The sequence below is a fragment of the Gilliamella sp. wkB18 genome, assembly GCF_001690875.1.
Lineage (GTDB): Bacteria > Pseudomonadota > Gammaproteobacteria > Enterobacterales > Orbaceae > Gilliamella > Gilliamella apicola_A.
On the sequence record NZ_LZHM01000028.1, the window covers coordinates 1 to 45,142 of the forward strand.

The 45,142-nt window shown below is 33.7% G+C and carries 46 protein-coding genes and 1 pseudogene; 20 read left to right on the forward strand and 27 right to left on the reverse strand.

Annotation, left to right across the window (positions count from 1 at the left end; genetic code table 11):
• Positions 1-240 precede the first annotated feature (240 nt).
• The 3 genes from pgm to A9G48_RS11480 all read right to left on the reverse strand — a co-directional run bounded on the left by pgm (position 241) and on the right by A9G48_RS11480 (position 2,650).
• Positions 241-1,878, reverse strand: a complete 1,638-nt coding sequence (gene pgm / locus A9G48_RS01980) for a phosphoglucomutase (alpha-D-glucose-1,6-bisphosphate-dependent) (protein WP_034944959.1) — start codon at positions 1,876-1,878, stop codon at positions 241-243.
• Between the two features lie 84 nt (positions 1,879-1,962).
• The gene (locus A9G48_RS01985) at positions 1,963-2,475 is read right to left on the reverse strand and encodes a hypothetical protein (protein ID WP_034944961.1); all 513 of its coding nucleotides are present in this window, start codon (positions 2,473-2,475) and stop codon (positions 1,963-1,965) included.
• 22 nt (positions 2,476-2,497) lie between these two features.
• Positions 2,498-2,650, reverse strand: coding sequence for a hypothetical protein (locus tag A9G48_RS11480; protein ID WP_176701018.1), 153 nt, complete (start codon positions 2,648-2,650; stop codon positions 2,498-2,500).
• A 208-nt stretch (positions 2,651-2,858) separates the two neighbouring features.
• Here A9G48_RS11480 and A9G48_RS01995 point away from each other — a divergent pair, with 208 nt between their 5' ends.
• The gene (locus A9G48_RS01995; RefSeq protein WP_034944970.1) at positions 2,859-3,356 is read left to right on the forward strand and encodes a glycine zipper 2TM domain-containing protein; all 498 of its coding nucleotides are present in this window, start codon (positions 2,859-2,861) and stop codon (positions 3,354-3,356) included.
• Positions 3,357-3,578: 222 nt separating this feature from the next.
• Positions 3,579-3,986, forward strand: coding sequence for a lactoylglutathione lyase (gene gloA / locus A9G48_RS02000; protein WP_034944973.1), 408 nt, complete (start codon positions 3,579-3,581; stop codon positions 3,984-3,986).
• A gap of 107 nt (positions 3,987-4,093) precedes the next feature.
• Here the strand turns inward: gloA and gmk are convergent, their stop codons facing one another.
• Positions 4,094-4,726: a guanylate kinase gene (gene gmk, locus A9G48_RS02005; RefSeq protein ID WP_034944976.1), complete on the reverse strand. Its 633-nt coding sequence runs from the start codon at positions 4,724-4,726 to the stop codon at positions 4,094-4,096.
• A 221-nt stretch (positions 4,727-4,947) separates the two neighbouring features.
• Here gmk and A9G48_RS02010 point away from each other — a divergent pair, with 221 nt between their 5' ends.
• Entirely contained in the window at positions 4,948-5,643 is a 696-nt protein-coding gene (locus A9G48_RS02010) for an AzlC family ABC transporter permease (protein WP_034944979.1), read from the forward strand.
• Positions 5,640-5,969 carry an AzlD domain-containing protein gene (locus A9G48_RS02015; RefSeq protein ID WP_034944982.1) on the forward strand — a complete coding sequence of 110 codons (330 nt, stop codon included), beginning with the start codon at positions 5,640-5,642 and terminating at the stop codon, positions 5,967-5,969. The genes A9G48_RS02010 and A9G48_RS02015 overlap by 4 nt, the downstream gene beginning before the upstream one ends.
• Before the next feature lie 48 nt (positions 5,970-6,017).
• Here A9G48_RS02015 and A9G48_RS02020 read toward each other — a convergent pair whose 3' ends face one another.
• From A9G48_RS02020 to A9G48_RS02055, 8 genes are all read right to left on the reverse strand, one after another.
• Positions 6,018-6,896 (reverse strand): heme biosynthesis HemY N-terminal domain-containing protein, encoded by an 879-nt coding sequence (locus A9G48_RS02020; protein WP_034944985.1) that lies wholly within the window; start codon positions 6,894-6,896, stop codon positions 6,018-6,020.
• Between the two features lie 10 nt (positions 6,897-6,906).
• Positions 6,907-8,358: a uroporphyrinogen-III C-methyltransferase gene (locus A9G48_RS02025; RefSeq protein ID WP_051825132.1), complete on the reverse strand. Its 1,452-nt coding sequence runs from the start codon at positions 8,356-8,358 to the stop codon at positions 6,907-6,909.
• Between the two features lie 11 nt (positions 8,359-8,369).
• A complete protein-coding gene (locus tag A9G48_RS02030; RefSeq protein WP_034944987.1) occupies positions 8,370-9,116 on the reverse strand; it encodes a uroporphyrinogen-III synthase in 747 nt (248 codons plus the stop codon).
• Positions 9,113-10,033, reverse strand: coding sequence for a hydroxymethylbilane synthase (hemC, locus tag A9G48_RS02035; RefSeq protein WP_034944990.1), 921 nt, complete (start codon positions 10,031-10,033; stop codon positions 9,113-9,115). The genes A9G48_RS02030 and hemC overlap by 4 nt, the downstream gene beginning before the upstream one ends.
• Positions 10,034-10,114: 81 nt before the next feature.
• Positions 10,115-11,482: an adenylosuccinate lyase gene (gene purB / locus A9G48_RS02040; RefSeq protein ID WP_034944993.1), complete on the reverse strand. Its 1,368-nt coding sequence runs from the start codon at positions 11,480-11,482 to the stop codon at positions 10,115-10,117.
• A gap of 49 nt (positions 11,483-11,531) precedes the next feature.
• Positions 11,532-12,179, reverse strand: a complete 648-nt coding sequence (gene hflD, locus A9G48_RS02045) for a high frequency lysogenization protein HflD (protein WP_034944996.1) — start codon at positions 12,177-12,179, stop codon at positions 11,532-11,534.
• The gene (gene mnmA / locus A9G48_RS02050; RefSeq protein WP_034944999.1) at positions 12,172-13,299 is read right to left on the reverse strand and encodes a tRNA 2-thiouridine(34) synthase MnmA; all 1,128 of its coding nucleotides are present in this window, start codon (positions 13,297-13,299) and stop codon (positions 12,172-12,174) included. Before mnmA ends, hflD begins: the two co-directional genes overlap by 8 nt.
• 289 nt (positions 13,300-13,588) lie before the next feature.
• Positions 13,589-14,278: a LexA family transcriptional regulator gene (locus A9G48_RS02055; protein ID WP_034945002.1), complete on the reverse strand. Its 690-nt coding sequence runs from the start codon at positions 14,276-14,278 to the stop codon at positions 13,589-13,591.
• A gap of 149 nt (positions 14,279-14,427) precedes the next feature.
• On the opposite strand from A9G48_RS02055, the gene A9G48_RS02060 reads away from it, so the two are divergent.
• Positions 14,428-14,664 (forward strand): helix-turn-helix domain-containing protein, encoded by a 237-nt coding sequence (locus tag A9G48_RS02060; protein ID WP_034945004.1) that lies wholly within the window; start codon positions 14,428-14,430, stop codon positions 14,662-14,664.
• Between the two features lie 63 nt (positions 14,665-14,727).
• On the opposite strand, the gene tpiA is transcribed toward A9G48_RS02060, so the two are convergent.
• The gene (gene tpiA, locus A9G48_RS02065; protein WP_034945006.1) at positions 14,728-15,495 is read right to left on the reverse strand and encodes a triose-phosphate isomerase; all 768 of its coding nucleotides are present in this window, start codon (positions 15,493-15,495) and stop codon (positions 14,728-14,730) included.
• Between the two features lie 100 nt (positions 15,496-15,595).
• On the opposite strand from tpiA, the gene zapB reads away from it, so the two are divergent.
• From zapB to A9G48_RS02085, 4 genes are all read left to right on the forward strand, one after another.
• The gene (zapB, locus tag A9G48_RS02070; protein WP_034945009.1) at positions 15,596-15,841 is read left to right on the forward strand and encodes a cell division protein ZapB; all 246 of its coding nucleotides are present in this window, start codon (positions 15,596-15,598) and stop codon (positions 15,839-15,841) included.
• Positions 15,842-15,921: 80 nt separating this feature from the next.
• Entirely contained in the window at positions 15,922-17,223 is a 1,302-nt protein-coding gene (locus tag A9G48_RS02075) for a DUF2868 domain-containing protein (protein WP_141670379.1), read from the forward strand.
• Between the two features lie 5 nt (positions 17,224-17,228).
• Positions 17,229-18,587, forward strand: a complete 1,359-nt coding sequence (locus A9G48_RS02080; RefSeq protein WP_034945012.1) for a GTPase/DUF3482 domain-containing protein — start codon at positions 17,229-17,231, stop codon at positions 18,585-18,587.
• The gene (locus tag A9G48_RS02085; RefSeq protein WP_051825136.1) at positions 18,535-19,068 is read left to right on the forward strand and encodes a C40 family peptidase; all 534 of its coding nucleotides are present in this window, start codon (positions 18,535-18,537) and stop codon (positions 19,066-19,068) included. Before A9G48_RS02080 ends, A9G48_RS02085 begins: the two co-directional genes overlap by 53 nt.
• An 83-nt stretch (positions 19,069-19,151) precedes the next feature.
• On the opposite strand, the gene A9G48_RS02090 is transcribed toward A9G48_RS02085, so the two are convergent.
• From A9G48_RS02090 to A9G48_RS02100, 3 genes and pseudogenes are all read right to left on the reverse strand, one after another.
• Positions 19,152-20,333, reverse strand: a complete 1,182-nt coding sequence (locus A9G48_RS02090) for a pyridoxal phosphate-dependent aminotransferase (protein WP_034945015.1) — start codon at positions 20,331-20,333, stop codon at positions 19,152-19,154.
• A gap of 279 nt (positions 20,334-20,612) precedes the next feature.
• Positions 20,613-24,155 (reverse strand): pyruvate:ferredoxin (flavodoxin) oxidoreductase, encoded by a 3,543-nt coding sequence (gene nifJ, locus A9G48_RS02095; RefSeq protein ID WP_034945018.1) that lies wholly within the window; start codon positions 24,153-24,155, stop codon positions 20,613-20,615.
• 244 nt (positions 24,156-24,399) lie between these two features.
• Positions 24,400-25,459, reverse strand: a pseudogene (locus A9G48_RS02100) (IS3 family transposase).
• A 171-nt stretch (positions 25,460-25,630) separates the two neighbouring features.
• Between A9G48_RS02100 and A9G48_RS11905 the strand changes: the two are divergent.
• Entirely contained in the window at positions 25,631-25,762 is a 132-nt protein-coding gene (locus A9G48_RS11905; protein WP_255305672.1) for a hypothetical protein, read from the forward strand.
• A 217-nt stretch (positions 25,763-25,979) separates the two neighbouring features.
• Here A9G48_RS11905 and A9G48_RS02110 read toward each other — a convergent pair whose 3' ends face one another.
• The 7 genes from A9G48_RS02110 to rsmE all read right to left on the reverse strand — a co-directional run bounded on the left by A9G48_RS02110 (position 25,980) and on the right by rsmE (position 32,168).
• Positions 25,980-27,281, reverse strand: a complete 1,302-nt coding sequence (locus A9G48_RS02110; RefSeq protein WP_034945021.1) for a tetratricopeptide repeat protein — start codon at positions 27,279-27,281, stop codon at positions 25,980-25,982.
• Between the two features lie 430 nt (positions 27,282-27,711).
• On the reverse strand, positions 27,712-28,749 hold the full coding sequence (gene purM, locus A9G48_RS02115; RefSeq protein ID WP_034945024.1) for a phosphoribosylformylglycinamidine cyclo-ligase: 1,038 nt from the start codon (positions 28,747-28,749) through the stop codon (positions 27,712-27,714).
• 95 nt (positions 28,750-28,844) lie between these two features.
• A complete protein-coding gene (ruvX, locus tag A9G48_RS02120; protein ID WP_034945027.1) occupies positions 28,845-29,255 on the reverse strand; it encodes a Holliday junction resolvase RuvX in 411 nt (136 codons plus the stop codon).
• 3 nt (positions 29,256-29,258) lie between these two features.
• Positions 29,259-29,816, reverse strand: a complete 558-nt coding sequence (locus tag A9G48_RS02125; RefSeq protein WP_034945031.1) for a YqgE/AlgH family protein — start codon at positions 29,814-29,816, stop codon at positions 29,259-29,261.
• Between the two features lie 21 nt (positions 29,817-29,837).
• Complete coding sequence (locus A9G48_RS02130) at positions 29,838-30,290, reverse strand: GNAT family N-acetyltransferase (RefSeq protein ID WP_065575729.1); 453 nt, start codon at positions 30,288-30,290, stop codon at positions 29,838-29,840.
• Position 30,291: 1 nt separating this feature from the next.
• A complete protein-coding gene (gene gshB / locus A9G48_RS02135; protein WP_034945037.1) occupies positions 30,292-31,248 on the reverse strand; it encodes a glutathione synthase in 957 nt (318 codons plus the stop codon).
• Positions 31,249-31,442: 194 nt separating this feature from the next.
• Positions 31,443-32,168 (reverse strand): 16S rRNA (uracil(1498)-N(3))-methyltransferase, encoded by a 726-nt coding sequence (gene rsmE / locus A9G48_RS02140; RefSeq protein WP_065569348.1) that lies wholly within the window; start codon positions 32,166-32,168, stop codon positions 31,443-31,445.
• A 103-nt stretch (positions 32,169-32,271) separates the two neighbouring features.
• On the opposite strand from rsmE, the gene folB reads away from it, so the two are divergent.
• From folB to A9G48_RS02155, 3 genes are all read left to right on the forward strand, one after another.
• On the forward strand, positions 32,272-32,637 hold the full coding sequence (gene folB, locus A9G48_RS02145; RefSeq protein WP_034945043.1) for a dihydroneopterin aldolase: 366 nt from the start codon (positions 32,272-32,274) through the stop codon (positions 32,635-32,637).
• 259 nt (positions 32,638-32,896) lie between these two features.
• Positions 32,897-33,100, forward strand: a complete 204-nt coding sequence (locus A9G48_RS02150; protein ID WP_034945046.1) for a hypothetical protein — start codon at positions 32,897-32,899, stop codon at positions 33,098-33,100.
• A gap of 1 nt (position 33,101) precedes the next feature.
• Complete coding sequence (locus tag A9G48_RS02155) at positions 33,102-33,530, forward strand: EamA family transporter (protein WP_034945049.1); 429 nt, start codon at positions 33,102-33,104, stop codon at positions 33,528-33,530.
• Here the strand turns inward: A9G48_RS02155 and moeA are convergent.
• The 3 genes from moeA to rsmI form a co-directional block, all read right to left on the reverse strand.
• Complete coding sequence (moeA, locus tag A9G48_RS02160) at positions 33,522-34,748, reverse strand: molybdopterin molybdotransferase MoeA (RefSeq protein WP_065569347.1); 1,227 nt, start codon at positions 34,746-34,748, stop codon at positions 33,522-33,524. The genes A9G48_RS02155 and moeA overlap by 9 nt on opposite strands.
• A 155-nt stretch (positions 34,749-34,903) precedes the next feature.
• Positions 34,904-35,995, reverse strand: a complete 1,092-nt coding sequence (gene ychF / locus A9G48_RS02165; RefSeq protein ID WP_034945056.1) for a redox-regulated ATPase YchF — start codon at positions 35,993-35,995, stop codon at positions 34,904-34,906.
• 188 nt (positions 35,996-36,183) lie between these two features.
• Complete coding sequence (gene rsmI / locus A9G48_RS02170) at positions 36,184-37,011, reverse strand: 16S rRNA (cytidine(1402)-2'-O)-methyltransferase (protein WP_065575730.1); 828 nt, start codon at positions 37,009-37,011, stop codon at positions 36,184-36,186.
• Between the two features lie 362 nt (positions 37,012-37,373).
• Here rsmI and nlpD point away from each other — a divergent pair, with 362 nt between their 5' ends.
• The 6 genes from nlpD to A9G48_RS02200 all read left to right on the forward strand — a co-directional run bounded on the left by nlpD (position 37,374) and on the right by A9G48_RS02200 (position 43,004).
• The gene (gene nlpD, locus A9G48_RS02175; RefSeq protein WP_065569346.1) at positions 37,374-38,438 is read left to right on the forward strand and encodes a murein hydrolase activator NlpD; all 1,065 of its coding nucleotides are present in this window, start codon (positions 37,374-37,376) and stop codon (positions 38,436-38,438) included.
• Positions 38,439-38,555: 117 nt separating this feature from the next.
• On the forward strand, positions 38,556-39,308 hold the full coding sequence (gene gpmA, locus A9G48_RS02180; protein WP_065574032.1) for a 2,3-diphosphoglycerate-dependent phosphoglycerate mutase: 753 nt from the start codon (positions 38,556-38,558) through the stop codon (positions 39,306-39,308).
• 113 nt (positions 39,309-39,421) lie between these two features.
• Positions 39,422-40,000 carry a thymidine kinase gene (locus A9G48_RS02185; protein WP_034945068.1) on the forward strand — a complete coding sequence of 193 codons (579 nt, stop codon included), beginning with the start codon at positions 39,422-39,424 and terminating at the stop codon, positions 39,998-40,000.
• Positions 40,001-40,183: 183 nt separating this feature from the next.
• Complete coding sequence (locus A9G48_RS02190) at positions 40,184-41,392, forward strand: aldose 1-epimerase family protein (RefSeq protein ID WP_065575731.1); 1,209 nt, start codon at positions 40,184-40,186, stop codon at positions 41,390-41,392.
• Between the two features lie 554 nt (positions 41,393-41,946).
• Entirely contained in the window at positions 41,947-42,534 is a 588-nt protein-coding gene (locus A9G48_RS02195) for a UbiX family flavin prenyltransferase (protein WP_065575732.1), read from the forward strand.
• Positions 42,535-42,563: 29 nt separating this feature from the next.
• Entirely contained in the window at positions 42,564-43,004 is a 441-nt protein-coding gene (locus A9G48_RS02200; protein WP_034945078.1) for a hypothetical protein, read from the forward strand.
• A 244-nt stretch (positions 43,005-43,248) separates the two neighbouring features.
• Here A9G48_RS02200 and A9G48_RS02205 read toward each other — a convergent pair whose 3' ends face one another.
• Entirely contained in the window at positions 43,249-43,527 is a 279-nt protein-coding gene (locus A9G48_RS02205) for a hypothetical protein (protein ID WP_034945081.1), read from the reverse strand.
• A 1,155-nt stretch (positions 43,528-44,682) separates the two neighbouring features.
• On the opposite strand from A9G48_RS02205, the gene A9G48_RS02210 reads away from it, so the two are divergent.
• Positions 44,683-45,142 (forward strand): contractile injection system protein, VgrG/Pvc8 family (locus A9G48_RS02210; RefSeq protein WP_176701985.1); only part of this gene is annotated, 460 nt, incomplete at its 3' end.

Genomic DNA, 45,142 nt, shown 5'->3' on the forward strand with positions numbered 1-45,142 from the left:
AATATGTTGATATAACTAAAATCATTTTAACAATTGTAACTATTTTTGTTAGTAGTTATGTCTTGTTTATGTTTTATTTTTTAATAAGAGAAAAAATCGTTATGAAAAAAAGATAATGTAGCTCAAATCTTAAAAAATAATAATTTTTGAATTTTAGTGCTGTAGGTTAAATTTGCAATTAAATAGTTATATTCATACTAGGTTAAAAAGCCAACTTGATAATAGTCGGCTTTTTAAATTTTATTTTATTGCTTTAGCGACAATTTCTTGTGCTTCTTTTTGAAGAGTGGATAAATGCTGCTTGCTAACAAAGCTTTCTGCATATATTTTGTAAGCATCTTCGGTACCTGAAGGTCGTGCTGCAAACCAACCATTTTCAGCTATCACTTTTAACCCGCCAATTGATGCATTATTCGCCGGAGCAGTGGTTAGGCATTGAGTGATCTTTTCACCAGCAAGTTGATCTGTAGTGAGCTGACTTGCATCAAGTTTTGCGAGCTTTTGTTTTTCGGTGAAAGACGCAGCAGCTTGTAATCTACCATAGTAAGATACCCCAAACTTGGCTTCAAGTTCTTGATATTGTTCTTGTGGATTTTTACCAATTTTAGCAGTCATTTCAGCAGCAAGTAGACATAAAATAATGCCATCTTTATCAGTTGACCAAACTTTTCCATTTGTTCTTAAAAACGATGCGCCAGCACTTTCTTCACCAGCAAAGCCTAATTGCCCATTATAGAGTCCATTTGCATACCATTTAAAACCAACGGGGAACTCTAAATATTTTTTGTTTAAACTATTTGCTACACGGTCAATCATTGAACTTGTCACCAATGTTTTACCAATAGCAACATCATTATGCCATTTAGGACGATATTGAAATAGATAATTAACACATGCAGAAAGATAGGCATTTGGATTCATTAAACCTTTTGGGGTAACAATTCCATGCCGGTCAAAGTCGGTATCATTGCCAAAAGCTAAATCAAATTTGTCTTTTAAATTTAATAATCCTTCCATTGCCCAACGACTTGAACAATCCATTCTAATGATTTCATCATGATCAAGATGCATAAAACTAAATGTTGGATCAATTTTGTTGTTAACAATATCAAGGTTCAATCCATATTTTTCAGCAATTCGTGGCCAATAAGTAATACCTGCGCCACCTAAAGGATCAACGCCAATTTTAAGTGAAGAAGATTTAATTAGGGAAAGATCTAAAATGTTTTCAAGATCGTTGATATAATCGGTTTCATATTCTTTTGTATGAATATAATCTGAATGAATGGCTTTTTCTAATGTTATTCGTTTGACTTCATTCAAATTATTTTTGAGTAATTCATTTGCTCTGTTTTCGATCTGTTTCGTTATGTCAGTGTCTGCTGGACCACCATTGGTTGGATTATACTTAATTCCACCGTCTTCTGGTGGATTATGTGATGGTGTAATAACGATACCGTCAGCAAGTTGTGACTTTTTGTTTTGATTGTAAGTTATAATTGCATGTGAGATAACTGGTGTGGGGGTGTATCCAAAATCATGGGCAATTATAACATGTTGTTGATTAGCAACAAATACTTCAAGCACGGTTTTTAAAGCTAATTCTGATAAAGCATGCGTATCTTGACCAATAAAGCATGGACCTGTGATGTTATTTGTTTGACGGTATTCAGCGATAGCTTGAGCAATGGCTAAAATATGTGCTTCATTAAAGCTACCTTTATTTGAACTACCTCGATGCCCTGAAGTACCAAAAATAACTAATTGACTTGCATTATCAGTATCAGGTGTGGTTTGGTAATAATTATTTTGTAATGTTTTGACATTGATTAGATCAGAAGGTTCGGCTAATAATCCCGCTCGGCTATGATTTGCCATTTCTTGTTCCTCTTTCATAGATTGCACTTTTAGTCGTTTGCTAACAGTTACATTTCTTCTCTAATTAGTATGTAATATGCTATTTTACTTAGATGGTGGCGAAAAAACTTTTATAACTTGGTTAATCATGTTGTCTGATATGCCCATGTCACTCATAATTGATTCAATAATATAAATCTTTCTTGCGGTATTGGTATTACTTATCACCCAATATGGCGTGCCCACTATTTCACGAGGTTTAGTATTTTTACCGGATATTTCTAAAGATTGTTTGTCTTTGGCTAAATATTGTCTTTTGCTGCCATGCAGTGAAGTTGCTGCAATTGAAAAAAGTGCAGGATTGTAATTATAAAGTGTTTCAAGCAATAATAAAAAGCGACCGATGATTGATTTTTCGCCGTTAAAGGTGTCACTAGTTAGTAAATCATTAAACATTGAATAACGACTTTCAGCATTAACTTTTCCTACTGAACTAACTCGAGTAGCATGCTCCATCTTTAATAAACGTCTAATGATACTTGATGCATCTTCACCAATATGTTTAGTTTGTGCTGCGATAAATGTATATAACTCTTCGTCGATTTCGATAGTTTTCATTATGTTACTTATGCCTATTAATTTAATTTACTGGACATGCTTGTACTGTAATATTGCCTAGTTGATGTAAATTGTTTGTTGCATTATCTTTTAAACAATCATTAGTTTGTTGTTCAATGATCGTTGCATTTTCAATTTTATGTTGTAGATTAGCATCATGACAGCTCGATATCATAACTGATATTACTAATTGAAAAAATAACCGTTTCATATACTTATTGTATACCATGTAAACTATTGGGATGAGTATACCCTAACTTGATATTAAATTGTATTATCTATTGATAAAATAATGAAAAAAATATTGTTGTAATTGGAAAATAGGTTTATGCTAAAAAAATTTAAAAAAAACCAATCTTTCAAAATCATATGAGGAATCTACTATGAAAAAAATCGTCAAATTAACTATACTAGCAGCAATCCTTTCTGGATGTAGTAATGGTAATATTTATTCTGGCGATGTTTATACGACAGAACAAGCAAAACAAGTACAGCAAGTGAGTTATGGTACAGTAGTTTCGGTACGCCCAGTTAAAATCCAAACTAATGCTTCAAATGGTCAAAGTGAAAATATTGTAGGTTCTTTAGGTGGTGCTGTTATTGGTGGTGTATTAGGTAATACGATTGGTAATGGGTCAGGGAGAGCATTAGCCATTGCAACAGGTGCTATTGGTGGTGCCTTATTAGGTAATAAAATTGAAGATAGTGCAAGTCAAACTAATGCAGTTGAATTAGAGATTAAACAAGAGGATGGTTCTAATATTGTTATTGTACAAAAAGGTACAATTAAGGAATTTTTTATTGGTCAACCTGTTCGATTAGTTAGTAATGGAAAACAAATTAGTGCTTCACCTCGTTATAGCAATGTAACAAAAGAATAAACAATTATTTTCATAGTTCAAATGAATAAATTAAGGCTTTTACTTCATATTATATTGAGTAGAAGTCTTATTTATAACTCACGATTTAATTATTTTAATGTTGTTAATTTTCGTTTTTTCGTCTTATTGAACTAGAAATTTGCTCAACTAAAAGTTAACAGCTAAGCTTAGCACTATTTTTATTTGTTAACGGCTTTATTTGTTTAAGAAGGAATATTGGCGATGCGTATTTTACATACCATGTTACGTGTTGGGAATTTACAACGTTCAATTGATTTTTATACTCGCATCATGGGTATGAAAGTGCTAAGGACTAGTGAAAATACTGAATATAAATACTCTTTGGTTTTTGTTGGTTATAGCGATGAAACAGTTAGCTCAGTAATTGAGTTAACTTATAATTGGGGAACTGAAAAATATGAACATGGCAATGCATTTGGTCATATTGCGATCGGTGTTGATGATGTGGCAAAAATGTGTGATGATGTTAAAAAAGCTGGTGGTAAGGTAACTCGCGAAGCAGGTCCCGTTAAAGGTGGTACGACCATTATTGCTTTTATCGAAGATCCTGATGGTTATAAGCTAGAATTAATTCAGAATGATCAGGCAGATAAAGCTTTAGGAAATTAATATAAAGTTTTACTCAATTATGACATTGAATAGTTAAATAAATATCGCCCTTTGTGTGGGCGATATTTATTTATACCTAAAAGGTATTTTATTTGAATATTATTTAATTATGCCTTGTTTTTTTCCAAAAGGCTTGTGAGTAGTTTTTTATTAAGTGCTTCTTGTTTATTGCATTCTAAACTAGCGGTGGTAATAATTGAATTTAATGCCGTTAATGAAGTATTGAAATCATCATTAATAATCACGTAATCATATTCGTTATAATGGGAAATTTCAGCTTGTGCTTTTGCCATTCTTTTACGAATAACTTGATCATTATCTTGTCCTCGTTTTACTAAACGATTTTCTAGTTCGGTTAATGACGGCGGTAATATAAAAATGCTTTTTGACTGAGGCATTTTTTTTCTTACTTGTTGAGCACCTTGCCAATCAATATCTAAAAATACGTTAATTCCTTGTTGTAGGCTGTGTTGGATCTCAGATTTTGATGTACCATAATAGTGATCAAAAACATGAGCATATTCCACAAAGGCTTGATCATTAATTAATGATTCAAAATAATTATGATCGACAAAATAATAATGTTCCCCATGACGTTCACCTGGTCTTGGGTTACGAGTTGTATGCGAAATTGAGACTTTAGCAGGGTGATGATTTTTTTGCGCTAAATATGCCCGAATAAGGCTTGACTTCCCAGCCCCACTTGGTGCTGAAATAATAAATAGGGTAGCTGTGTACATGGGGTTATTTTCACTTATCATAAAAAAATTTGTGATTTTACTTAATAAAATTTATATCATCATTATAACAAATTCAAAAATAGATTGCGGCTTATTCTATCTATTAGTTAAGTTATTGAACTAATTATTAGCGCTATTTATTATTATAATTGTTATCTATTGATTGACAGTAATATGTTACGTACTAAAATAAAGCATATTTTTTATCATTAGAAATTACAATGGCATTAACATTTAGAGATGGCGTTTATGCTTGTATTCCAACTTTATTGGGTTATATAGGTATAGGTATTGCTGCTGGGGTTGTTGGTAATTCGGCTAATTTGTCCGTTTTAGAAATAACATTACTTGCAGCAATTGTTTATGCAGGTGCTGCGCAATTTATTATTGCTGGATTAATGTTGGTTGCAACACCGATTTCAGCGATTATCTTTGCTGTTTTTTTGGTTAATTCCCGTCATTTTTTAATGAGCATGGCAATTGCGCCAACTTTTCGTCGATACTCATTTATTCAAAATATTAACATAGGTAGCTTATTGACCGATGAAACTTTTGCTGTTGCCATAAATGCTATTACAAATAAAATTCCTGTTAATGCGGTTTGGATGCAAGGACTTAATATAACGGCTTATATTGCTTGGATTCTCTCCTGTTTTATAGGCGCTTTAATTGGTCAATGGTTGCCTAACCCAGCTATGTTTGGGTTGGATTATGCTTTGGTTGCTATGTTTATTGGTCTAGTTTATTTGCAATTTATTGGTGATAAAAGTAAAAGTATGAAAAATCGTATTATTGTAATGTTAACAGTGGCAATTATGCTAATTTTTTTAATGCGTTTTGTTTCCCCTGAATTGTCGATTTTAATAAGTACTTTTTCTGGTTGCTTTATGGGACTTGCCATGGAGCGTGATGCATGAGTAATTATAGTCTATTTATTATTTTGGGGTGTGGTATTGTTACTTGGTTACCAAGAGTAATCCCTTTTATGTTAATAAGAAAGTTACAATTACCAAATATTGTGATTCGATTTTTATCCTATGTCCCTTTATGTATCTTAACTGCATTGTTTGTTCAAAATCTTTTTATTGCCAAAGAAGGGCAGTTTCCTGATTTTAATATTGAATATTGTTTAGCTGCTATTCCAACAATAATCATCGCTTTTTTGACAAAAAATTTAATGTGTGTTGTGGTTGGAGGAATGTGCTTTATAGCTTTAATTCGTTATTTTCTGGTATTGGTATAATAGTTTAAATTAAAGCAGGGCAAAAGCCCCGCATTTTTAAGTTTGCTTTTATGTTCTAATAGAAGTTAATATTTTTTCAGCTTCAGCAATTTGTCCTAACTGTTTAAGATAATTAGCCATCGCTTTTTGGTAAGAAATATTATTAAGAATAGCTCTTGGTTGTGATTTCCACCATTTTATCAATGCAAGGGGATCGCTATCAGTTGATAATTGTTTAATACGTCCAATGTAAGCCGTTTGGGAAAGCTGTTCTAATTGTGATTCACTATAAGCTTTCACTTTGTACATAATGGGTAACAGCTCAATAACAGCTTGATAATCCCCTATTTGATAATAAAGTTCATCTGCAAGCCTTAAAACTTCAGCATTACGAGGTTTTTCATTTAAAAGTGATTCAACGGATGTTTTTGCTGTATCATATTCTTTGTTTTTGATTTGTAGACGTAATTGAACTAATTTAAAAGCAAATTTTTCTCTAGGTTGACAGTTTTTTGCTGCTTGTTCAAGTAATTGATTGGCAGAAATGAATTGATCATTATCAATTTGGGCCTGTGCTGCAAGTAAATAGGATAATGTAGTATTTGTTGCACCTTTAGCACTTTTCATAAAAAGTTTGGCTGCTTGTTGATAGTCGCCTTCAAGAAGTAAAATTTGTGCTTGTTCAATTCGTTTTACTGATTTACGTGGTGAATTAAAGCGTAACCAATTGCCTAACATTGTTTTGGAATTAAAGATTTTTTTTAATATTTTCGCAAAGAGATAAAGGCACAATATAGCCAATAATTCCAATATAACAAAAGAATTAAATGACATGCTGATTTTATAATTAGCAATAATAAATACTGCTGAACCTTGATTAAATTGCAATAATGGACCTAAGAAGAATCCACCTACTAAAACTAAGAAAATAATCAATATTTTTATCATGATGATTCTCCTATTTAGTCAACATTGCACGAACACGAGTTTGCATTAACTTTTCAAGCTCACTTTGGCTTATCAGTTTTTCAGGTACTTTTTGATTGCTTATTGATTGATTTTGTAAATTATCAAGATCATGCAAAAATGCTTTAACACTTGGTGCGTGACCATCAAAATAAGCATTTACCCAGATAGATGCATCATTTAGTGCTCGTTGGTAAATAAGTTCTTGGTGTCTAGGTACAGCTTGTGCTGCAATTAATAGTCGAAAGCGGATATTTTCGCGCAAATATAATGATTGTTCTAAAGTGAGTGGTTTTTGCAATATTTGACACCGTACAATTTGTTTTTCATCTTTTCCTGCAAGAGACATACAGGTTGAAAATTTATTGTCATCTTTATCAATTTTTTCAATGGTAATAAATTTTTTCATGAAGGTATCTGCATTTGAAAGCAAATTATCTGACCAATCCGATAACGATGTAGTTACTTCGCTTGATTTATTATTTGAACTATTGGTAATGAATTTGTCACTTGAATGATTTGTCCTCGTTGATGTATTATCTTCTGAAATTTCATCATTATATTGATTCATTCCGAGATCAACTTCTTTATAATTTCCTACCAAGGGTAATTCAATTAATGCATCTGATAGCCCAATTAAATTCATTATAATTCCGTCAGAGTCAATAAGACTGATTTCTGACAATGAATTAATATCTTTATTAATAGCTTGCCTAGCAGGTATTAAACTTGGATCATTTGTCTGTGCCAAGCTTTTATCGGCATTTTTTAACAATAAACGGGCTGTTGTATAATCTTGATCGTTCCAGATTTTTCTTCCAGCTAGATTGACCAGATAGTTAGCTTGCGAGATTAACCATGTATTTTGATCGGTTGAAGACATTGCAGATAATCGTTCATTAAGACTATGCAAGGCTTGTTCATTTAATTTAGTGGAATCAGTAACCTGATTGGTTATTTGATGTTGTAGCTTTTGCTGTTCAGCTAATTGATTCACAACGCGTTGTTCAAGTGATGAAAATTGTTGGTTTTGTTGATTTAATGTTTCGGTGATAGTTGTTTGCAAATCTTTTAAAACACTTTGTTTTGTGCTTTGTTTTAAATTTGTTATTTCATTTTGAAGTGCTGCAATTGTTCGCTTTTGATTTTCAATATGTTGATGTCCATGGTAGAAAACAAAACTCCCCAGACCTAAAGTCAAAGCTATAGCAACAAGCGACAACTTAGAAATCGGTGTTTTATTTGAGCTGCTTTTACTTAATGGTGAAACATTCATTTTTTCTTCTGTGATTTTTTTTTGTAGGTTTATAGAACTTTGTTTATCTTCTTTTTCTTTCATCTCTTGTTTTGCCCCATTATAGCTATAAGTTGAGGAATATTGGCTATATGAAGTGGTGCTAATAGTTGAAAGTGTTGCATTTGCACCATAATATCGAATTAGCATAGCTTTCCTCATTAAAAATCTATTAAATTAAAAGTAACATTATGACATAGAGTAATCATTGTTTTAAATAGAATTTGATTATTAGCTCCTTTTACTTGTAACACTTTTTTCCATTTTAATTGTTTGGCTTTTTCAAAAATTCTCTCACTTGTCACAATCAAAGTGGCAAAGTTTTTATGTTGAGTTTTGCAATATAATTCAAGTTGCATTAGGTGTTGTACACTTGTAATAATGATTATCTGCTTTTTAATATTATTTGTGAGAATATCCGTTGAATAGGTAATGGGATGACGTTGGTAGCATTCTAATAATTTTACGTTTGCCTGCATTTCAGTCAGGGACTCCATTAATAGCGGCCTTCCAACGTTACCTCGTAAAATTAAAACTGTGCGATTTTTCACCGATTCATAAGTTAATAATGCTAATAATCCTTCACTATTTTCCTGGGCCGGATAGATCACTTGATTTGGTGTAAATTGATTCAATAATTTAGCTGTTTTTTTACCGATTGCAAAATAATTGATGTTTGTAGGGAATAAAAAATTTGGCAGATTTGTTTTTATAGTATGTATTACTTGTGGCGAAACTATTATCACAATATCGTTAGGTAAAAGATTATTAAATTGATATTGTAAATTTTGAAGATCATCTCCTGCAGAAATCGAAAATAACGGAAGGTGTTTTGCTGATAAATTCGAGTTATTAAGCCATTCGGTTAATATTTCACCTTCAGGAGATGGTCTAGTTACAAAAATCATTGACCATTTAATTCCTGTAATATTTTGTTAGCACCTTGCTCCAATAGTTGGTTAGCCAATTTATAACCTAAATCTTGAGATTGAGTCACGCTACCAACAATTTCCCCTTTGATTATTTGAGAACCATCAACACGACCAACCAAACCTTGTAAATTTATTTGGTCGTTTTTTAAACAACAATAACTTGCAATGGGTACTTGGCAACCACCTTGTAATGCTTGATTCATTGCTCTTTCCGCTTGGATACAAATGCGAGTATTGAGATCATCAAGTGGAGCAAGTAAGTTAAGGATAGTAGTATCGTTAATTCTAGCTTCAATTCCAATTGCTCCTTGTCCAACTGCAGGCAAGATTAACTCTGTATCAATATACTGTTTAATGCGTTCTGTTAATCCTAAACGTTTCAAACCAACTGAAGCCAAAATAATTGCATCATATTCTTGGTTATCTAATTTTGCTAAACGTGTTCCAACATTTCCTCTCAAAGCTTGAACACTTAAATGTGGGTATTTAGCTTTTAGCTGACACTGGCGCCGTAAACTTGATGTGCCAATAACAGCACCATTGGGTAATTCATCTAACCTATTATATTGATTTGAAATAAAAGCATCACGTACATCGTCACGTTGACAAATAGTTGCTAACATCAATCCCGCTGGAAACTCAACAGGAATATCTTTTATTGAATGAACAGCAATATCAGCTTCATTATTTAATATAGCTTGTTCAAGCTGTTTGACAAATAAACCTTTGCCCCCAATTTTGGAGAGAGGGCTATCAAGTAAAATATCACCACGGGTTACCATAGGCATTAATTCTACTGTTAAACCTTGATGCACCGATAGCAATTGTTGTTTAACATAATTTGCTTGCCATAGTGCTAAAGGGCTTTTTCGTGTTGCAATACGGATTTTCAATCGGGTTTCCTATTTGATACTGAAAATATATAGTTTGCTCTAACTATAATTTTTTTAGTGCTAAATCTTATTAGTCTTTCTTTACAAATTATCGACAAAGTTAGCAGCATAACCTATATAGTTCGCTGGCATTAACTGTTTTAATCGAGTTTTTTCGATTTCAGGTAAATCTAATGAATCTATAAACTGTTTTATTTCTTTTGCATTAACGCGTTTACCTCGAGTAAATTCTTTTAATTTTTCATAGGGCTTTTCAATACTGTAACGACGCATCACCGTTTGAATTGGTTCTGCTAGTACTTCCCAGTTACAGTTTAGTTCTTCAAGTAAATGATCGTAGTTTACTTCAAGCTTATTTAAGCCTTTTAATGTTGATTGATAAGCAATAATGGCATAGCCAATACCCACACCAAGATTACGTAATACTGTTGAATCACTTAAATCACGTTGCCAACGAGATATCGGTAGTTTACTTCCTAAATGTCCCATAATTGCATTGGCAATCCCTAAATTACCTTCAGAATTTTCAAAGTCTATAGGATTAACCTTATGTGGCATTGTTGAGGAACCTATTTCACCTGCGATGGTTTTTTGTTTGAAATGATTTAATGCAATATAACCCCAAACATCACGATTGAAGTCGATCATAATAGTATTAAAGCGAGCAACACAATCAAAAAATTCGGCGATATAATCATGCGGTTCAATTTGTGTTGTATAAGGATTCCATTTTAAACCCAAAGAATTGACAAACTCTTTACTAAACTTATGCCAATTTACTTCTGGATAGGCAGCAATATGTGCATTGTAATTACCTGTTGCGCCATTTGCTTTACCTAGAATTTCAATTGACTCAAGTTGGTTTAATTGACGCTGTAAACGATAGGCAACATTGGCAAATTCTTTACCAACGGTTGACGGAGTAGCTGGTTGTCCATGTGTTCTTGAAAGCAATGGTATATCTCGATGGACTTTAGCTTGCGATACAATTTTATCAATCACCTTTTTCCAATAAGGGACTAAAATTGTATCTTTTGCTGTTTTTAACATTAATGCATAAGATAAATTATTGATATCTTCTGATGTGCAGGCAAAATGGATAAACTCATTAATGGCACGTAGCTCTTCGTTAGTGCTAACTTTTTCTTTTAAAAAGTACTCAACAGCTTTTACATCATGATTTGTCGTTTTTTCTATCTCTTTAATTCTCAAAGCATCTTTTTCATTAAATTGTTCAATGATTTTATTAAGGTGATCTAATGCTAATTGGCTTAATGCTGGAACTTCAAGAATCTCTGCTTGCGAAGCTAATTTTTGTAACCAACGGATCTCAACTTGAACTCGATATTTCAATAAGCCATATTCGCTAAAAATAGTGCGTAATTCTATTGTTTTATCACCATAACGACCATCAATAGGTGAAAGGGCAGTGAGGGAAGATAATTCCATAGGTTTAACTCCGTTGATAATTTTGAAATATCACTTAGAAAAATATAAATTAATTTACTTGGTTTATTTCATCGAGTAATTCGTTTATTGCATTATAGATGCCTTTACGCCCAAAAAGAAGCTGTAACCGACTTCCACCAACCTGATACCATAAGATGGATGAACGAACACTACCAAAAAGGGATGTTCTTATTTTAGCTTGAACTAATGAATTTTGTAAAAATTGTGCTTTTCCTATCACCTTAATCTTATTTGTTAAAGGACTGACGATATCCGAATAAATGTTAGCTAGCGAGTATGAAAGTTCATCTATATTGATGTTAATCGTTTCGTCATTCACAACCGGATAAAGTGCGGAAATTTGTTTTAATCGTTGATCAATTTTGTTGAGTACATCATTATTTCTTAATAGCTTATTGGTAATACTTAGTGTCCCAAAAAGATAACGTATTAATTCAACCTGATCTTTTTGATTTGAAGATAATAATTGCTTTAAAGCAAGTAAGCCTGTTTTAATATTTTTAATACCATCATAAACATCAGCGGTGGTTTGGGGGGAGGTTTTAAATACGCTTTTTATTGATTGTTCATAAATAGTGGTATTACAAATGCCGGTATTTGCAAGCTGCGGAATAAGCATAGTACTTTGTACAACACCTGCAAGTGCAATGGCAATATGATAATATTTATTACTCACTCAAAAACTCCTTAGCATCAATAATTCTTTCTTCAATAATTCCACCGCCTAAACACACATCATTTTGATAAAAAACTGCTGATTGCCCTGGAGTTACAGCTGCAACAGGCTGTTCAAAAATGACTTCTATCTTATCTTCTGAAAGTGGGTTAATTCGGCAGGCAATATCTTGTTGCCGATAACGAGTTTTAACCGTGCAGTTAAATGACTTAGTAACTATTTGTCGATCAACCCAATGTAACTGTTGTGCAATTAGGCCATTTGAAAATAGTGCTGGGTGATCATGCCCTTGGGCTACAACCAATTCATTATTTTTTATATCTTTATCTACAACATACCAAGGAGTATCATTGGCTTGTTTAAGTCCTCCAATACCAAGTCCTTTACGTTGCCCTAGTGTGTGGTACATAAGACCTTGATGTTTACCAATTGCTTTACCCTCAACGGTGCGAATAATACCAGTTTGAGCGGGTAAATAACGGGCCAAAAATTCATTAAATTTGCGTTCACCAATAAAACAAATACCGGTTGAATCTTTTTTGGAAGCTGTAGCTAATCCTAGCTGTTTTGCAATTTTACGAACTTCTGTTTTTTCAAGTTCACCAACCGGAAATAAGCTTTGACTTATCTGTGCTTCACTAAGGGTATACAGAAAATAACTTTGATCTTTATTATTATCAATACCTCTCAACAATTCTATTTTGTTATTGATTTCTCGTTTGCGAACATAATGGCCAGTTGCTATATAGTCGGCACCTAAATCTTCGGCTGCATAGTCTAAGAAAGCTTTAAATTTGATTTCTTTATTGCATAAAATATCAGGATTCGGTGTTCTACCAGCTTTATATTCAGATAGGAAATGTTCAAATACATTATCCCAATATTCAGTAGCAAAGTTAATCGTATGTAATTTGATATTTAATTTGTCACATACTTTTTGAGCATCCGCTAAGTCAATTGCGGCTGAACAGTATTCGTCTGTATCATCTTCTTCCCAATTTTTCATAAATAATCCAATGACATCGTATCCTTGTTGTTGTAACAAATAAGCTGAAACAGAAGAATCAACGCCACCAGACATGCCGACAACAACTTTTGGAGAAGCATTTATTTTTTGCATAATAACTAAATAATAGATTAAAAATGATGGGTGATTTTATCATAGATGCCCAAAAAAGCATAAAGTAATGCTAATAAGAATTCCAATTGCCTACAATTTTTTTATTGGAATATAGACTTAAAGTTAAACATTTTCACGTTTTTTTCTTTATAAATCTTTACAATCATTAAAGAAAAAAAACGAACAATTAAATATCTATGCAAAGCAACTCCAGCGATAATTATCGATGGAGTTACTTATAAGCTAGATAAATAATTATTTATATTTATCAATATATTAATTAAAGTTCTTAATAAAGATCTTTTAATAAATACACCACATGACCAATAATTTTAAAATCCTGAGGGGCATTTTTATCAATAATGATAGTGGGATATTTTGGATTATCACACAATAATGCTATGTTGGCCCCTTGATTTTGAACACGCTTAATACTGATTTGATCATCATATTGAACAGCATACAGATAACCGTCAATCAATTTACAATGAGAAGTATTGACTATAATAATATCATGATTAGATATAGTAGGCTCCATACTATCACCTTTTGCCCATACTGCGCTTAAATCATCATTATTACACTCTTGATGTTTAATTAGCATGATATTAAATGGTATTGATTCAATTTGTAAATGAGAATTTCCTACTTCATTTAAATGATGAAAAGGAATATCTACAAAGCTTTTATGTTCTGTATCTGGAAGTAATCTACATTCCCCCTTACCCGTAACTAGCCATTCAATTGGAACATCACATTTTTGAGCAATAATTGCCAGCCTATTGAGTGAGGGATAGGTTTTACCTGATAAGTAGTCCCGAATTACTGCTTCGGACATTCCCACTTTTTTGGCAAATGCATTTCCCGATAAGCCTTCCAATACCAGTGTAAGTCGATTTTTAAAATTGATAACACCAGTTTCAGTTAATGCTCGTGTTTTTTCTTGGTTTTCGGTTGTTTTTATGCTGCTTTCTTTCATTTTTATAATCCATTCTGTATTGCTTTTTTATATTTTTTGTTTTAATTCGTTTTTTTATGTGTTATTCTCTGCTTGGAATTTACATCAACTGATGTTGTATACCGATAATCTTTACGATAGCAGTAAATAAACTTATAGAGGATCTCATAATGAGCGAACAAGATCAAGACTGGACTCCATCAAGAGTAGTAGGAGAAATTAAAATTAGAGGTGGAAATTTAAGAGGTCTATCTCGTGCAAGCGGTTTGCAAGCTGATACTCTAAGAAATGCACTTTACCGTCATTGCCCTAAATATGAACGAATTATTTCTGATTATTTAAAAGTCCCAGCTGAAAAAATTTGGCCTACTCGTTATAAGCTTAAAGCTAACAAAGTGAAATATTAATTATTGAACAATAATTTAGACAAGCTTAAGGCAAAGGACGCCTAATAAGGCGTCTTTTACATATTATTGTGCTTTAGCTTTTTCTGCAGCTTTAATTATCATAGCAAATGTACTAGCTTTTAATGATGCTCCGCCAACTAATGCTCCATCAATATCTGGTTGAGTAAATAGTTCAGCCGCATTTTTATCGTTAACTGATCCCCCATATTGAATAATTACTTGTTCTGCAACTTCTGCATCCTGTTTAGCAAGGTGCTCTCTAATAAATTTATGGACAGCTTGTGCTTGCTCAGGTGTTGCTGATTTACCAGTACCAATAGCCCAAACTGGCTCATAAGCGATAACAGCGTGATTAAATGCTTCAATCCCCAGGGTTTCAATTACAGCATCAATTTGGCGCGCACATACTGCATGAGTTTGACCAGCTTCATTCTCGGCTTCAGTTTCACCAATACAAAGAACTGGCACTAGACCTGCTTCTTTAATTATAGCGAATTTTTTTGCAATAAATTCATCTGATTCTTTATGGTAGGTACGACGTTCTGAATGGCCAATAATAATATGCGTTACGCCAATTTCTTTTAGCATATTGACAGAGACTTCACCTGTGTAAGCACCAGACAAGTTGATTCCAACATCTTGAGCACCTAAAATAATATTTGATTTATCTAATTGGTGTTTAATAAAGTCTAAATAAACGACGGGTGGTGCAATAGCAACATCACATGCGACATCTGTTGATAGCTCTTTTTTTAGTTCTACAACTATATTTTTAGCCATATCAAGACTGCCATTGAGTTTCCAATTACCCATCACGAGAGGTTTACGCATAATTTTCTCCAACTTAAGATTTAAAAAGGTGTTGATTTTAGAATGAATTCGTTATAATAGTAAGTATTATACACCAAATAAATAAAGCCTGAGGAAAAATATGTCATTAGAAATATTGAATCAATTAGAAAGTAAAATTCAACATACTATTAATACAATCAATACACTACAACAGGAAATTACAACCTTAAAACAAGGTAATCAAGAGTTAGAACAATTAATTAATGACAGTTCTGATGAGATGAAAGCTTTACGTGATGAAAACGAAAAGTTAAAACAAGATCTGCAATTATGGCAACAACGTATTCAAACTTTATTAAGTAAAATTGGTGAAATTGCGCAATAGTTTATTTAACTTATTTGCAACCGCGACTAAAGGCGCGGTTGATTTATACTTTACAAAAATTTTTTAAAGATTTAAGTATAATGCGAGAAAAGTTAATATCATTATGGCTAACCGAAACGATACGATTGATTGAAAATGAATCTGGACGGTTTGCAGATCAAGATATCAATCGAGAATTACGCGCTTCGAAAACACCACTTGCTCATCGTATTGTTACGCGGGCTGTTATGTTATCCAAGCAGAGTGAGCTTTACGCTGCATTAATTACTTTATTACATGCCTTAAAATTTTCATTTATTTTATTATTATTCTTTTCTTTTTTTATTGGTATAAGTTTAGCTTTCGGTGCATTAAGCCAAAATCCAGTTAATCTTTATTGGGCACTTTTTAGTTTATTGGGCGTTCATTTTATTACTCTATTTATTTGGCTTTGCTCTTTTTTCTTTTTTTCGAGCTTTGGTGGTAGTGTTTTAATTCATTGCTGGTTATGGCTAACTAGAAAACTTTCACAAAGAAAAACTGTACAACAGCTTATACCAGCATTTGTACAGCTTTTGGGTGGAAAAATCCGCTGGTTAATTGGTTTTATTCTCAATCTTTTTTGGACTATTATACTAAGTTCAGCATTGTTAGTTCTAATCGTTTTATTTTCTACGCAGCATTATAGTTTTGAATGGAAAACAACTTTATTAAGTTCTGATACTATTATTCAACTAACTCATTATTTGGGCTTAATTCCATCCATATTTGGATTTTCTATACCTCAAGATAATGTTATCCGCATTAGCGACCAAGCATTAAATGCCGGTTATGTTCGTTCTTCTTGGGCTATTTGGTTGCTTGGCGTGTTTATTGTTTATGGTTTAACTATACGCTTTTTTTGCATGATTATTTGTGGAATTAGTTGGCTAATAAGCTGTCGTGGAATTAAACTGCAATTAGCTTTACCTGAGTATCAATTGCTAGCTAACGATTTACAACCTGCTTTAATTGATATAGTGGATAACGATTTGCAGGGAAAAAAGATGCATTTTCATTCAGCTATGAATTTATTAGAAAATAGCCAAGGAGCTTATTTAGTGGCAATTGATATTCCTGAAGATTGGCCTGTTCCTGATTCTGTCTCATTTTTAGGTTTTCTTAATACTCGGCAGCAAAGACGTGACATTTTAGATTATTTACAATTAAAACCGGCTAAAAAATTATTGGTTGCTATAGATGCAAATAGAGCGCCAGATCGTGGCATTTTAAACTTACTCAATCAACTAGCTACTAAGTCCCAACAATATCGTATTTGGTTTATCAACGAAGGCAAGCAATATCATAATTGGCAATCACTATCCTTAAAATCATCTATACCTACATGGTTAAATGAGGAATAGAAAATATGCTTACAACCTTAAAATTAGCAGTGGTTGGTCATTCAAATGTTGGTAAAACCTCCTTGCTACGGGCACTAATTCGTAATAGCCATTTTGGTGACGTTTCGGATAAACCGGGGACAACAAGACATGTGGAGTCAATTAAGTTAACACTGGAAAAACAGAAGTCGATCATTTTTTATGATACACCTGGATTAGAAGACAGCATTGCATTATATGATTATATTAATCAACTAACTCCTATAGAATCAAGGCTTGATGGCGTCGATAAATTAACGACTTTTTTAAAAAGCCCTGAGGCTGAAAACTTATTTTATCAAGAAGCAAAAGTAATTCGACAGCTATTGAATAGTGATGCAGCTATCTATGTTATAGATGTGCGAGAACCAGTTCTTGCTAAGTTTCGTGATGAATTAGCGATTTTATCTCAAAGTGATAAACCTATTTTGGCTGTATTAAATTTTACTTCATCAGAAGAACAAAATGAAAATGAATGGAAAAAATTAATTTCTAGAATAGGGATTCATGTTACTATAAGCTTCGATGCTGTATTACCTCCATTGGATGGTGAAGAACGATTATATCAAAGTCTTGCTTTATTGGTTGAGCCAGCAAAAGGAATATTAGCTGAATGGTTAGATAAAATTACTCAAAAACGTGACTCTCGTAATCAGGCAGCTAATTTAATTATTGCTGAAACATTGGTTGATGTTACCGCTTGTTATGAAATGGTCAAATCAAATGACAAGCAAGCTGTTATTGATATGCAAAACAAGGTTAGAAATCGTGAGCAAAAAGCAATAGATGAGTTGCTAAAGCTTTATCAATTTGATGTATATCACGAAAGTGAACAAAATTTACCTTTAATTAAAGGACGTTATAAAGCAGATCTTTTTAATATAGATGCTTTAACGATGATGGGTATTCATTTGACTAAAGGGTTTGTTTCCGGCGCGACTGTAGGAGCAAGTATTGATTTGGCAACAGGTGGATTAACACTTGGATCAGCAACGCTTGTTGGCGCAGCGATTGGTAGTTTAATGCAAACAGCGAAGCATTATGGATCTAGAATACGTTATCAGTTAACTGGATACAACAAATTAAGTGTTGATGATGTTATTATATGTTTTCTATCATTACGCTTAATACGTCTAAAAGAAAATTTAAATAATCGTAGCCATGCGAATACTAATCCAATCAAATTGTCTAAATTAGATGAAAGTGATTGGGAAAAAGGTGTATTACCCAAAAGCTTAAAAATAGCAAGACGCTATTCGCATTGGTCGACTTTAAATAAGGGAACGAAAAGACATGACAAAAGAAGACAATCAACTATCATGGAAGTTGCTAACCAATTGTGTTAGTGAAAAGAAATGCTCTTTTATTATCACGTTACTTCTTTCACTTCTTATATTATTTGGTAGCACATCTTGTCAAAGTCAGATTTTGACAAGTCATTCTAAATCTGATCTGTTAATGCTAGCAAAAATAGAATCACATTATAAAAAATGGCAAAATACACCTTACCGTTATGGTGGAACTACTTTAGCTGGCAGTGATTGCTCAGCGCTAGTAATGAATTTTTTCAAGAATAAACTTTCTAAAACTCTTCCAAGAAGTGCCGCAGAACAAGCACAATTAGGCTATAAAGTTAGTAAACCTAAAGCCGGCGATTTAGTGTTTTTCAAAACAGGTCGTAGTAACGGAGGTTTACATGTAGGAATATATTATGCAGATGGTAAATTCTTACATGCTTCATCATCTAAGGGTGTTATTTATTCTAGTTTAAAAGAAGATTATTGGAAAAAACGTTATTGGATGGCAAGACGTATAACTGATATTTAGATACAATAAAAATTGCTCTCTAATTGTATTTAATTAGAGAGTCTAAAAAACATTCATTTTTCTACAGAAATCATTCTTTTAACTTATTGATTTTTTCTTAAATTATACATAACATTCGCTACATATAACATTTCACCTGGCGTACCCAATGATATTCGACACCAATTGGTTGCAGGTGCAAAATCTCTTCCAATTAAAACAAAATTTTGTTTCATGAGTTCACGATAATCCTTTAAATTAATCGGACTTTGATGAAATATAAAATTAGTTTGTGATTTTAGATAGTGTAAACCTAAATTTGATAATACTTTTTCCATGATTTGACGTGATACATCAACCGCTTTTTTGGAATAAGTTAAAAATGGTTGATCATCGATAGAAGCAAGCGCTGCACAAACACCACAATAGTTGAGTTTCTCGCCAGCTACATATTGAGCCATATTTTGAATATTTTCAACTGAACTGACTGCATAACCGACTCGTAATCCGGCCATAGCATGGATTTTTGAGAAAGTTTTAAGTAATATAATATTGTCATAACCTTTTGCAATAAATTCATCAACTGACTTAAAGTCAGGATCATTAACAAATTCAGCATAAGCTTCGTCAATAATAAAGATCGTATTTTTAGGTTTGCTTTTTATCCAAGGTTCTATTTCATTTGTTGCAAAAACTGTTGAAGTAGGATTATTTGGATTAACCAAATATACAATTGAAAATCCATTATAATTTTCAGCAGCTTTTTGTATGCCTTTTATATCTATCTGCCAATCTGGCAAATTTGGTACTTTAGTAATTTTTAGATTAAAGATCTTTGCAAAATGTTCTCCATCACCATAAGTAAGCTCTGGAATGACTAATTGAGCATCTGACTTAACAAAAGCAGCAATAGCACTGCGAATACCTTCTGAAGATCCTGCAGTTAATAAAATTTGAGTATCATCGACTTTATGATGTTTAGCTAATCGTTTATTAAGCAATGGCATTTCGGCTTTGGCATAGCGATTCGCTTTTGGTACAGCATCAATTGCAGCTTGTTTTGCACGTGGCGACATACCAAGCGCATTTTCGTTAAAGTTGAGTCTTATTGGATTGTTAATATTAGGTGTTGCTACATTTTCAAGCATAGGTATAGAGAATGAAACCGAGTTTTGTATTTCTATTGCATGAGCTTTAGATAATAATTGATTAATAGATAGCCCTGCAATTGCCGCACTGGAAAATGTGATTAATTTTCTTCTACTGACATTTAAATTAGATATCATGATTTACCTCTTACTTAATTAATATTTATATGGTCAATTATTAATTAAGCAAAAATAATACCAAGTTTTTAAAGATTACTAAGATTATAGACTTGTACTATATTAAATAATCAAAGATTAATGAGGAGATGGTTGTTATTTAGATTATATTAATCTAAATACGCACCTGTTGGGTGCTTTATTGCTCAAAAATGGTATATAAAAAGGACTGCATTAATACAGTCCTTATAGTGATTAGTCAATTACCATGGGTGATTTTTTTACCATAGGTGATCATTGTTAACTATCTGCCGGTGTCTCGATAGTCGAAAAGGTTGCCAGCATCTGCAAAAACTTATATTTTGAATCCACCATGTTAGTTGAACGCTCATGTAAGGTATTGGCAATAATAGGTTCAAGTGTTTCTAAACGGCGGAAACGCTGTTCTTTTAGTAATATACCAGTTAATAACTCACTGTTTGGTGCTTTTGAATCTAATACTAAAGCTGGCTTGCCTTCTGCCATACGGCGTGGGTCATAACGATATAAAGGCCAGAAGCCAGATTTAACTAAATCTTTCATCTGCTCATGTGATTTAGCAAGGTCATAACCATGTTCTTCACAAGGGCTATAAGCAATAACTAAAGATGGTCCATTATACGCTTCGGCTTCTTGTAAAGCCTTAAGGGTTTGGTTAAGTTGTGAACCCAATGCAATTTGCGCAACATAGACATGGCCATACATCATTACACTAACACCAAGATCTTTACGTGCTTTATGCTTACCTAAATCAGCAAATTTTGATACAGCGCCCATAGGGGTGGCTTTTGATTGCTGGCCTCCAGTATTAGAATAACACTGGGTGTCTAACACCAATATATTCACATTATCAGTTAAGCTCATTACATGATCGAGCCCACCAAACCCAATATCGTAAGCCCAACCATCGCCACCAATTGCCCAGACTGATTTATCAACCAGGTAATCTGCATTTTGAATTAATTCTTTAGCTTCAGTTGAATCCAAATGAGTAAGTTGTTCGCGTAATTTTGCAATTTGTTGCCGTTTTTCATCAATAGTGATATTTGTGGATTGTAAAGCTATGGCAATTTCTGGAGAAATTTCACCGCCCATTTTTTCTAGTAATCGTAACGCACGCTTTTTATGTTGGTTATAAGATATGCGATAACCTAAAGCAAACTCAGCATTATCTTCAAATAATGAATTTGCCCAAGCTGGTCCACGACCATGGCGATCGATCGTATAGGGTGATGATGGCAGGTTACCACCATAAATTGATGAACAGCCAGTGGCATTTGCAATGGCTAAATGGTCGCCATAAAGTTGGGTTAACAATTTGATGTATGGTGTTTCACCACAACCTGCGCAAGCACCGGAATATTCAAATAGAGGTGTAAGTAGTTGCGATGTACGCACATCGATGCGTTCAAGTGTGCTGATATCACGATCAGGCAATGCAGTAAAGTACTCAAAGTTAGTGCGTTGAGTCTCAATATTATCGATACGTGATTGCATGTTAATTGCTTTAATTTCAAAATTATTACGATCGCGGGCAGGGCACACTTCGACACATAAGTTACAGCCAGTACAATCTTCTGGGGCAACTTGCAATACATAACGTTGACCTTTCATATCACGAGCTTTAACTTCAAGCGAGTTTAATGAATTAGGAGCATTGATCATTTCATCAGGATCAACAACTTTAGCTCGAATAGCGGCATGAGGGCAAGCAACAGCACAATGATTACACTGGGTACAAAGTTCTGCTTTCCAAATTGGGATCTGTTCTGCAATGTTTCGTTTTTCCCATTTTGTTGTACCAATTGGCCATGTGCCGTCAGGCGGAAAAGCGGATACTGGCAAATTATCACCTAAACCAGCTAACATAGTAGCTGTCACAGTTTTAACAAAATTAGGCGCATTATAAGGTACTACTGGTGGCATTGATGGGCTGCTTTGATCAACGCAGCTAAGTGGAACTTGTTCAAGTGATTCAATAGATAAATCAAGTGCTTTCCAGTTGTTTTCAACCAAATCTTGCCCTTTACTACTATAACTTTTAGCAATGACTTCTTTTAATTGGGTAATACTAAAATCATTCTTAAAGATTTCAGAAAGATGAAAAAATGCTGCTTGCATAACAGTATTAATTCTTGCGCCTAAATTACATTCACGAGCTATTTTTGCTGCATTTACAATGTAAAAGTGTGCTCGTTTTTGTATTAATTGTGCTTGCACTTCTTTAGGTAGACGATGCCAAACTTCATCTTTGCTATACGGCGTGTTAAGCAAAAAGATACCATCGTCCTTTAACTTATCAACAATTTGATATTTATCGATAAACTGATCTTGATGACAGCCAATAAAATGCGCGCTTGTTATCAAATAAGGCGAATCAATAGGATCTAAGCTGACTCTTAAGTGAGAAGTGGTTAAGCCACCGGCCTTTTTAGAGTCATAGACAAAATACCCTTGCACATAAAAAGGCGAGCTATCGCCAATAATTTTAATATTATTTTTAGTTGCTGACACAGTGCCATCACTACCAAGCCCATAAAATAGCGCTTCGAGTGAAGATTTTTGAGGAATAGATTGATCAGGCAATGGTAAAGATAGTCCTGTAATATCATCATAAATACCAACAGTAAAGCGTGGTTTTGGTTTTGCTAAATTGAGCTCAGCAAAAATGGCAAGTACACACTTAGGATCAAACTCTTTAGATGATAACCCATAACGTCCACCTATAATAAGTGGAATAGTTGTGCGTTCCCCACGAGATAAACTTTCAGCGAATGCGGTTATAATATCTAAATAAAGCGGCTCGGCTTGAGCTCCCGGCTCTTTGGTTCTATCAAGAACGGCTATTTTGTTAACAGTACTAGGTATAACACTTAGTAAATGGTTAGCCGAAAAAGGGCGGAATAATCGAACGATTACAACCCCGACTTTTTCGTTTTGTTTAAGTAAAACATCCACAACTTCTTTGGTAGTGCTTGCTCCTGAGCCCATAATAACAATAATACGTTCGGCATCACAAGCTCCATAATATTCAAAAGGTTGATACTTTCTGCCTGTTTCTGCAGCAAAGGCATCCATAGCATCAACAACATGTTGATAGGTACTATCATAATAGCTATTTATCGCTTCTCGACACTGGAAGTATGTATCTGGATTGGCTGATGTGCCTCGAGTCACTGGTTTGTCGGGTGTTAAAGCACGTGAGCGATAAGTTTTAATAGCTTCATGTGGTAATAAATTACGGATTTGGTCATCGCTTAATGGATAGATTTTATTGACTTCGTGCGATGTTCTAAATCCATCAAAAAAATGAACGAAAGGAACTCGGCTATTTAAGGTTGCCATTTGTGAAATTAACGCAAAATCCTGAGCTTCTTGTACTGAACTTGAACAAAGCATTGCAAAACCCGTTTGCCTAATTGCCATCACATCAGAATGATCACCAAAAATAGAAAGTGCATGAGTTGCAATAGTGCGAGCGGCAACATGCAAAACAAAAGGAGTCAGTTCGCCCGCTATTTTGTACAGCGATGGGATCATTAAAAGCAAACCTTGTGATGAAGTAAACGAAGTTGCTAGTGCACCAGTCATTAATGAACCATGAACGGTTGCAATTGCACCTGCTTCCGACTGCATTTCAATGACTCTTGGGGTATCACCAAATACATTTGGCTTATTAAACTCTGCCCAAGTACTGGCTTGCTCAGCCATGGTTGAGCTTGGTGTGATTGGGTAAATAGCAATGACTTCGTTTGCTCGATAAGCGACGGATGCCACCGCACTATTAGCGTCTGATATTATCATTAAAAAAACCTTGTATTTTATAGTGTTATGACATTACTAACTTAGTATAAATTTGTATTATTGTATCAGAAACTAACATAGCTTTTCGTTATTTTTATGCTAAATTTTTTATCATCACCACTTTAGAAAAAAGTATTAATAAAAGTTGGGTTGTTTATGAAGTCAACTGATTTTACTGTATTCCATTTTTAGTGCTCCAACAGCTGTAAATACCCCAAACTTAGTACACAACTAATGTAGAAAATTAAGCTGCTTGTTTTAATATTTTATATTTGAGTGGTGTCATGTTATTTAACGCCTCATGCGGTCTTTCGGTGTTATAAATCGTTAACCATTCTTCGGTTATTCTCCTTGCTGGTGCTAAGTTATTAAAAAGAGATAAATCGAGTACTTCAATGCGATAGGTACGATTAAATCGTTCAATATAGCCATTTTGATAAGGGCTACCGGGTTTGATGTAATCTATAGTTATACCATGTGTTTTTGCCCAATTAGTAAACGTGTTTCCGGTGAATTCTGGTCCATTATCGACTCATATTTTTAATGGATAACCATGATATTCGACCAGTTTATCTAAGTTACGGGTAACGCTCCCTACCGGTAAGCTTACTGCAATATCAATACCTAACGCCTCACGATTAAAGTCATCGATGACATTGAATGTCCTAAAGCGACGCTGATTACGGCTACTGTCACTCATAAAATCCATTGACCAACATTCACCTTGTTTATTGGGGAATAATAACCTTTTCGGGCATCGTGGATGAATGCGTTTTTTTCGTTTTACTCTGAGATTAAGCTTTAATTCACAATACACCCGATATACCCGTTTATGATTCCATTGATAGCCGAGCTTTCTGATACGATTAAAACATTTAGGAAAGCCCCAGCGTAAATGCCGGTCTGTGATAGCATTCAACACCGAAATAATCACCGAATCATCCGGTAACTTAGGTTGATAATAGTAAGCACAACGGCTTAAGCCAACAATGGTACAACTCATGAATGATTTTGTTGTCGTTGCTGTGCCCCCGTTTTACGTGCCTTTGTGGGCACTAAAGCTTTTTTATGATTTCTTCCTGAAGCTGGGATTTTAAGCTCAGTTCGGCAAACATCTGCTTAAGTTTGCGGTTTTCAGCCTCTAGCTCTTTTAAGCGTTTGATATCCGAAGTTTCCATTCCGCCGTATTTTTCCCGCCATTTATAGAAAGTTGAATTTCCCATACCCTATTTACGGCAAATTTCTTTGACGGGGATACCGGCTTCAGCTTCTTTTAAAATAACACTGAATATTATATCTAATATACATTCAAAAAAGAAAAGCTAAAACTTAACAGCACAAACCAATTATGCTAACCTTTTAAAAAAATCTTTTATGACAGTTTCAGGGACAGATATTAAAGCGATTTTAGTCGAGCAATACTGCATACATTATACAAAAATATACAAAATTATAGTGGCTATGATGACACGCCAATGATCCTAGAAATAGAAGATGCATTAGGTGTTGCTCAAGATTTAAATAATTATTATAACGATATTTATGACCACTTAACTCAATTTAAAAAAGAAAAACAATCAACACAGTTTGATTTTAATGGCGACTAATCAATTTTTAGGCAATTTTTTATTTCATATTTTGTAATTTTTTTCAAAATACAATTTCATTATTTTCTTGTTTATTTTGTTATATCACATTTATCTTATCATTCCGTTATTATTTGTCATGTTATATTTTATTTAAGGTTAATAAGGTGATAAATAAGAGGTATGTAAGCTATTTCAATAACATTAGCAAATAGAGAAAATGGGATTAAAAACCCCATTATTCCGTAATATCAGGATAACCCGGCCAAAAGTTTTTATAAGTTACTTCTCCCATTTTTATTGCATATTGGCGCCATTGCTGTGCTAATTCAATATTTTGCTCTTCATCTTTATAATAATGACTGAGTGAAGTCATTGCACTGTAATAACCTTGAATGGCCTTTTTAAGTAAGAAACGATTCTTTAACGAAGTAACTTCCCCCACAGTCTCTCCTAGAATTATGGAAAATGTTTTTCTATTTCTTAAATAAAAATTTTTGATTCCATCGCCTTTTATCACATTTAATTGATAGAATGATTTAAGATAGTTCAATTGCCCAAAAATAAAATCCTCATCGCTCAAAGTTGTATATTCGGATTTGCCATAATGAGCTTCTGGTTGATATTTAAGGGTCGTTTTTAATGAATATTTTCTATAATTCTTATCATTTTCAATGCGTGATATAATTTTCCATAACTCATCATCAGGTAAAAGGCGATAAGCTTTTTCTAAGGTAGTAAAGGCTTTATGTATATCTTCTTTAGTACCTAAGCCTTGCATATGCATAAAAGCTAATGATTTTAATGCTGGTACACAGTTTTGTTTAGCTGCTTTTTGATAAAGTTCAAAAGCTTGTTTTTCGTCTTTTTTAACTCCAATCCCTGTTAAGTAAAAATAAGCTAAATTAGTTTGGGCAAGAGCATGGCCTTTATCGGCAGCCTTTCTATACCATTCGATAGCTTTAGCCATATCGGGTTCTACACCTTGTCCATATTCACTTAGTGGAAAGATAGTTCTAGGATAAGACTGGATTGGAAACGAGGATTCATATGGTACAAATTTATCTGATAAATCAGTAAGTTCTGGCGCATCATTTTCACCATTTTCATCAAAAAAATAAAATCTAGGTGCTTTACCGCCAGAACCATTTTCATAAATATAACCAATACTATTTTGAGCATCAAGATTTCCTTGTGCAGCAGCTTTTTCGAACCAACTTAAGGCTACTGGGAAGTTATTAAATTCATCGCGATACATGGAGCCTAAGTTGTATTGGGCTTGAGCAAGACCTTGATTAGCAGCTTTCTCAAACAGCATTCTTGCTTTAGTATGATAGCCTTTGTTTTCCAACGCAGTCTGATAATAAATTTCACCGAGGGTATTTTGTGCTTTTACATCGCCTTGTTCGGCAAGGCTTGCGCAGGCAGAAATATTTTCCTTATTGCTTTTTGTGGGTAAACATTTGGGTTTTGCCTGTGCAATCGTTAAATAGGGTATAGTAAAGACAACTAATAATAAAAATTTATGACGAATTAACATAGTACTACATTATCTTATATTTCAGTGTAAGCAGTTTAACATTAATTATTAATGAGTTAAATGTTTGTTTATCAAATTTATAAAACAAATTAAAAATTGAAGCATTTATTTAGTAAAAAAATGTAAATATCACTTGGTTATTGACAAAACGGCTTGGTTAAAAAACAATATTAAACAATGAATTGCATGATTTATTGCTAGCTTCATGGATTAAAAACTGGATGTCTGTGAGATAGTAAGTAAACAGTTCTCACTTTTAAATTAGCAGTTAAATACAGAAGTTTTAACTCTGATTTATTCATTAAATCTATAGCTGCATATCAATTCATTCAGCTTTTTAGATAAAAGTGGAGATAATATTTTCTGTTAGGATTAAAAATTATACTATTCATCTGATTTAGGATTAAAATGGTAATATAAAAAACTAGGTTTATTTAATCACTACTCGCTCATCTGATATTGTATGTTTAATTTCACCTATAAGCCAAGCTTTTTCCCCATTACTATTTAAGAGTGAAATAGCTTTATCTACAAACTGGTTAGGTAATATAATGATTAAGCCAACCCCACAATTAAAAGTACGATACATTTCGTGGCGGCTGACATTACCTGCATGTTGTAACCAATTAAATATGGTAGGCCATTGCCAACTTGCTTCATTAAGTATTGCTTTTGTATTATCTGGTAGCACACGAGGTATATTTTCCCAAAATCCTCCCCCAGTAATATGGGCTATGGCATGCACGCTAGTTTGTGAGATTAAATCCAACACTGATTTAACATAGATTTTTGTTGGTGCAAGTAAGTGATCAACAAGCGATTTACCTTCTAATTGCTCGTTTTGAGGCTTAATACCATTGTTTTCAATAATTTTACGTATCAAGGAATAACCATTAGAGTGAGCACCACTAGATGCTAGCGCTATTAATGCATCACCATCTTTAACTTTACTGCCATCAATCATGTTTGATTTTTCAACTACACCCACACAAAATCCTGCTAAATCATAGTCATTGCCCTGATACATACCAGGCATTTCGGCAGTCTCACCGCCGATTAAGGCACACCCTGATTGTTTACAGCCTTCAGCAATGCCGGTGATAACGGTTGTAGCAATATCGACATTGAGTTTGCCTGTTGCATAATAATCAAGGAAAAAAAGTGGTTCAGCACCTTGGACGATCAGATCATTAACGCACATGGCGACTAAATCGATACCAATTGAGTCATGTCGGTTTAAATCCATTGCTAAACGCAGTTTTGTGCCAACGCCATCAGTTCCTGACACTAAAATTGGTTCTTTATACCTTTGGGGAATAGAGCATAAAGCACCAAATCCACCTAATCCCCCCATAACTTCTGGTCGTTTGGTCTCTTTTACAACAGATTTAATTCGATTTACAAGCTCATTACCAGCATCGATATCGACACCAGCATCTTTATAGCTAAGAGAATTCTTATTTGACACAGGCGCAGTCCTTACATTAGAAAATTGGCTATATTTTAGCAAGGAAGAAATTTGTTTGCTAACAATTATTTAAAAACTTACGAAAATTAACATAGTTAATTTTTTTCGAACCAACTTTCTAAAATAATCATTGCTGAAGTTGAATCAATATGTCCCTTTTCAAGAGCACGATACCCGCGTGATGAAAAAATATGAGATTTTGCTTCAACCGTTGATAACCTTTCATCTTGTAAATGCACTTGGTATCCAAACATGCCATGTAGTCTATTTGCGAATTTTCTTGCTCTTACTGTGAGCGGCTGTTCGCTGCCATCCATATTTAATGGTAAACCAACTAGCAAAAAATCAGGTTGCCATTCTTTTAAAATTTTATCAATTTCTTGCCAGTTAGGAATGCCATCACGAGCTTTAAATGAACATAAAGGATTGGCCGTTTTGGTAATATCTTGCCCAATTGCCGCTCCAATACTTGCTGTACCAAAATCGAATGCAATAATGGTTGCCATTTGTTATGCATTTCCCAACTGGTGTGAAATGGTATTAATATTAATACCTAAGGATTCTGCTGCTTTTTTCCAGCGATCTTTAATAGCTACTTCAAAAATAATTTGCGGATTAGCTTCAGCAACAAGCCAGTCATTACGAGCAACTTCGGTTTCAAGTTGTAGAGATCGCCAGCTTGAATAACCTAATGACAGCAGCAGATCTTTCGGCTGTTGAGGTGAACCTATTGATTTCAAGGCGTCAAGAGAAGTAGTGATCATTACATCATCTGATATTTGAATACTAGAGGAAAATCCTAGTTGTGGTGTATGCAAAATAAATCCTTGCTCATCAGCTAAAGGACCACCACAAAAAACAGGATACTCTAGTTCAGCACAATTTTTAGACGAGGTAATCTCAAGCCGAGTAAGTACTGATCCAACATTTAGTTCTTCTATAGGTTTATTTATAATAATACCCATAGCGCCATCACGATTATGTTCACAAATATACACAACTGAACGACAAAATATAGAGTCACTCATTGTTGGCATAGCGATAATAAAATGATTTTTTAAATTCATATGCTCACATTTTTGTATAGTTTATAATGCACATAGACCGATTTTCACTTTACGCTCTACGTGGCAACACATTAGAACTTCATCTTCATTTGTTTCTTCATTAATAGATTCTGAAACAATATTAAAATTTTGAGAAAGGTAAAAATTAATTGCATCTGTATTTTTTCTATAAACATGAACAAACAGCTCATTGTGTCGTTGTTTTGCTTTTTCAATCAAAGCTTTTCCCGATCCTTTGTGGTGAAATTTATGATCAACAAACAACCCAGAGATATAATTTTCTGTTAAACCAATAAATCCTTTAACACCATTAAGGTCTTGAACATATAAGGTGGACATAGGGATCAACATTTTAACTAATTCATAATTTTGTTTAAAAAATTCCGGATTAATAAAATTATGTGCTTGCTGGTTAGCTTGCAACCATATTTCCATGATCTTGTCTAAATCCGCAGGTTGGTATTCTCTAATCATTTCAGCTCTTTTTATTTAGTCTGTGTTCTATTGCATCCATTAACAACCCTGTAATTGAAAGGCTAGGGTTGGCAGCTTCAATTTCTCGGACACAAGTTGGGCTAGTGACGTTAATTTCGGTTAATTTATCTCCAATAATATCTAACCCTACAAATAGCAATCCCTTTTCTTTTAAAATAGGTGCAACACTGTGAGCGATATGCCAATCTGTATCACTTAACGCCCTTACTTCTCCGTGTCCACCTGCAGCAAGATTACCACGGGTTTCTCCTTTTTGTGGGATCCTAGCTAAACAATATGGTACGGGCTCACCATCCACAACCAAGATACGTTTATCACCATCTTTTATTGCAGGAATAAAATTTTGCGCCATACAAAAACGGGTGTTATGATCTGTTAATGTTTCAATAATGACCGATATATTGGGATCATCTTGTTTGATTCTAAAAATTGATGCTCCTCCCATACCATCTAAAGGCTTTAAAATAATGTCACCAAATTCTTGATGAAAAGCTTTAATCAGTTGTGTTTGGCGTGTGACAATTGTTTCTGGTGTAAACTGAGCAAACCATGCTGTGAATAATTTTTCATTACAATCGCGCAAACTCTGCGGTTTATTCACGACCAATACACCGCTATCTTCTGCACGTTCTAAAATATAAGTTGCATAAATATATTCAGCATCAAAAGGGGGATCTTTACGCATTAAAATAACATCGAGATCATTAAGTGATATTATTTGCTCATTGTCCATATCGAACCAATGATCTTTATCGTTATAAACAGTTAAATTTCGTGAGGTTGCATAAGCTTGTCCATTACGCAAGAACAAATCATTCATTTCCATATAAAATAATTGATATCCACGTTTTTGTGCTTCAAGTAACATGGCAAAACTCGTATCTTTTTTTAATTTAATATGACTAATTGGATCCATAACAATACCAAGTTTAATCATAGTAACTCCTTTCTGGTTTTTATTGTTTTATTAAGTATACGTTGTGGTAACACGTAATATTCTATCTTTTTGTTTATCGTTTTTCATGAAACGTTGTAATAGATAGTGTTTTAATTACTACAAATGAAAACTATCATACTCGTTACAGTTTAAGATGCAATGTAAACCTTATGCAATTGTCATGATTCTATTTATCAACTTAAATCACCAAAATAGGCTTGTAAAGCGGATAAAGCAGTAAGTGCTGCTGTTTCAGTCCGTAATATCCTTGGTCCTAATAAAATATCTGTAAATTGATATTTATGTGTTTTGTTGATTTCAGTATCTGATAGTCCGCCTTCAGGACCAATTAACAAACTGATATTCTGTTTATCATTTGGTAAATGCTTAATGCCATGTTTAGCTTTAGGATGAACATTTAATCTTAAATCACTTGTTAAACTTTCGCACCAGTTTTCTAATTTCATCACAGGATTAATAACGGGTACAATGTTTCGTCCACATTGCTCACAAGCCGAAATTACGATTTTTTGCCATTGTTGGACTTTTTTATCTAATCTTGCGACATCAAGTTTAACTCCACAACGTTCAGAAAGCAGGGGAGTAATGCACGTAACACCTAGTTCCACCGATTTTTGAATCGTAAACTCCATTTTTTCACCACGCGATATTACTTGACCTAGATGGATATTTAGTGGGGATTCTTTATTATCTAAAACCGTTATTGCTGTTTTTACGGTAACAGATTTTTTAGTAATTTCATGTATTACTGCAGGAGTAATGTTATTTGAGCCGTCAAATAAGACAATATTTTCGCCTATTTTCATACGTAATACACGAATAAGATGATTAAATGCATTATCATCAAGGGTAAAAATACTATTTTGAACAATGGGAATAGGTTGATAGATTCGGGTCATAAAGAATAAATATTATTTCATCATAATTAAAATAAATTATAGCGTAATTTATTTATATTCGGTAATCTTCTATTTAATATAAATAAAGCATTGGAATTAAAATATGACAAAAAATAATACCGATCGAGTTTTAATTGAAGGTCTTACCGTTTATACAACTATTGGTGTATATGAATGGGAAAAAACGATTAAACAAAAATTAATCATCGATCTTGAAATGGCATGGGATAATCAGCCAGCAGGGCAGACTGATGATGTCACTTTATGTCTAGATTATTTTTTGGTAAGCCAATTAATAACTAATTTTATTCAATCAACCCAATTTGAATTAATTGAATGTGTAGCTGAACAAATAGCGAAATTAATTATAGAAAAATTTGCTGTTCAATGGTTAAAAGTCAAAATATCAAAACCACGAGCGATCGCTAATGCCAATAATGTTGCCGTAGTAATTGAACGTTTTGCTTAGTTAATTAAATAAACCTTACCTCTTTTTGAAGGGATAAAATGCAATGCTACAGTGGCTATTCATTGATGGGAATTTGAATTGGTCAATAAACTGGCAGATCAAATACTGCGATTACTATGCGGTTATCGAGTAAAAAGTGTCTTTTATTTATTAAAAATAAGTGCTAGCCTATACATCATTAAATTCCGAATTAGAATGATTTTTAGTAGTTCAAGATAAAATTGAGTCATACATTCCTTTAATCAGATGGGAGAAAAGCATGAAAGTAAAAATTATTCCATTATCTTGTGTAGTACTAAGCATGGCATTAATTGGTTGTGGTGGTAATAGCAAAGGTAAAGAATCTCATTGGTCAAAGCCTCATGGTGTTCTTGAAGATTGTAGTGGTGTAATGAGTAATTCACAGCAATGCCAAAAAAATTCATCTAACCAACAATTTATGATTCAAATCGATAGAAACTAATATGAGTGCATGGCTTATTTATGCTTTACTTTCAGCAATAACTGCTGCATTAGTAGCTATTTTAGGTAAGATTGGTTTACAACATCTTGATGTGAACACAGCAACGGCTATTCGAGCGATTGTAATGGCAGTTTTTTTAGTCGGTGTTGTTATTGTTCAAGGAAAACTTAATCTTATTAATACGTTTATTAATGACAAAAAGGCGTTATTTATTATTGCATTAAGCGGTATTGCCGGTGCCTTGTCTTGGTTATTTTACTTTATGGCAATTAAAGAAGGTAAAGTATCGCAAGTTGCGCCTATTGATAAGCTAAGCGTTGTCATTGCTGTTATCTTTGCCACTATTTTATTTGGTGAAAAAATATCGTTGTTAGCGGGCATTGGTGTGGTGATGATTTCTGCTGGTGCGATATTAGTTGCACTATTTTAGTAGTTCATTAAAAAGCTCAACAGAAACTAGTTCCCCTTTATTAACATTACCACGATTTTGCTCAAGTATGATAAAACAGTTAGCTTGATTGAACGACTGTGTGATATGAGAACCTTGCTGACCTGTTGTGATAACTTCTAACTCACCTTGAGCATTGATTTGCAGTATTCCTCTTTGAAAATCGGTTCGACCTATGCTTTTCTTAAGATTTGTTGCAGTTTTAACACGTAATGTTGAATCACTTGATAAGTTTTCTATTCCTGAAAGAGCCAAAATCAATGGTTGAACCAATTGATAAAAAGTGACTAATGTCGAAACAGGGTTACCCGGTAAACCACAAAATAATGCATTATTTATTTGACCAAATGCAAAAGGTTTACCTGGTTTCATGGCAATTTTCCAAAAATTAATGTTACCTAATTGTTCAAGCGCTGTTTTGGTAAAATCTGCATCACCAACAGAAACGCCACCACTAGTTATTACCAAATCAGCTTGTTGTGAAGCTGTCTCTAATGCTTGCTTAATTTTTGTAGGGTCGTCAGCAATGATTCCTAAATCAATAATTTCACAATTGAGCTTGGTCAATAATAAATTAAGGGTAAAGCGGTTACTGTCATAAATTGAAGCAAAACTAGATAATGGTTCGCCAATAGGTGTCAATTCATTGCCTGTGGAAAAAATGGCGACTTTTAATTTTTTAAACACAGCAAGTTTGCTAATGCCTAATGTCGCAAGTGTTGATAGAATAGGTATACTAAGACGTTCACCTTTAGGAACGGTTACAGTACCTTTTTTTACATCTTCGCCTGCACGACGAATATTATTACCCAACTTCACATCAGCTAAAAAAGCAATGCCTGCATCTGATTTTTCAGTATCTTCTTGCATGATAACAGCGTCTGCGCCATGTGGAACCGGTGCACCTGTCATGATACGTATACAGGTATGTTCTGGCCAGTAAAGATTGGTGATATCATCGCCTGCAAAAATAGTTTTTGATAGTGGTAATAGTTTTGATTGCTTGATATCAGATAATCGAACCACATAACCATCCATTGCCGAATTATCAAATCCAGGTACATTAATTGGTGAAATAACAGGCTCTGCAGTGATTCTTTCTAATGCATCGAATAATTGCACGGTTTCACTTTCAAGTGGTTTAGTTAATAATGCAGCTTGTAGAATTTTGCATTTTGCTTGTTCGAAAGTCAGTAACATATATATTTTCTTTATAGTTAATTGCTCATTATGGTTTATTGATAATTTAGGTATTAAATTAAATGATTTTCTATCTACATAAGATTAAAACTATTAATTGATTATTATTAATGCTTTACATTATTACGTCGCCATAAAGCGACGTAAGCATATCACTAAACATTAAATAAAAAGTTCATAATATCACCGTCTTGAACAATATAATCTTTACCTTCAGAACGCATCTTGCCGGCCTCTTTTGCACCTTGTTCACCACCATATTTAATAAAATCATCAAAAGCGATAGTTTGTGCGCGAATAAAGCCTTTTTCAAAATCGGTATGAATTTTCCCTGCTGCTTGAGGGGCTGTATCGCCCACTGAAATTGTCCATGCGCGGACTTCTTTCACTCCAGCAGTAAAATAAGTTTGTAAATTTAGTAAACTGTATCCTGCACGGATAACACGATTTAATCCTGGCTCAGTTAAGCCTAAATCTTGCATAAACTCATCACGATCTGCATCATCAAGCTCGGCAAGTTCTGCTTCGATAGCTGCACATACTGGTACAACTATTGCTTTTTCTTGTGCTGCAATGGTTTTAACTTTATCTAAATAAGGGTTATTTTCAAAACCATCCTCATTCACATTAGCAATATACATGGTTGGTTTCAATGTTAGAAAACTTAGGTATTTAATGGCATTAAGTTCTTCTTTACTCAACTCTAATAACAATAATTTTTTACCTTGTTCAAGGTGCGGTAAACATTTTTCCAGAATTTCAAGTTCAAATTTAGCTTCTTTATCTCCTCCTTTGGCTCGTTTTTGCAAACGTGTCATAGCTCGTTCACAAGCTTCAAGGTCTGACAATGCAAGTTCAGTATTGATGATTTCGATATCTTCAGCAGGATCGATTTTACCTGCCACGTGGATAATATTCTCATTTTCAAAGCAACGTACAACATGACCGATTGCTTCTGTTTCACGTATATTAGCTAAAAATTGATTGCCTAAACCTTCACCTTTTGATGCGCCTTTTACTAAACCAGCAATATCGACAAACTCCATTGTAGTTGGCAAAGTGCGTTGTGGTTTGACAATTTCCGCAAGTTGATCTAAACGTGGATCGGGCATAGGTACCACGCCCGTATTTGGTTCAATAGTACAAAATGGAAAGTTAGCTGCTTCAATTCCTGCCTTGGTTAGTGCATTAAAAAGCGTTGATTTACCTACATTCGGTAGTCCTACGATGCCACATTTGAATCCCATATTGTTTGTTACCTTTTGTCATAAAATATCTAAAAAATAAGGGATGATTATATACTAGTTCGTACTATTTGTGCCAATGTTCTTATTAATGAGTTTGTGATTGACTGAACAAAGTAATCATATTTTTCTTATATGTAGCAAATGTATTGCAAAGCGCAACTTGCGGTAAATTAGGTCTTAATAAAAGTTTATTGTTCAATATGTAAACCAATTTGATAAAGCTGGTTTTTTTTAAGACCGTAAATTTCAGCTGTTATTGCTGCGGCTTTTTTTAATGGAAGTTCTTTTTGTAATAACTTTAGTGTATGAATCACATTAGGATCAATATTATTATCACGTTTAAAATTACCTTCAACGATTAAAACAAATTCACCTTTTTGACGAGCTGCATCTTCATTTAACCAATTGATTAATTCATTTATAGGATAGCTAACAATCGTTTCCCATGTTTTGGTTAATTCTTTCGCTAATACAATTTGTTTATTTTCGCCAAAAATGGATAACATATCATTGAGTGTATCTAATAATCGATGTGTTGATTCATAAAAAATCATTGTACGTGGCTCATTAATTAATTTAGCTAAACTATCTTGTCGAGCCTTGCTTTTTGCGGATAAAAAACCTTCATAAATGAACTTGTCAGAGGGTAATCCCGCAACAGATAATGCAGCAATTGCAGCACAAGCTCCCGGAATTGGTACAACGTTGATATTATTTTCTCGGCAAGTTTTAACCAGATGATATCCTGGATCATTAATTAATGGTGTGCCAGCATCTGAAATCAAAGCAATGGATAATCCAGATTGAAGCTTTTCGATTAAAATTTTTGATTTTTCTTGCTCATTATGATCGTGCAAAGCAAAAAGCTTAGCTTTAATGCCTAGATGCTGTAACAGCAAGCCACTATGACGAGTATCTTCCGCAGCTATAAGATCGACATTTTTGAGTATTTCAATTGCTCTAAGAGAGATATCATCCAAATTACCAATTGGTGTTGCAACAATATATAAAGTCATTATTTTAAATCACATTAAATTTTTGTAGAAAATAGATAAAGAGACTGTACGAAAGCCTATTTTATTGTATATACTCACCGCTTTCAAAATAAATCCGAATAATCTTTATTTCAGTAGTTGTAAAAATGCATAAATGATTAGAATTTATATACAAAAGGGTTTATTTCAACAGTGAATGACACATAATATAGAACTTAACTAACAGTTAGTTCATTTAATTAATTTTAATGCTATTTCGATTAATGCTTTAAAGCGGGATGGCTTATTTTTAACCCCATTTTATTGAATTAGCATAAAGAGGATTAATATAATAGCTTTTTGTTGTAAAAGCGATAAAATGTGTAAATTAAAAATAGCTATGAATGAAAGGTGTTGCTTTGAAAAAAATTCTTGTATTAAGTTGTTTAAGTTTGACAATTGCTGCATGTACTCAAACTAACCCAGCTAAAATTGAAAATATAACCACATCTTCCGTTGGTTCAACATCAACCACTTATGCTAAACCACCTAAAAATATTTCAACAAATAGCAAGGTCACAAAATCACCAGACACAAAAACAACTTCATCCAATACTACAGTGGATACAAATACATACAGTAATAATGGTACGGTTATTACTAATCAACGTATTGTTTATAATCGTAATTATGACGATATTCCTAAAGGGGGATATCAAGGCGATACTTATACGGTTAAACGAGGTGATACACTATTTTATATTGCTTGGGTGACAGGTAACGACTATCGTTCATTGGCCGCTAAAAATAATATTAAAGAACCTTATGCTGTTAATGTAGGTCAAGTATTAGATGTAAGTGGTGGAACTACAGTAGTTGTTACCCAAAAAACGACGACCTCGAAAAATAATTCTATTGCTGTCCCTACTACAGTTGGGGCTTCTAATGCTAAGCCTGTAGTGACAACGACAACCACCACAACGACAACAACGAATAATAAATCTCATCCACCTAAAACAACGCAAACTACTGAGACAGTAACGCAATCGGTTAATGCCTCAAATAGCGAATCGATGAGTCCAGGTATGCCAGCTTCGAATATCGCTAATATTTCATGGAAATGGCCAACGAAAGGTAAAATAATCGAGAAATTTTCAAATGCAAGTAAAGGTATAGATATTGCAGGATCTTTAGGTGATAAAGTTGTTGCAGCGGCAGATGGTCGTGTTGTGTATTCTGGTAATGCTTTACCAGGATATGGTAATTTAATTATCGTTAAGCATAATGATGATTATTTAACCGCATATGCACATAACCAATCGATTTTAGTGAAAGAACAGCAAGTTGTGCGTGCAGGAGAACAAATTGCAACTATGGGAGCAACAGGCACTACATCAGTAAGATTACACTTTGAAATCCGATACAAAGCACAGTCTGTTGATCCTATAAAATACTTACCAAAATTATAAGTATCGAGTTAAACATGATTAACTCAATACTATGGGTATGCAAGAATGTTTATGTGTATACCAATAAATACAAGATATATAATAAAATTTATTCTACGTAACAAAGGAGTTATATTCATGGCAGTTAAAAAATTAGTATTAATTCGACATGGAGAAAGTGTTTGGAACCAAGAAAACCGTTTTTGCGGTTGGACTGATGTTGACTTATCTGACAAAGGCAGTAAAGAAGCAGCCGAAGCAGGCAAGCTACTTAAACAAGAGGGCTTCCAATTTGATTATGCTTATACGTCAGTATTAAAGCGCGCTATTCACACTTTATGGCATGTGCTTGATGAAGTTGACCAAGCTTGGTTACCTGTTGAAAAATCTTGGAAATTAAACGAACGTCATTATGGTGCATTACAAGGTTTAAACAAAGCCGAAACCGCAGCGAAATATGGTGATGAACAAGTAAAATTATGGCGTCGTGGTTTTGCAATCACACCTCCTGCGCTTGAAAAATCAGATGAACGTTTTCCTGGTCACGATTCGCGTTACAGCAAATTACCTGAATCAGAATTACCATTAACCGAAAGCTTAGCATTAACCATTAAACGTGTACTACCTTACTGGGAATCAACAATAGCCCCACGTGTAGCTAAAGGTGAACGTGTTATTATTGCTGCTCATGGCAACTCACTTCGTGCATTGGTAAAACATTTAGACAACATCAGCGATGATGATATTATCGAACTAAACATCCCAACTGGTGTGCCATTAGTGTATGAATTTGACGACAATATGAAAATCATCAAACATTACTACCTAGGCAATGCTGACGAAATCGCTGCAAAACAAGCTGCTGTTGCCAACCAAGGTAAAGCAAAATAATTATTCAATAAGCTATTAAAGAGGTAGGTTATTTAACTTACCTTTTTTATTATCTAAATTATCATTTTATTTAACCACTTTTATTGATTTAATCTAATTTTGAGAACTTAATTTTGTCTAAAATCTATTATATATATGGCGTAATGAATGCCGGAAAATCTACAGAACTTTTACAAATTGATCATAATTATTTAAGTAATAATATGAAGACGTTATTACTTAAATCATCAGTCGATACCCGTGATTCGGCTATTGAAATTGTTTCTCGTTTAGGATTACGTAAAAAAGCATTGCTTCTTGACGACAACACGGTTGATGCCATCATTGAACACATTAAACAAAATGATTACGCTTGTATTCTTATTGATGAAAGCCAGTTTTTATCTAAAAATACAATATGGAAATTATCCGATGTTTGTGATGATTATGGTGTGCCAATCATGTTTTTTGGCATAAAAACGGATTACATGGGGCATTTATTTGAAGGTTCTAAAACTCTTTTAGAAATTGCAGATAATTTTAGAGAGTTAAAAACGGTTTGTTGGTGTGGTAAAAAGGCAACTATGATCTTATTAGAAGGACAAGACGGTCAAATTGTTAAATTTGGTAATTCCATACATTTAGGAGACAGTGAATACCACTCAGTATGCCGAAAACACTGGAAGGTAGGACAAATAAGACCGAGCCTTTAATAATTTAATATTTTATTCTTATCTAAAGATGTGAGTTACCATTCTTGTTATGATTTATCATGATAAAAAGTGTGAATAAGTTCGCATTTTTAATATTTTCTTTTTGTTGATTTTGTCTGCTTTATGTCATATTGCCTGAAACGATATAGTTTCGGGTATATTAATAAATCTTGAGGAATCAACATGAAATTTAAAACTATTTCATTAGCAGTATTGTTGAGTTTAACTGCGTACACAGCCAATGCGAAAGAGTTTGTATTAATTGATAATGAAAAAGGCATCGCTAAAGGCAATTGGTCTATAGCAAGCAAAGATTTGGGTATAAAAGAACAGCGCTTTGCTATTCAAAATACGGTTCTTAAAGGTGGCAAACAAGAAGGCAGTGAATTACTGACTATAGACAGCAATGATTTTACAATTAAATTAAGCCCAACGCGTGGATTAGGTATTATTTCTGTTATCGGTGATGGTGTTCGCATGGGGTGGGATTCACCCGTTGATGAAATTGTCAATCCAAAATTTATTAATTTAGAAAGTCGTGGTGGATTAGGTTGGCTAGATGGTTTTAATGAAACAATGGTGCGTTGTGGTTTTGAATGGACAGGGCATGCAGTAAAAACGGATGGCATGATGTATACGCTTCATGGGCGTGCGCAAAACACCCCTGTATCAAAATTAATTATTGATGTCTCTGAAAAAAAACCATATACCATAACCATTAAAGGCTTGATTAAGGAAAACACCTTCAAAAAAAGTCATCTAGAAACTTGGGTATCACTAAGTTATGTTCCTGGTAGCAAGAAATTTACAGTGCATGATGTAGTCACCAATAAAAGTGATTATGCCCGAGACTACCAAATCATCTATCATAGTAACTTTGGCACACCAATTCTTGAAGAAGGCGCTAAATTTATTGCACCAGTTAAAGAAATTTCACCATTTAATGATTATGCCAAAACTGGTTTGAAAACATGGCAAACTTATTTAGGTCCAACGAAAGGCTTTGATGAAATGGTGTTTAATGTTTATCCTTTTGCTGATACAAACGGTCAAACTCAAGTTATGATAACCAATAAAGCAGGGGATAAAGCAGCAGGAATTGCTTTCAACATTAAAGAACTCCCTGTATTGTCATTATGGAAAAATACCGATACGTTAAAACAAGGTTATGTGACAGGATTAGAACCTGGAACAAGTTTTGCTTATCCTGTCACAATTGAACGAGAACAAAAACGCGTTCGCCAATTAGGACCAGGGCAAAGTGCGCAGTTTACCTTAACATATAGTTTACTAACAGATAAAAATGCAGTAGCCAAATATGCAAATCAAATCGAAGCGATTCAAGGTGATCAAGAAACAAAAATTATTGAACAACCCATGGCTAAAGAATAAGATTGAATCTTACAACTAACAAGGAAGTTAGCTGTAGGTTGACATTATGTACACAAATTATGAACACACCATACTAATAAAAATCATATTTTTGCCTATCAATTATTTTTATACCAGGATAAAAATTAATTTATCCTCTATAAATTGATTTGAAAGAGCCTGATAGACTAAAGCTTTTACTTAAAAGTATCATGAATTACCCAATTTTCTCTATTGCTAGCAAACAAGGGCAATTTTCGTTTTTCTGCATTTTCTGAATTAAAACAGATAATATTGGTTGATGAATATATAAATATTTATGATACATAGCAATGTATTATAGATAATAAACACGGCGTTACAGTGATATAGACATTTCCATAATTTCAAGTATAAGATGTCATCCACTTAATCTTTAATAACGACCTGAATATAGGCTTTTTTTACTAAGCAGTAAGCTTAGAATGATTTTTAATTGGACAATATTTTATACTCTAAAAAAATTAATTTAAACGAGCATATTTTAAAGAAGTCGATGTAAAATGGCTTGTTATATTTTAAATAAAGGAACTAAAATGACAACTAGGCGAATGATAATTGGTATCAGTGGTGCAACAGGTTTTGCTTATGGCATAAAAGCGTTAGAACTATTAAAACCGTTGGATATTGAAACTCATTTAGTGATTTCAAAAGCGGCACAACTTACACATTCTCACGAAGTACCAAATATAAGCCTAGCTCAGGTAAAATCACTGGCAGATAAAGTTTACTCTATCAACAATATTGGTGTAGCGATTGCCAGTGGTTCATTTAAAACTATGGGAATGCTCATTGCACCTTGCTCAATGCGTTCTCTTGCTGCAATTGCACATGGTTTATCGGATAATTTGCTCACTCGAGCGGCTGATGTAGTGTTAAAAGAGCGTCGTCGGTTGGTATTAATGACAAGAGAGTCGCCATTGCATTTAGGGCATATTAAAAATATGGAAGCAGTTACACTTATGGGAGGGGTTATATTTCCTCCAGTGCCAGCATTATATCAGCATATTGAAAGTCTTGATGATATTATTACGCATAGTGTAGCTAGAGCGCTTGATCTATTTGATCTTAATATTCCTTCGTTACCTCGCTGGGGTGAAGATATACCTTTAAACACTAAATAGCCTTAATAGCGTTATTACTATAATTTAATATGAAAGCAGATAAAAAAATCATCACCTTTATACAAAAACATCATGTGTTGTCACTCAGTGTTATCTTACCTGATGCTAACCTTTGGGCATGTAATGCTTTTTATGTGTTTAATGAAGATTTGATGTGTTTATATATTCTTACTGAATTAACAACTGATCATGGTAATGCTATGTTAAATCATGCGCAAGTAGCAGGTACAATAAGCCTTACCCCGAAAACGGTGGCAAAAATACAAGGAATACAATTTCAAGCAATAGCATTGCAACTAATAGGCAATAAGGCAAAGCAAGCCTACTCACTTTATTATCAAAAATTCCCTTTTGCCAGAATAATAAAAGCACCTATTTGGTCGCTTGAATTACAGCGAATAAAAATGACAGATAATCTTATGGGATTTGCTCACAAAATTCATTGGGTGAAAAGAAATTTATATAAATGATTGGTTTTTGGTTTTTTTGCCTGTTTCAACAAAAGTTTTACTTTTTTAAAACCCACATTAATGTTATGAATTCCCATAATCAACCTGTTTTCCTGTTTTCCTGTTTTCCTGTTTTACGTCTCGTACGATTCATGCTAAATAGCTATCTAATAGAGCTTGTTGTATCTTAGGGAATAGTCCGCTAAGGTGTTTTCTTTCGAAATAGGCTTGCTCACTTTACTTGCTTAGCGAATGACTTTCGGCCCTAGATGTTGCCAGAACAGGCACCCAAAAATAAAGTAATCCATGCAATTGGGGCATTTTTTGAAGCATAAATTATGGGGTTGATATGACCGCCAAAGCCATGAAAGGACATGGGTAATGGAGGCAAGCTTTTAGGTCCGTGCTCCATATAACAGCGGATAAATTCCCGTTCATATTTATCGTCTTGATCCTTATAATTATTTTTGCCAATGCCGACTGATTGAACAATGGGAAATCCAATTTTATAAGCCAAGGGATAAGTTGACCATATTGGTATCACCCATGTTTGAGCCTATTTCGCCAAAGTTGCTCGGCATAATATGTTCCCACTTAAATACCACAGTGCCACTGCAATATTTAGAGCGTTGAATATATACTTGCTTTGTGATTCGATTAAACCGTATCCGAAAATGGTGGATGGTAAATAGTTCAAAGCGATAAATATAGCGGAAATAACAGATACATAAATCTAATATACTACCTTAATTCAAATAGCCTGCACTGTAAGGAATCAAAAATATAAGTAAACTAATACAAGTTAGAATATTCCTAAAATTTGCAAACATACCACTACTAATCTCTAAATATTGATCGTTATAGGCATAGGAAGATTTTATTGGTTTGAAGTTATTATTGACGGATTCTTGAGTATAGTCTTTGGGCTTCTTTTGGCGTCATATTATCGCTAGTATAGCCCATTTTCAATTTTTTGTGGGGTTTGGGGTTTTTAAGCCTTGAGAGTACAAAGACTATTTATCCGCATAATGTTAAAAATATCGAAAATTATAACATAAAACTGGGTAAAATTAATATTTGTTTTTATTTAGGGAGATGTAATTTTCGTATCTTGATGAATTTATATTAAAAATAGAGTCATTTTGGTAGGGCGACATAAATTGAATTGAGCTTGTTTTTTATTTTTTAAAATCAATAAGTTAAAAATCTTTAAAAATTTAAAAAATCTGGTAGAATTTGTTGGTCGCTATAACTGTAAATAAAACAGATAGCTACAATTAGAGTGTTCCCTGTATACACAGGGATAAACCGCTACCGCCTATGCCAGTCAATCTTGCCAATCAGTGTTCCCTGTATACACAGGGATAAACCGACAGAAAAATACGAGATCGCTAAAGTCAAAATGTGTTCCCTGTATACACAGGGATCCCCCTTTATCTTAATGCTAAAACCCTAACCCCAGTTAATTGATAAAATTTTAAGTGGGGCTTAAAAGCAGCAACCTAAAAAAACATGACTCACTAAGCTTATCTTAAATTTCAATAAATTAAGTTTAATTAAATATTGCAAATTATGTAAAAATCGTGTAATTTTATGCCTGATTTTAGTTATCATTATTGATTATTAAAATTACCGATAAAAATAGGTAAATATGACAAAACTAAATAAAAATAAGTAGCAAGGTAGTAAAGGAAAAAAAATGGTAAAACATTTAGATAAAATCGTCGAACAAGCAGGACAAGCAGGGAAAGACTTGCTTAGCCAATTAACAAATAAAGTTAGCCACAACCGTTACACACTAACCATTGATGAACTCAGCGCTCCTATATCGGTGTTAAACGTCAAAGGCGAAGAGGCCTTAAACCAGCTGTGGCATTACACCATTACTTTTACCAGCGCCAATAAAACCCTATCTACCGATGCTTTTTTAAACCAACCGGCTACTTTCTCATTTAATTCTGTTGTAAGCGATGCGCTCAGTTCTGCAATCCGTGCCTTGGGTGATTTTACCAATGATAAAAGCAGCCGCAAGGTTTATGGCATTATCACCGAGTTTAGCCAATTATCGGTGAATAAAGAAGAAGCGCATTATCAAGTGGTCTTATCGCCACGACTGGCTAGACTAACGTTAAACCGCAACTGTGCCATATTCCAGAACC

Excerpts from the sequence above, each read along its gene's own strand:
- A9G48_RS02190 (WP_065575731.1), top strand. The coding sequence starts at position 40,184 with ATGAAATTTAAAACTATTTCATTAGCAGTATTGTTGAGTTTAACTGCG.
- A9G48_RS11480 (WP_176701018.1), bottom strand. The coding sequence starts at position 2,650 with ATGATATCGAGCTGTCATGATGCTAATCTACAACATAAAATTGAAAAT.
- A9G48_RS02155 (WP_034945049.1), top strand. The coding sequence starts at position 33,102 with ATGAGTGCATGGCTTATTTATGCTTTACTTTCAGCAATAACTGCTGCA.
- A9G48_RS02010 (WP_034944979.1), top strand. The coding sequence starts at position 4,948 with ATGGCATTAACATTTAGAGATGGCGTTTATGCTTGTATTCCAACTTTA.
- rsmI (WP_065575730.1), bottom strand. The coding sequence starts at position 37,011 with ATGACTTTATATATTGTTGCAACACCAATTGGTAATTTGGATGATATC.
- A9G48_RS02130 (WP_065575729.1), bottom strand. The coding sequence starts at position 30,290 with ATGATTAGAGAATACCAACCTGCGGATTTAGACAAGATCATGGAAATA.
- mnmA (WP_034944999.1), bottom strand. The coding sequence starts at position 13,299 with ATGCAAAAAATAAATGCTTCTCCAAAAGTTGTTGTCGGCATGTCTGGT.
- A9G48_RS01985 (WP_034944961.1), bottom strand. The coding sequence starts at position 2,475 with ATGAAAACTATCGAAATCGACGAAGAGTTATATACATTTATCGCAGCA.
- A9G48_RS02060 (WP_034945004.1), top strand. The coding sequence starts at position 14,428 with ATGAGCGAACAAGATCAAGACTGGACTCCATCAAGAGTAGTAGGAGAA.
- ychF (WP_034945056.1), bottom strand. The coding sequence starts at position 35,995 with ATGGGATTCAAATGTGGCATCGTAGGACTACCGAATGTAGGTAAATCA.
- A9G48_RS02015 (WP_034944982.1), top strand. The coding sequence starts at position 5,640 with ATGAGTAATTATAGTCTATTTATTATTTTGGGGTGTGGTATTGTTACT.
- gshB (WP_034945037.1), bottom strand. The coding sequence starts at position 31,248 with ATGATTAAACTTGGTATTGTTATGGATCCAATTAGTCATATTAAATTA.
- folB (WP_034945043.1), top strand. The coding sequence starts at position 32,272 with ATGACAAAAAATAATACCGATCGAGTTTTAATTGAAGGTCTTACCGTT.
- ruvX (WP_034945027.1), bottom strand. The coding sequence starts at position 29,255 with ATGGCAACCATTATTGCATTCGATTTTGGTACAGCAAGTATTGGAGCG.
- A9G48_RS02055 (WP_034945002.1), bottom strand. The coding sequence starts at position 14,278 with ATGAAAGAAAGCAGCATAAAAACAACCGAAAACCAAGAAAAAACACGA.
- gmk (WP_034944976.1), bottom strand. The coding sequence starts at position 4,726 with ATGTACACAGCTACCCTATTTATTATTTCAGCACCAAGTGGGGCTGGG.
- tpiA (WP_034945006.1), bottom strand. The coding sequence starts at position 15,495 with ATGCGTAAACCTCTCGTGATGGGTAATTGGAAACTCAATGGCAGTCTT.
- A9G48_RS02090 (WP_034945015.1), bottom strand. The coding sequence starts at position 20,333 with ATGATATCTAATTTAAATGTCAGTAGAAGAAAATTAATCACATTTTCC.
- purB (WP_034944993.1), bottom strand. The coding sequence starts at position 11,482 with ATGGAATTATCTTCCCTCACTGCCCTTTCACCTATTGATGGTCGTTAT.
- A9G48_RS01995 (WP_034944970.1), top strand. The coding sequence starts at position 2,859 with ATGAAAAAAATCGTCAAATTAACTATACTAGCAGCAATCCTTTCTGGA.
- A9G48_RS02080 (WP_034945012.1), top strand. The coding sequence starts at position 17,229 with ATGCTTACAACCTTAAAATTAGCAGTGGTTGGTCATTCAAATGTTGGT.
- A9G48_RS02085 (WP_051825136.1), top strand. The coding sequence starts at position 18,535 with ATGACAAAAGAAGACAATCAACTATCATGGAAGTTGCTAACCAATTGT.
- nifJ (WP_034945018.1), bottom strand. The coding sequence starts at position 24,155 with ATGATAATATCAGACGCTAATAGTGCGGTGGCATCCGTCGCTTATCGA.
- zapB (WP_034945009.1), top strand. The coding sequence starts at position 15,596 with ATGTCATTAGAAATATTGAATCAATTAGAAAGTAAAATTCAACATACT.
- gpmA (WP_065574032.1), top strand. The coding sequence starts at position 38,556 with ATGGCAGTTAAAAAATTAGTATTAATTCGACATGGAGAAAGTGTTTGG.
- A9G48_RS11905 (WP_255305672.1), top strand. The coding sequence starts at position 25,631 with ATGATCCTAGAAATAGAAGATGCATTAGGTGTTGCTCAAGATTTAAAT.
- moeA (WP_065569347.1), bottom strand. The coding sequence starts at position 34,748 with ATGTTACTGACTTTCGAACAAGCAAAATGCAAAATTCTACAAGCTGCA.
- A9G48_RS02110 (WP_034945021.1), bottom strand. The coding sequence starts at position 27,281 with ATGTTAATTCGTCATAAATTTTTATTATTAGTTGTCTTTACTATACCC.
- A9G48_RS02150 (WP_034945046.1), top strand. The coding sequence starts at position 32,897 with ATGAAAGTAAAAATTATTCCATTATCTTGTGTAGTACTAAGCATGGCA.
- A9G48_RS02075 (WP_141670379.1), top strand. The coding sequence starts at position 15,922 with ATGCGAGAAAAGTTAATATCATTATGGCTAACCGAAACGATACGATTG.
- A9G48_RS02200 (WP_034945078.1), top strand. The coding sequence starts at position 42,564 with ATGAAAGCAGATAAAAAAATCATCACCTTTATACAAAAACATCATGTG.
- pgm (WP_034944959.1), bottom strand. The coding sequence starts at position 1,878 with ATGGCAAATCATAGCCGAGCGGGATTATTAGCCGAACCTTCTGATCTA.
- rsmE (WP_065569348.1), bottom strand. The coding sequence starts at position 32,168 with ATGACCCGAATCTATCAACCTATTCCCATTGTTCAAAATAGTATTTTT.
- A9G48_RS02025 (WP_051825132.1), bottom strand. The coding sequence starts at position 8,358 with ATGCTAATTCGATATTATGGTGCAAATGCAACACTTTCAACTATTAGC.
- A9G48_RS02020 (WP_034944985.1), bottom strand. The coding sequence starts at position 6,896 with ATGATAAAAATATTGATTATTTTCTTAGTTTTAGTAGGTGGATTCTTC.
- A9G48_RS02195 (WP_065575732.1), top strand. The coding sequence starts at position 41,947 with ATGACAACTAGGCGAATGATAATTGGTATCAGTGGTGCAACAGGTTTT.
- gloA (WP_034944973.1), top strand. The coding sequence starts at position 3,579 with ATGCGTATTTTACATACCATGTTACGTGTTGGGAATTTACAACGTTCA.
- A9G48_RS02125 (WP_034945031.1), bottom strand. The coding sequence starts at position 29,816 with ATGAATTTAAAAAATCATTTTATTATCGCTATGCCAACAATGAGTGAC.
- A9G48_RS02030 (WP_034944987.1), bottom strand. The coding sequence starts at position 9,116 with ATGATTTTTGTAACTAGACCATCTCCTGAAGGTGAAATATTAACCGAA.
- nlpD (WP_065569346.1), top strand. The coding sequence starts at position 37,374 with ATGAAAGGTGTTGCTTTGAAAAAAATTCTTGTATTAAGTTGTTTAAGT.